This window comes from Pseudomonas sp. 203-8 (assembly GCF_020708595.1).
In the GTDB taxonomy this organism is placed as follows: domain Bacteria; phylum Pseudomonadota; class Gammaproteobacteria; order Pseudomonadales; family Pseudomonadaceae; genus Pseudomonas; species Pseudomonas aeruginosa.
This window is the reverse complement of record NZ_JAJFDF010000004.1, coordinates 499,766-544,300: the sequence shown is the minus strand read 5'-3', so window position 1 is coordinate 544,300 and position 44,535 is coordinate 499,766. Positions and strand designations below refer to the sequence as shown.

Sequence of the window (44,535 nt, the reverse complement as noted above, 5' to 3'; positions counted from 1 at the left end):
TCGGCTGAACCGCGAATTCGCGACCGAGCATCCCAATCAGGTGTGGTGTGGCGACATCACCTACGTCTGGGCGCAAGGCCGTTGGCACTACCTGGCCGCGGTGCTGGATCTGCATACCCGGCGGGTGGTCGGTTGGGCGTTCTCGGCCAAGCCGGATGCCGAGCTGGTGATCAAGGCCCTGGACATGGCCTACGAACAGCGCGGCAGGCCACAGCAGGTGCTGTTCCATTCAGACCAGGGCAGCCAGGGTGGATTCAACCGGTCGTTGCAACACCTTTGATCGTGGAGGTGTTTATGGGGCGACCTGCAGGGTGGATGCAGGAGTTGACGGGGCGAGGGGCAATGCGCTCGCCAGGTGCCCCGTCACTTCGCCGAGAGATCGAGCGGCTATTTTGGGAACAGATCGCAACCGGGATCACAAGCGAAAGGGCGGCAGAGGCTATTAGCGTATCGTCAGCGGTAGGCACACGCTGGTTCCGTCATCGCGGCGGAATGCCATTATTCATGTCGAACCACATATCAGGAAGGTACTTGTCGTTCGCTGAGCGAGAAGAGATCGGGCTGCTCCGGGCGCAAAGTATTGGTGTGCGTGAGATTGCTCGCCGTCTTGGACGAAGTCCGTCGACCATTTCACGGGAGCTGACTCGTAACGCAGCAACTCGTAGCGGCCGGCTCGAGTATCGCGCTTCAGTCGCGCAGTGGAAGGCTGAATTGGTTGCCAAGAGACCGAAGCCGGCGAGATTGGTGACTGAAAGAGCCCCTTGAAACACAGGACACCGTTTCCCCCTTACCATAAGGGATAGGCAAACGACTGTGTTTATGACTAACAGCAAAGACAAAACCATCGAAGTACTCGGCCAGGAGCGGCGTCGCCGCTGGAGCGTCGAGGAGAAACTGGCCATGGTGCGCGAGAGCCTGGAGCCCGGGCAAAGCGTCTCGGTGGTGGCCCGGCGCAATGGCATCAACCCCAACCAACTGTTCCACTGGCGCAAGCTCTACCAGGACGGCAGCCTCTCGGCGGTCAGTGCCGGTGAAGCGGTGGTGCCCGCTTCCGAATTGGCCGATGCCCTCAAGCAGATCCGCGAACTGCAACGGATGCTGGGCAAGAAGACCATGGAGGCCGAGATCCTCAAGGAAGCGGTGGAGATCGCCCGCTCGCGAAAATGGATTGCGCACTCACCGGTCAATGTGAAACGGGTTTACCGCGTCATGCGGGACCACGATCTGCTGTTGGAACGGCGGCGCAAACAGCCGGGTGTGGCGCGGCGTCACGAAGGTCGTGTGGCCGTGGACACGAGCAACACCCGCTGGTGTTCGGATGGCTTTGAGTTTCGTTGCGAGGATGGCGAAAAGCTGCGCGTGACCTTCGCCCTGGACTGCTGCGACCGTGAAGCCATCAGTTGGGTGGCCAGCCCCCACGGCTACAGTGGCGACGATGTCCGCGACGTGATGCTGGAAGCCATCGAGCAGCGCTTCGGCGGCGAACTGCCTGCGTCGCCGGTGCAATGGCTAAGCGACAATGGCTCGGCCTATACCGCCGAACAGACCCGCGCCTTTGCCCGGCAGATCGGCCTGCTGCCGTTGACAACCCCGGTGTGCAGTCCGCAGAGCAACGGCATGGCCGAGAGCTTCGTGAAGACCATGAAGCGCGACTACATCCGCCACATGCCCAAACCCGATCGAGCAACGGCCCTACGCAACCTGGCCATCGCCTTCGAGCATTACAACGAGGAACATCCGCATAGCGCCCTGAAATATCGCTCACCTCGGGAGTTCAGGCGCTTGGCTGAGGCATCAACTTAACGGGGTACCGGTGTCCGGTTTGATAGGGGCAAGTCCAGTGACCAACCCGCAACTGCGCCATTACGTGCAAGAGCGCTTGGAAGGCAAGGTTCATAACGCTAATGGCCGTGAGATTGCCGGTCCTCTACAGGCACCATTCAAGGGACGAAATAAACCACATCGTGGTGACCGTAAATGGGTCAATGGTTGGTCACCCGAACAGATTGCCAACCGGCTGCAAATCGACTTCCCGGATGACAAGTCCATACGTATTTCTCACGAAGCCATATATCAGGCTCTCTACATTCAAGGGCGAGGCGCTCTCAAGCATGAACTGGTGAGTTGCCTGCGTACTGGGCGGGCGTTGCGCGTACCAAGAGCCAGGGCGCAGGCCAAAGCATGGGCACATGTCAGCGAGGATGTCATGATTTCCAGCCGTCCTGCTGAGGTGGAGGATCGTGCCTTACCAGGGCATTGGGAGGGTGATCTGATCATTGGCCTGAACCGATCCGCCATCGGGACGCTGGTCGAGCGCTCAAGCCGATTTACCATGCTCGTTCATCTGCCTCGCGAGGAAGGTTACGGGCTGACTCCCCGGACGAAGAACGGCCCCGCTCTTGCTGGCTACGGTGCTGTCACCATGACCAATGCATTGAAGAGGGCCGTGACTGGCTTACCCGTTCAGCTGTGGCGATCATTGACTTGGGATCGTGGAAAGGAGCTATCGGATCACGTCCGCTTTACCATTGAGTCTGGAGTAAAAGTCTTCTTTGCCGACCCTCACAGTCCATGGCAGCGCGGTACGAACGAGAATACAAACGGTCTTCTGCGGCAATATTTCCCGAAAGGCACCGACCTGTCTCGTTGGAGTTACCAAGAGATCCAAGCCGTAGCCCATACGCTGAACACTAGACCCAGGAAAACGCTCGGCTGGAAAACACCTGCCGAGGTACTGAACGACTATCTAACATCTATTCAGCAACCCAGTGTTGCGACGGCCGATTGAATCCACCCAGTACGCCAGCCGCCTGTTTCGGCAACGGCTCTGGCGCTATCGGATGCAGCAGAGCATGAGCCGTCGGGGGAATTGCTGGGATAACTCGCCGATGGAGCGCCTGTTCCGCAGCCTGAAGTCGGAGTGGGTCCCGTCAACGGGTTACCTGACGGCGCAGGAGGCCCAACGGGACATCAGTCATTACCTGATGCACCGCTACAACTGGATCAGGCCGCATCAATTCAACGACGGGCTACCGCCTGCGGTGGCCGAAGAAAAACTCAACCCACTGTCCGGGATGGGTTGACCACTACAGATAGCTATTGACCGCCTAGTACGAGCATGCATCGACTCTAGCTCACCAGCCTTCCATGTTCGGACAACACCAACAGGCCGAGAGGAAATTCGAAACACAAGATTATCCAGACACTTCCAAGACGTTCAGCGGTTATTGAGTTCTTATGATGACTGGTACGACTACAGTCCAAGCCTGGAACTCTTCTGGCAAGCCTGTCACGACATCGGTTTGGAAAGAGATCCCAACGGCCCTATCTGCAGGGAGTCCTTCAACTTTGGATACCTCAGCCACCACAAGTCGATGAACACCTTGGTAGACAGGATTCGTGAGCTAGCCACTCATCGAAGTTACAGGCGAGTGCCCTACGACCAAAAGCGCGCTATCAAAGAACGAATCGATGCATTCGAGACCTACATCCCCTGCGTAATGGAGAAATCACCTTGCACAACGATTGTTCGGCTTGACCTTCACTACCGGAGCGCGGTCAATCAGCTCATTCGTATTGAGCACGTCTATCACGATCTAGACACTCTCATTCGTAAGCGCGAACAACACTCGGCCTTCAAGCATGAGACCGGATATGTATGGTCTATTGAACAGGGAAAAGATCGAGGCTTCCACATCCACATAGCCTTCCTGTTCGACGGACGATACGTCGAGAACGATTGGGGAAAGTCAATACAAATTGGCGAGCTCTGGCAAGAGGTTACACGTGACAAAGGTTACTTTTTCTCCTGCAACAACTCACGCCACAAGGAAAAGTTCCGCAAGGAAGGCCGTCTTGCTGTCGGAATGTTTGAACAGCCCTACGAGGCCGAATATTCAACGATTTTCTACGGGGTTGGCTACGTGACAAAGAACGATCAGCCACTCCTCATCAAACCCAAAGGCCGCAGGACGTATGGCAAAGGCCAGATGCCGAAGCTCAGATATCAGTGAGGGCGGCGCACAGCTAACTGCTAGAGCCAGATAGTACCGTCCGAGCGCTCAAAGCATCCTGAATGCTTCGTTCGGGTAGACGGCATAGGCCAGCGTGGGCACAGGATGGTCTTCCCCAATGAAAAAGTCGTATCTAAGTTAATATTTAGCTGCCTTTAATCTCAGGAGCTCGTCATCTAGCCCATAGCGAACCACGTCGATCCGCTCGCTATGCTGGGATACAAAGTCACCGGTCATCACGGGAAACGTGAACGGGAAAAATGCCGGATTGTTCAGGAGCAGCCCCAATGCGCCTGTGGCCTCCGAGGTGGCCAGGAGTGCGGACTCGAGCATCAGGATGGCCAGGTTTGCGTCGACAATGCTCACCGGAGCGGCTTTCTCATAGCAGCCTTTGGCCCCGGAATCCTTCAAAGATCCCCAGGCTACAAATGACCTCAAAACGTACCTGCCATAACGGAAAATCGTTTGCCGGTCGCCATACTGCTCCTTCAAGCGATTGATGATCTGCGTCTGTGTCACCTGATCTTGCAGGGCCAACAGACGGCCGGTCTGCCGGGCCACATTGAACCAGAACGGATAGACCGCCGAGATCATCCCCCAGTGGACCGCCAGGGTCATGGACGGGTTTTCCCGCAAAAACGCCAGTGAGGCATCCCGGAAGGGAATCAACTCGGGGTCAGGAGCGACCCAGATCTTCATCAGGTTGTTGACGACAAAGGTCCGGGTCTGATCGCTTCGTTCGCCTTCGGAGCCGTTGCCTTTTCTGTCCGCGAAGGACTCATGCAACTCATGGCGGATGGTCTTGGCGTCGAGCCCAGCCAGCAGCAGATTGGCTGCTTTCTGCATCCACTCGAAACGGATCACCTGCTTGATGCCAATGGCCTCATGTCTTTTGCCCATCACCGTGTTCTCCTCTCAAACTTCACAAGGGGCACGATGACTTCTTCGATGGCTACACCGCCGTGACCTACGATGGCATCTCCAGGGTTCACGAATGCGTCGCGGCCACCGGCCACCAGGGGGAAATAATCTGCGGGCAATCCGACCGGCTGCCACTCGTGGGCAAACGGGAAGGCCCCAGCCACCTGAGCACGGAGTTCCGGCGTTGGATAGACACGAACACGCTCGCCACGAGTTTCGGCAATCACACCTTCAGATGGGCGGCCTTTACCGTCGCATTGGATGTTGCCATGATCGGCTGTCAGCCAGACCTCATAGCCGTATTCCAACAGTTGGCCGACTAGAGCAACCAGGAACCCACCCTGGCACCATTGCTTGATCTGGTTGTGCATCCCGGCCGAGCCGAGTTGCATGCCGTGCATGATCTTGTCGACCTTGTCCACGACAAGCCCCACCACCTTGGTTTTCCCAGGGTGGATTGCGGAGTCGAGGACGCCCGCTGCATCGCCGTCGCCAAGGCCGCGCTGGTAAGCGACATCCAGCCGGGACAGACCGTGACCTTCCCAGAACTGCTTCCAGAGTTTCTCTTCGCTGTTGGTCGAGTTGATGGATGACGGGAAATAGAGCGGCGGCTTGCCCGAGAAGATCGATTGCCGCGATACCGAGGTCAGCGTCGGAATCCAGGCGAAGGTCGCGGATTCGCGCATGACTAGATTGGCATCCTGCTTTTGCAGAAGCTGGCGGATGGTCGCCCACTGATCCAGGGCCAGACCATCAACCACAATCAGCGCGGCCCGGCTATTGCCGGAGTCTTCGATATCCCGAGCCAGGCGGCGCGGCACATGGTGGAGCATGGCCGGATTGGTCGGCGGCAAATTGATCAGACTGGAGTAGTGGTCGGCAAGCCAACCGGCAAAGGTCGTGTTCAGTGCGTCGCCGATTTCTTTGAGCCGGGCCTGATGCTCGGTGCTGTTGCCGCAATGAACCAGCGAAGAGAGCTCGGCCCATTTCAAAGCAAAGGCGGTCCAGTCCGAGTAACGCGCTTCCGCTGTGGGCAGCTCCTTTTCGACAAGGTCAAACAGGCGGGAGATCCGCAGCTCATCATCGTCCACGCCGGAGGTGGCGATACCGCTTCGAACCCAAGACCCCGCATCCACTTCAATGCCTTTGGCCTCGACAGGGGCGAGCTTCCCTTCCAGGAACAAGTTATCGATGTATACCTTGATGTCCTTATGGTCGAACGGCAGGCGGCCAGGACCGGGATACTTGAGGCCGTATTCCGGCGAATCTTCCCGCACCTGATTGACGCTGCCGAGCCTGGAAAGAAAAAGCGGCCAGCGCTCCTGCAGGAAAGCAAAGAAGGCCTCATCGTCCGGAACGATTTCAGAGAGCGGCCAAGTCTTGAGCCCATCATGGCCTTTAAGAACCTGGATAAGCCGCTCGGCGAGCATCAGCGGGAGTTGCAGCTTGCCGTAGTGCAGGCGGAGCAAGGCGCGAAGCAGCTCCACCTCATTGGCGATCAGTTCCGCCGCAATGCCGAACACATGACGGAGAATGAAATCCTTGGTGGCGTTGTCGCCCATGCGATCCGGCGGCGACTTACGCTGGGCCTCAAAAAGTGAATCCAGCAGGCTCCGGTCGAGCTTCTCGATGACCGGGTAGCTCAAATTGGGAAAGAGATCCCCCAGGTTGAACGACAGTTTCCGACCCGCCTGGAGCAGGTCGTATGGCAGCGACTCCAGCTCCGTATCCTGCAAGCGCAGGACCACCACTAGATCGGTGTGCTCACCCCGATCCCAGATCGAACGGTACCTGGATTCATAGGCGTATCTGAATTCGACCGGATCACTGAACTCGATCAGGTCGAAGCCGCGCCCGCGAAGTTCTAATGCCAACGTCTCCTCGGTCAATAAGCAGTCCGGATCGGCAACCAGGGTTAGCTTGCTGACGTTGGGTATAAAGTCATTCAGGATGGCGTCTCGCCAACTACTCATTGAGCGCCTCCCTTGATAATTCGCAACATCAGCAACGGCCGGATTTCTGGCACGATCTGCCGCGCTGACTGCAACTCGTGTCGCCACTCGGATTCGTCCGCATCGCAACGAGATAGCCTGAATTGCCGCACCTCCGGCAATCCAGCCCGCTCAATGGCCTTGCGGCGCGAGGCAAAGGAGACGATTCCGCGTTCCTCCTCCCGAGCCACAGAGGCGAGATGCGCCTGCTGTAATGCGTCGAACAGCTCCTGTCCGACCTGTTCGGCCGCTTCCTGCAACCGCTCATGGACGGCAATGGATTCATCCTGTTCGAGGGTGACCTGCACCTGGGCTTCCGCAGTCTGCAGCGCATCCCAGATATGCCGGGCCGTGGGCAGAAACAGTTTGCCTTCTTCGCTCAAGAACACACTGACATAACCGCGCCGCACCATGGGGATGCGCAAGAGTTGAGCCTTCTGGTGCATCCCGGCCTGAAGGCGGATCTCAAAGAGCCCCCAGAAACCCGAGATGGTGGCCGGTAGCCCGCTCACAGTCACGCAAGGCACTAGCTGGCCCGCCGCGATCTGCGGGAGGTTCAAGGCCAGCCCACGGACACAGCTGTTTTCAAGATTGAGCAGGGTTGCATCGGTCAGGCGATTCGCTTCCCGGGCGTTGAACACGGCCTTGCGGTGCTCTTGGCCGTCCGGCCAATTCAGATCCCACCAGGAGCGTTTGCGGCTGGCCAAACCGCCGTGCGAATTGAGGTAGCCGACCGTCATCCGCTCCACCCAGTGGGGCAGTGGATGGGAACGCAGACGCTCGGCCGCCTGCACATCCGGTTCGTCCGAGATTCCATAGATGGCGGAAGACTCGTGCACCTGCTGAATCTCATCGCGAAGCCGAGCCACCGTGTGATCGACAGCGGTTTCTATACCGTCAGGATTGAGGATGGCCGAGGCGAACACATCCTCAAACAGTTCACCGGCCTGAGCGGAGTCGAGCACGTCGCCGGTCTTATCGATACCGAACTCGTCGAAGATCACCAAGAGCTTCTGTTCCAGCACTTCGCGGACCCGGAACTCGACCGAATCCTCAAACACGAAATTGATCGCCCGCACCGTTTTGGGCTGGCCGATACGATCCACGCGACCGATCCGCTGTTCCAACCGCATCGGGTTCCAGGGGATGTCGTAGTTGATGATGACATGGGCGAACTGCAGGTTCAGACCCTCACCGCCCGCGTCGGTGGAAACCAGCACGCGGTGCGATCTACGGAAGGCATCCTGGGACTGCTTGCGTTCCTCCATATCCATGGAGCCGTTCAGAGTGACGACCGAGATCCCCCTGGCTTCCAAAAACTCCTTCAGCATCTGCTGGGTAGGCACGAACTCGGTGAAGATCAACACCTTTAAATCCGGTTCGTTTTCCTCGGCCTGCAGCTCGTATATCCACTCGATCAACGCCTCGGCCTTGGCGTCCGGTCCAGCTTGTTCGCAGCGAACCGCCGCATCCAGCAGGGTCTCTACATGGCTGCCTTCGCTTTGCAGAGCCGCCACATGGGATTTCAGCAACTCATCGAGCAGCTCCTGCCCGTCCATGTCGTAGAGCTCGGCTATTTCATCGTCTGGGCTTTCCAATCCCTCCGCGCCGTTTTCCAGTTCAGCCAGACGCAAACTGGCTTGCTGTTCGCCTTCCTTGAGCGCCGCGAGTCGCCGTTCCAATGTGGTGCGAATCGCCCGGGTGCTGGAGACCACCAGGCGTTGCATCAGGATCATCAGAAAACCGATATGGCGCTTCTTCTCGCGCAGGGCCTGGTTGTAGCCCTCGCGCACGTAGTCGGTCACCGCCTCATAGAGAAGCTGCTGCAGGTGATGACGGCTCTCCCAAGCCACCGGGGCCATCTGCGTGCGTCGAGCCTTGAAGAGCGGCTTGCCATCGGCATCGATAGCCTTCCGTTTTTCAGTGCGGATGACATACGGAGCCACCCGATCGCGGGAGACGCTGTCTATATCCGGAAAGGCGTCGTCATCCAGCAGATTCATCAGGCGATGGAAGGCATCGGTCTTCCCCTGGTGGGGCGTAGCGGAAAGAAGCAACACATAGGGCGCAGCCTCCGCCAGCCCCTTGCCGAGTTTGTAGCGTGCGACCTGATCGGTGCTGCCACCCAGGCGGTGCGCTTCGTCAACCACCACCAGATCCCAACCGGCGGTAATCAGATCCTCGAACCGGCTGCGGTTGTATTCGGCGACGCGCTCGGCGGTCCAACCACGCCGTTTGTCCATGGGTTTGACCGAATCCAGGGAGACGATGACCTGATCGAACATCGACCAAGCTGAGTTCCGATGGTCAGCCCCTGGAGCCAGGCGCTGCAATGTGCCGATGTCGTCGCCCAGCACAAGCTGGAACTGCTCGTTGAAGTGGGTTTGCATTTCCGCCACCCACTGGGTAGCGATGCCTTTTGGAGAGACGACCAGGATTCGCCGAACCAGTCCGCGCAGCTTGAGTTCGCGCATGACCAGACCGGCCTCGATGGTCTTGCCGAGACCCACCTCGTCGGCCATCAGGTAGCGCACGCGATCGCCAGAGATGGCCCGGGACAAGGCGTTGATCTGATGCGGCAACGGGATAACGTTGGACTCCATGGGAGCCAGCAATACATGGCCCTCGCTGGCGCTGGTGGAGCCTTCGAGCACCTCAGCCACCTTGGCTGCTGCCGCCACATAGGCAATGCGTCCTGCCTCAATCTCCGGCTGCAAGTCGGCATCCAGCGGCCGCAAGGCGGAGCGAGGCACACGCACCACCGCATCCTGGTTCGGCAACCAGACACGGCACACCGTCTGCCCCCACAAGGTCTGTTCTTCGATGACCTTGCAGGCGCAGTTATGAACGGTGCTGTATTGCCAAACATCCAGCATCGGCATCATCCCGGAATTGAAAAATCGTTGTGATAAACCACGGACGCCAACTCGACTGTCCCGTCGGCGCACTCCCAGTAATGAAGATGGAATTCCCTATCGATATCTCGCCGCTGCGCTTTATCGGAGCCACGCATTCTTTGCGGATCATTTCCGCCTGTCCCTGTCCGCAGAGCGTGTACGGCTGGAAGATTGTGTCCTTTGATAGTCTCAACGATTGATCGGAGAATCTTGGGTGGTACGGAGTCCCCTTGGTCAGCGCAAATCTGCTGGCACAACTCCCGAAATCTGGACCCAATGGCTGGAACAATCACGCCGCCCCAGTCAGGGGAATCACCTTGCGCAATCGCATTTTTGAACAGAGCGATTCGGACGGCGAGTTTAATTCCAAGGTCGTCAGACGCGCCAACCAGAATGGCGGTTTCATCGAGACAATCGATCAGTCCTCGAAAATCGTCACAAACCAACACATCGCCTTCAAAGAACTCGGGCGGGCACGGCAAGACAGGGATATCGTCTCTGGAATGCTCGAGCTCGTGAATATGGGCTCTTACCTGGATTACCTGTTTGGGCGCCTCTCTCAGTATGAGAGAATGGCCACCAAGAGGTTGGGAGCAGTGCTTGCGTAGGACGGCTATCAACGTGATGCATCGGGCAAGATCGGACTGGAGGCCGTCATGAGTTGTCAGCCGAATAACTTCCGGATTTGTTGCCAGATGTTCTGACAAGATATCTTTGACCCGATAGTAGGTTTCAAAGGATGGAGTGATCGTCAGAAGCTGGTTGGCAATTCTCGCAACCGTATTGACGTCGTACTCTACTATGCCGTGGACATTGAACAGTTCTCTGAGTTGCTCCCTCAGTGGATACAATCCGTCGGCAAAAAGTGACTCTGAGGCCCGCTCGCTCATGTAAATGGCTACCCAGGGCTCATCAAGCAACTTGCTCCAGTCCAGTAGCCTATCCACGTACTGGAAAGCATCATCCTTGGCGCAATCAACATGGGGAACTGCAAGCACGCCTGCATCAATTGTGACGCTGGGCAGGCTATGCATCTTTATTCCTCCGGGTTGCCTTGCGCTTCATCGCCGCAGCTCTCAGGATTTCCTCGGCCTGCTGTTGGGACTGATCAAAGAACCCTTCCGGCCAATCTGAGATAGCTCCATACTCATTAATCACCACCTCCCGGAAAGCTGATCCCTGCGACGGCTTTTCCACGAAATAAATCTTGGTCTGGCTGTTCAGCTCCTTCTCGGGTGTTGCCGCTGCAATTCGGAAGCGGAGGCGGTCGATAAAATACTCGCTGTGGGTTTCAACAATGCATTGCTTGTTGCATAGCGCCATCGAAAGGAAAAAATCGCCGAGCAGGGTCTGAACCTTCGGATGAAGGTGCAGCTCCGGCTGTTCAAAAACGAGCGTAGAGTCCGTGTCAGCAAGAAGGCACATGACAAGGATTGGCAGAACCTGGCTGACGCCTACGCCCACATGCGTGAGGTCATGCGTGCTATCCGAATTGGAAAGCCCCACTTTCAGCTCGTGTCCCAACTTTCCCTGATCTCGGCTTTTGACTGAGCTAGCCACTCCCAGATATTGGAGCCAATCGATAACCGCTGCTTCGAGAGTCCGGGTCACTGTTTTGCGGTCAATTACCGGGTCTTTGAAATTTGTTGACGGGATGTAGCGGATCTTCTTATTTTTATGCAGTTCAAGAATGGAAGCAGTGTGCTCTCCGCGTAAGCCTACGTCATGTGGGTCGGCTGCTGGCGCAAGCGGATACAGCGGTTTGGGAGCATCCCTCAACGGGCCGAGGTACTTCAAGGATGAGGCGAAGAAATTATCCAGATACCAGGCAGCCTCAGTTATCAAGCGAGGTGGCCTGGCTTGGACAAAGGCATGGGTCTCTGACTTCCCGGCCGTTGTTGCCTTCATAGCTGCGTGAATACGGCTGAAAAGATCATCGCGCTCACGCAGAACCTGCTGAACCTTCAGACGCTCGTCACGTGGGAGGCTGCGCAACCTTTCATACCAAGACCTGAATGTAAGCGTCTCGGACTCGGAACCGAATAGTGACTCCTGCCGATACCTATCCTTGAAAGTCTGGTCAAAATCGATTGTGCCTTTGAGGACTTCGCGCAACACAGCAATGATCTCTTCGGAAAGAAGGATCTCTCTTCCCATGTTGCGCCGTAAGCCAACGGCCCGACGGCCATCCTCTTGGAGAGCCATGGTGATGGCGTTCGCGTCCTCTTCGATGGTATCGATGGCATAAACAATTCTCTCGGGAAGGAAGTGTCGCAGCATGCAGCCGATTGGCTTGGCTGAACGAAAGTCTTCCTTCACCTCAGTTATGGAGCCATCGTCTAGTTCAACAGCGTAAGCCAAACTGGCGCGTAGCTGATCGTCGATTTCACTCGCACCATTTGCTCTCGCGATTTCGGAGATAGTCTTGGAGGAATGATGAATCGAGATATTGGCTTTCTGATCCACGTTGTCCTCGTCTCTGGATATGCAGGACAACTGAGTGGCAAAGAGCCGAGGTTGGATTTGAAACAAATCACGCTGGGAACTTGAAGGATCAGCATCGAACGAGATCTCACAAGCTATTTCCTGAAGCTGATTGGAGCGCGGCCCGTAGTAAATAGCGCCACGGGGCGCGAACTGAGACAATCTGCCTAATGCAGCATCCTGATCCGCAAGCGGTCGACAGGTACATTTGATGGTGATTTGGTCCGACGCGCTACCATTGGATTTCAGATCGTCAAACTGGCCCAAGCTGGTGAGAGCGCCATTCAATACGACAGATCGTGATCCGACTTTATGGGCTAATGTCTGCGCCACGAGAAGGACGGATTGGATGAAGGTGCTTTTCCCGCTGCTGTTTGCGCCAGCGAAAATCGTGAGCGGGCCGAGATCTAGCTCAGTCTCCTCGCGAATAGACTTAAAGTTGAAGACCTTCCATTTAGTAATCATGGGCTATTCGCCTCCCATCCGTGTAACCGCTTGGTCGTACCACATGAGCAGCTTGGGATCTTCTTCCAGGACGCTGTTGGGGATCTTGTCGGCCACGGCGACGATGACACCGTAGTCGCGCTCCTGCCAGGCTTTCTTAAATCCGGCGCGGACAGCTTCAAGGCGGAAAACCTTGAGTTTCTTTTTGACCTCTTTGTACTCCTCGAACTCCTTGAGCAACGCCTTCTCGCGAAGCTTCTCCAGGTCGCCTGCCTTGTTAGGGTCGGGCACGTACCAGCGATCGCGGGCCTTGGCGACCAGGGTTGGATCAACCTTGGATAAGTTGCGGAGCTCTTTCCAGTTGGTAGAAAGGTAAGCGTGGATCTGCTCCGGCACAGGGCCTTTGCCGTCGTAGCGCAGGAAGTTTTGCTCAAGGAGAGTTGAAAGCTCCAGCGGTTTTTCCGTTTTGCTCCAGCCCCCGATCTCCTTCATAAACTGCGGGTGTAATTCCTGAAAGGTCTGTGGCTTTTGCAGTACTTGCTCTCGCAGCCATTGTCGGGCGGAAGCCTCATCTGAGATAAAGAGCATCAGTTGCTCCACTCCTTGGACGGTCATACGCTTCTTATCGTATTCGGCCGCTTGATGCGGCAGAAAGAACATTCCATCACGTTTAGCAAACCTTTGATCAAGTCCCGTATAAAATTCCGATGCTGACATTGGCACTGTCACACCACGCTGGACATGAAATGCAACCATCCTGTCATATAAGAGGTATTCTTTTCTCTCCGTAATAAATGCTGACTTTCCCTCTTGCTCTACGAAAGTCGGCAAGTTGCCGAGGTGATTTCTGACAAAATCCCAGACGCCATTAACGGTCCCTGCCTCCAACTTGAAGCGCTCTTCTAAACCTTTGTCAGCCTTGTAGGCTGTTACAATGAGATCCTGCTTTACTGTATAACCAGAGTCCTGATGAATCGTACCGTGTTTTTTATCAAGAGCACGAACATCTGCCACAACAAATCCCGCCTTGAACAAGGCCTCCTGCATTGCATTCCATACAGAATTGAGAGAATTGTGAAATTCGAGAGTAATCCAACGACCTGGCTTGAGAATTCTATAAAACTCTGAAAAGCATTTTTCCATTAACAAGCCATAATCGAACACACTTTTATTTGTATGCTCGTTTACTATCGCCTCATTATCAACAGCAGTACTAACCCCAAGCCATGACTCATACACCAAGTTCAAGTCAGAATATATTATATTTTTCCCAAAAGGCGGGTCTACAAAAATATAATCTATCGATTCGTCTTCAATTATCAGCTTCGTTGAACTCCCAGCCTGCATGCATGCATCGCTTTTCAAGCCATGCCCCCAAGCTTTAGCCTGTTTCCTTAACGTCTGCTTCCACTTTAAAAAAATATTAACTTCACACTGTAACTCTGGAACAAACAATGAATTTGATAATGGCCCACACGTCGTACCTTCAGGATGGTGACGATCTATTAAATATCGATTCCTTTTGTTTGCATGACCATCCACAAACCCTGTGAGGATGAATAGCATTTCTTGCTTATACTTCGAGCACATGCAAGCATCGCGGAGTGCGGAAAGGGCGAGGAGATTTCGGTTGGTGTAGAGATGATGCGTATGTGTATAACCCTTTAGGTGATTGCCATCCTTGACATGTCGCCATGTGTGACTCATTGACAATGTCGGAATATTTGAATTACGCAGCAGGTCCTCAGCTTTTCTTATGACCTCAACATCATCTTTTGATGGCGATTTCTTGTAGGCTTTACCATTAATTTTATATTGAATAAGTTTTGGGGCCTGCTTCGGCTGGCTAACGGCATTTCCGGTAACGACGTCAATTTTCATCTCCATCTTTCTGGGCAGAGCACTCCTTTGCAGGAAGGCTCCACACACCGGACAGTGAAACTCCTTTTTTAGCAAAGAGTTTTCCCTATCAACCACAGTGTCATAGGCATCAATCTCTTCCGCGCATTCTGTGCACAGGAAAAAATCCGTCCATACTACGTAGTCTATTGTTCCTTTTGAATCGGTCCCCGAGTGCTGGGTGTCGTAAATCCACCCGTACTCCCTCTCGACCTCATTTATCAATCTTGTTGCTTCACGAACCAACTCATCCGCGGGCCTCTGGCTTAACAAGCCTCTTGTGATGAATGATCCAATTGGCGCGAGATCATTAGTGATGCATTTTCGCGATACATAATGCGGCCGATCCTCAGCCTTATTAACGATTTGCGTGGCAACAGAAGTCATTCCAGTACCAGAAAACCCATCAAAAATTATATCGCCTGGTCCCGTGTAGTGAGCTATGTATCTTGCTATAGCTTTGGGTGGCACTTTTGTGTGGTAAGAGTGCGCGTTGTAGATTGGATCGTTTTTCCCCTCGCTCACGTCGGCCGCAAAGGGTTCGCGGTGATAGTGATAGCCTTCAGGCTGATCCGGCTTCTGCGCCTCCCACTCGGCGATGAAGTCGGCGATCCATGGGTTTGGACACGCGGTGTAATGTGGCGGATCGCTCAGGTTCAGGATGTTCTCGTCGCTACCGATGGGAAATCCTTCGATCTTACGGAACTCCGGGTCCTGCAGCTTCTTGCGCAGCTCTTCGGTAAAGTGGGCGCGACGGGCCTCGTCGTTCTCGAAAGTCATGCCGAGGCAGGTCACCGGGCCGGCCGGATTCTTTTCATTTTGTTGAGTTTGCCCTGCAAACAAATCATCCGTCTTCATATCTCTTCCAAATTATGCATTAGCTGAAGTATCAGATTTATTTTGTTCTTCAGCGTATTTCTTCATTCCATCACGCAAAATCTCAAGGAATGTATGATTCCTGCATTCAGCATCAGCTACAATTGCATCAAAAGACACCACGAAGGTTGGCGTTGGAATAATCCGACCATCAGGATGCGGGGTATCGAATTCTTGGTAGTAAACCTTCCCTTTAGAGAAAAAAGGAGTCCACTTAAACTGCCGCAATCGGAAAGCTGTAGTGTCATTGATATTCATAATCGCGTAATACCAGACTCTTTGAATGTTCGGACAGTACGCTACCAGCTTCCCAGCTCGATCCAATAGCTGATTTACTGCGTAAAAATTATCCTTTTCTTCTTCAGTCTTTTTCTTTATTTCAACCACCACCACATCTACCGGAACAGCGTCGCTTGGGTTGGCCGAGAAGATCATGGCGATATCTGGCCTACCAGTATCACCCACGCTTTCTTCATCAAGGCGTATGGCGTTGATAACGGCATCCATGCTCTTCTCGCTCAGGATGGTCCGAAACACCATGAATTTGTCGTCTAGCAGCCAGGCATTGTTCTGGTAAATCTCTGAAGACATGGTGTCTTGCGAGAACTCCTTGTATCTTGGAACAATAAGGTTATGTATCTCGGCTTCCGCATTATCGGCCGTCATCTCTTTCATTCGGCCGATAATCTTATCACGGTACAAAATGTATTCCGTCAAGGTGCGAGATGACAGCTCCAGCGATTTTTCGTATGCAACCTCACTCAGTTTTTCGCATTGAAGTATTTCTTTCTGAACTCGAAAAAACCGCTGCTGAGCGATTGCCAAGGCATCGTCTCGATCAATCAGGCCAACGGTATCGGCCTCGAAATAGCCCAGCAAGTGTGGGAATTGCTCTTCAAATTTTTCTTTTACCTTCTCATTTTTCTCGTTGATCTGCGGAACCTTATCCGCCAGAATTTTGCCAAGTTCGCGGCGCAACACACGATAAAGAAGTGATTCTTGTATGCCTTCTGGCAGCACCAGCTTCTGGCGCGAGCTATCTGCATTGGAATGAAATATTTCCGATTCGAATAGAAAGACACAAAGATAGCCTGGAGGGAACGACGAAGGCGATATCAGGTTGGCTGGTATCGTCCGACCATCAATATTGAATGCGATGAGCGAGCTTCCCTTTCCTGCCACAGATTCAATGTGATAGTACATATCAATGGTCGAGATGGCATCCAGCGAATCATCCTGGATAGTGATCTTGGTCATTGACGGCAGGTCATCTGGTGTTATCGTCGTTTCGTGCGGGAAAAATTCTTTCTGCGCGTTACTTTCATTTGTCTTCAAATTGATGGAGATTTTGAATGCCTTTCCTTCACGTTTGCGTGCATTCAGTGTAGGCAGAAATTGCTCAATCAAGAGTGGCTTAAGGGCATCTGGCTTGAGATCGCCATATGACTTGACGCGAGCTCCAATAAAGCCCGTAAACGTCAAGGTTGTTCTGGCCTGCTGCTCCTGCTCAAGATTTTGCAGTGGTGCATTGCCGTCAAATCCCTTTTTGAAGATAAATTTTCTCTGCCACTTATCTCGCACGCTGATTACTTCAACACGATCAAAATAGTTGAGAAACACCAGACGGCCAATGCCTTTATGAAACTTGTCCCTTGGTTTCAGCAATGTCTTGAAACGATCAAAATTTTCATCTGTAAACCCATCACCGTTGTCTGAAACAGCGATCCTCAATGTATCCGGCTTGTCAAACGCCTGCACATCAATATCGATGGACACCTCTGTTGCACCAGCATCCAGCGCATTAGCCAACGCCTCAAAATAGACCAAGGTCAATGACGGATTGGGAAAAAATAGTTTGATTGCACCAGAGGGTTCAATATCCATGATTATTCCACCACAATCCGCACTTTCGCTGGATCGTTGCCCTTAGTTAGCTGATCGATGTACGCCTCAAAGCGTTTCTTCATCTCCGTCGGCGTGGCCGGTCCGTCGGTAACCTGAAGGGCCTGTTGCAGCTCCTGTGCCTTGACGGTGACCTTGACCAGACCGGAGAGCACCTCCTTCAGAGCGTGGACAAAGTTGCTATCCAGCGGTACCGGCAGTCCCTTCGACTTGATGAAGGCCTCCAGCGGTTCGCGGTCGTCGCTCTTCAGCAGGTCCATATTGGCCTGGGTGGTCGGATCCTCCAGGTTGCTGAGAATGGTGGAGGTCCAGGCCGCCACCATGGCGTCGAGCTGGGTGTCCATCTGATCGATCATCTGTGGCCCTACCGCTGTACTGGTTTCCACCGAAGGCCGGAACCCACAGTGCGGGCAGATGGGCGAGGCGCTGAGGTTTTGTTCGGTCAGAGCGAAGCAGCTCTTCAACCCGGCCAGGCGGTTCTGGTAGTCAGTGAGCTGCTGCCGGGGCATCAGGTCGATACCGGCCAGCTTGAGCAGGGTTTGCAGGCGCTGGTCGTTGAGCAGACCCGCCTTGCGCTTGTCGTCGTTCACTCCCAGCCGGGCCTTGGTGTGCAGTCCGATATAAGTGACGGTGTAATCCTTTTTCAGCTTCAGCAGCTTGGCCCCGATGCTTTGAGACTGGCTGGCCAGTTCGGTCAGGTTGGCCTGCTTGAGGGTATCCAGTACGTCCTGCCGGGAGATCTTTATGCGGTCCACCCAGTCATTGTTGGCAGGCAACACTGCCTCGGCAGTGGAGAGCCAGGACGCCGTCGGGCTATGGTCCATGATGAACTCACGCAGCGCGCCCAGCTCATCCAGCGCCTTCACGGCCTTTTCGTGTGCCAGCACCTCGGGTGCGCTGTAGCGGAAATTTTTCAGCTTGCCCGGCGAGGAGTAGGCCTGCAACGACTCAAAGAAGCTCTTGGCCTCGTCCAGCCCACTGGCCTGGCGGGCCAGGTCGGTGCCCGCGAGCAGATCCAGCCCCCAGAAGGATAACCCTTCGCGCAGGGCCTGCTGGGTCATGACGATGCGCTTAACTATCTGACCTACCGCCTGTTGGAGGTTCTGCACCGGCTCGTCTTTGCCCTGGGTGACGAGCTGGGCCATGCCCGGCGTCATGCCAAGCAATTCGAACAGGCTTTTAAGCGCGGGCAGATTCCATTCTTTGGGCTGCTCCAGGTGCTTGAAGCGGACCAGCTCGTCCATGCTAGTCGCGGCAAGTTGATGTAGCCCGGTGGCGTCGAATTTCTTGCCCGGGATGGAGAGCACGATGTCGCCGGAGTAGACCAGCGCCGCCACCAACACGCTCACCCATTCCGGCTCCAGGCGCGAGCCACCCGGATTCATGTATTCAAGTCCGTGGTCATCCTGGATGATCTCGCTGCTGTTGACCACCTGGCCGTGCCCCTTGGCCTTGACGGCATCGAGGATGAACTTGGTGTACTTCGACCTATAAGGGGCGATCTTCTCGCCGTCGAGCAACTCCAGAGCATCCAGCACAGCCGTAGCCTGCTTGGTGCGGTTCTGCCCGGCGATGGCCCGCAGGGCATCCTGCGCAGCCTGAGAGCGGTTGTTGCCGGTGATCAGGACCGAGAAGAACGGATAGTCCGGGGCCTGGTTCTCGAAGTTCGGTGCCAAGCAAACACCGGCAATGGCGTTGACCAGGTCGCGGAAGTTGATGGTCTCATGGGGCGCCAGGCCCGACAGGTCGCGGATGGATTTGCCCTTGGCCCACTCGGTCATGGACTTGGCACGGCCCTGATAGGTGACCTCGAAGGCATCGCTCATGTGTTTCTGTAGCCACTGGACCAGCTTCCTCAGGAAGCCGTTGGCTTTCGATTCATAGGTGGCCTTGGAATGACCCGATGAGGTGGCAGTAAGGTCCAGGGCAGCCGCATAGCTCCTCAGCGTGGTCTGGAATTCCTCGTCGGTGCCTTTCAGTCGGAAGAAGACTTCGTCGTTGACCTTGTCGTCTTTGAAGCGCGGCGGATCGTTGGGCTGAATGAAATAGAGGTAAAAGTCCCGCTGCGGCACGGCGGTGGAACGCTCGTTGGGAGCGCCGAAAAAGAGGTAGCCGGTGCGGGCTGCCTTATGCTCCTGCCAGACCAGTTCGTGCTGCCAGATCTTGTAGCCGGTCACGTAAGTGGCGTCCTGGCATTCCATGACCCGCTTGAGCGCCTCGTAATAGAAGCGGTCGAGTTGAGCCTGGCCCAGACTTTCGGCCCGCTTGTCGATCAGAGCGTCGAAGTCGTCGGTCTTCTTCAGGTCTAGATAGAACTGGCGGTTGTCAGCATTGAAGGAGATGAACTGGCCGCTGACCGTTTTATGGATCTCGCGCAGAACCGTTTCCACATGGGTCTGAAGGTCTTTGTCGGGTTCATCGCTGCCCAGCTCCGCGATCAGCGGATCGAACAGGCAGAGGCGGTCACGCAGCTCTTCGGCAGATGCGCCCATGGGGGCATAGATGTCGCCGGTGGTGAGGCGGTGGACAGACAGCGCATGGATCAGGCGCAGCGCCATCGGCTTGTATTGCTTGCGGGTGATAGCGCTCTCGATGCGGGATTCCAGCACCTGGCTGCAATCGATGACCGCCCGGATCTCGGGAATGGCGCGGAAGGAAGCGTTCTGCTTGAGTGTGTTCCAGTAGCTGTCGAAGGCGATCAGGCCGGGTTCGTTCTGCGGCACATCCTTGCCGAGAATGCCTTTCATGCTCATTGACAGGGTCTTAAGCACCTCGCGTTTTTCCACCACGGTGACCCGCTCGAAGGTGTCGATGTAGTCGGGGTGCACCGGGAAGAGCCGGACGAACTCGTCCATACGCTCGTTGAGCCCGCTGTAGTACTTGGAAAAGGGCATCAAGTAGTCGCGGATCTTGGCCTGTTGCTCGGCGGTCTTCTTCAGCAGACGCTCGGCCACGACAAATTTCACGTCGTTGCGGGCAATGAGGATCTGCTCGAAGCGGTCCTTCACTCGGCGGATGCTGTCGGCGACAAAGGCGAAACGCGGGCTGTCGAAAATGGCTTCCTGGACACCGGCAATGAAGCGGAAACGCAGGCCTTTGCAAACCTCGCCGACCTCGCGGAGGAAGTTGAGGTCGAGGATCAGCTCCTGGTCTTTTCGGGTGCGCAGGTAGTCGAGCAGCTCGTCGACCACAAGCAGCAGGCCGTGTTCGGGGAAGACCTCGCCGAACTTGGCCATCATGTCTTCGAAGGCCCGTTTGTGGCTGGTGATGGTCCCGGCTTCAGGGAACACATACTTCACACCGAGTATTTCGAGATGCTCTTCCAGTTCGGCCACCAGAATGTCGCGCAGGGACATGGTGGTGGCTCCGATCTCGGTACGGATAACTTTGAACCGACCGGCAATCTGAGCGGCTGCATCGCGGACACCAGTGTGGCTCAGTCCTTCCATCAGTGAGGCGTCTGCGGCAAGACTGGAGACCACCGACATCAAGTGCGATTTACCAGTGCCGTAGTTACCGACGACCAGCAGGCCCTTGTTATCGACCGGCTGATCGAACTGCATCTGAGGGATGACAAGCTGCGTGAGCCGTTCGGCCATTTCATCTGAAATGACATAGGTGTTCACGAGGGTGTGCGCGGCGCTCGATTTGTCCGCGTCACGCAACTGAACGACCGACTCAATCGGGTCGAACTGGATAAGGTCTCCATATTTCATGCTTGTCCTGCCTCTCTATTCTTTTTTGCCGGGTCGACCGTGGCCATGCCATCCATGCCCACAATCAGCGCATCGACTGAGTCATAGCTGCGGTACTCGGGATGTCCGGTTTCGGCGTACAAAAGCCTCCCGGAATTCACGATTCCGTTCCACGAAGCCACCACAGTCCGGTTTCTCGAAATGCCTTGCAGCAACCGCAAGGGGTCCTGCTTGAGGTCCTTGTCGAAAAGGATCTCGAGATTATCCAGCACCACGGGTGACTGAGCCTGGTCCGCGATCTGGTCGAGGATTCTCGGCAACCGAAGCGACCGCTGCTTTGCCGTCAGCTCAAGCAGTTCGCCTGAAAGAGCCAGATTGACGTTGACGACGGATGCCCCGAACTCCTGGGCAACTTCCCGAAGAACGCCGGTCTTGCCGGAACCGGTCTCACCCACCAGCAGTACCAGGCGGTGATACAGCCCTTCGGCTGCCTGGAGGGATCGTTTTATTTTGTCGTGTATCGGTTCGGCCATGGTCGCTCCCTACTGCTCGGTGTCCGGCTTATCGGATTTATCAGCCGCACCGCCGGAGCGGACCCATTCGTCTACTTCGTCTTGTTTGAACATCCAGCGACGGCCGACGCGATGACCGGGCATAGCCCGTTGTTCGATCCATTTGTAGACCGTTTCATTGCTTACATTCAGATATTTGCAAATGTCATCGACTGTCAGCCATCTCTCGTCCATAGCCTTCGCCCTTCGATCATCTTGTTTTCGGTAAAGCCCAAAAGTCTCCGGGAAACCGAAATCCGGACACAATGCCGCAAATTAGCCCCCCCCACAAACTACATTGAGGCTTGCCAAAATCAAGCGTTTTGAGCCGATTAGTGCCGACTTTTCCTAAAAAGGTCCAGTTTTCAGCTGTGGACCGGTCGCCGCCCTGAGGCGCACCCATGGTGTAAGTTCATGCGGCGGAGGTGTTTGCACTTTTCATTGAGCGCCCCCAGATACATGCTGCGGCCTTCGGGACGGATGCCTTCAAACCAGTCGATCTGCGGGTCACACTGCGGATCGGCTAGAGGTACCAGCTCTCCATGGATCAGCTTCCTGTCACAACCTGACGGCCTAAGCGTTTTGTGTGCCGACCTCCCGCTGCTCGGACGCCGACCCAGGATCGAAGGCGCCACGAGCTAGGACCAGCCATTTCTGGCACCTCAAGAGCCAGAAATCCACTTGATTACTCCGCAAACTTTGGTTTGCCCCCGCGCACTTCGTTGCCATTGAAGAAGAAGGCAGCGTGAATGTGATCCCCCTATCCTGACCTCGCTCAGCACACGTATAGCCCGTCGCATGGCCGGAGATCGGATTGCGCCCAAGCTCCCTAATCAATCGATCTAGATCTCGAATACATGCTCGACACGAAGACATCAATGGGGAACTGATAGTGCTGGAAGCAGATTCAAGCTAACGGTGACCCAACGGTGACCCAAACGCGTAAATCTGGACTCAAAGCTAAAACATTCGCCCATAAAAAAATCCAGTCACCGCTAAGTGACTGGATTTTCTAGGGTTTTTTGGTCGGGACGGAGTGATTCGAACACTCGACCCCTTGCACCCCATGCAAGTGCGCTACCAGGCTGCGCTACGCCCCGACTGTACTTCCAAGCTCAGTGGCTGTGCTTCCGAAGTGAGCCGCACTATATACTAAGCTTCTGATAAGTGGAAGTTTTTTTTGCTTCTGTCACTTCTTCAGGACTAGCAGGACTTCTTCCAGCTCGGCGATCATCTGGCGGATGAGCTGCTTGTACTGGGTGACGTCGTCCTTGGCCTCGTCGCCGGAAAGGCGCTGGCGCGCCCCGCCGATGGTGAAGCCCTGGTCGTAGAGGAGCGCGCGGATCTGGCGGATCATCAGCACGTCCTGGCGCTGATAATAGCGGCGATTTCCGCGGCGCTTCACCGGGTTGAGCTGCGGGAATTCCTGCTCCCAGTAGCGCAGCACGTGGGGCTTGACCGCGCACAAGTCGCTGACTTCGCCGATGGTGAAGTAGCGCTTGCCGGGAATCGGTGGCAGCTCGTCGTTATGACTTGGTTCCAGCATATGCCTCAACCCTGGCCTTCAGTTTCTGCCCTGGACGAAAGGTGACAACGCGGCGGGCCGTGATCGGGATTTCTTCACCGGTCTTCGGGTTGCGTCCGGGGCGCTGGCGCTTGTCGCGCAGGTCGAAGTTGCCGAAACCGGACAGCTTGACCTGCTCGTTGTGCTCCAGCGCCTGGCGGATCTCTTCGAAGAACAGCTCCACCAACTCCTTGGCTTCCCGTTTGTTCAGGCCCAGCTCTTCGTACAGACGTTCCGCAATTTCAGCTTTCGTCAGAGCCCCCATACGCTATTTCCTTAACGTGGCATTGAACCTTTCTTCCAACGACGTGACGATGTTCTGCGTCGTGCTATTGACTTCATCGTCATTAAGAGTGCGCGATGGATGCTGCCAGGTCAAGCCGACGGCAAGGCTTTTTCTATGCGGATCAATGCCTTTACCGTGATACACATCAAACAGCCTGAGGTCCGTCAGCCATTCGCCGGCCGCCGCACGGATTTGTGTCAGGATGTCTTGCGCCGGCACGTCCTGGTCCACCAGCAGCGCCAGGTCGCGGCGTACTTCGGGGAAGCGCGACAGCTCGCGGAACTTCGGCAGGTGGCCGTCGACCACTTCGGCCAACAGCAGCTCGAAGAGGAACACCGGCTGCTCGAGGTCGAGTTTCTTCGCCAGTTCCGGATGCAGCGCGCCCAGGTAGCCGACCAGCCGCCCTTCCCGCTCGATGCGCGCGGTCTGCCCCGGGTGTAGCGCCGGGTGCTCGCCGGGCACGAAGCTGAAGTCGCCGAGGGCACCGGCACTGGCCAGCACTGCCTCGACATCGGCCTTGGCGTCGAAGAAGTCCACGCCGTCACGGCCGTTGGCCCAGCCTTCCGGCAGGCGCTTGCCGCAGATGGCGCCGGCGAGCATGGCTTCCTGCTTCAGGCCTTCCAGTTGACCGACGAAGCGCAGGCCGCTTTCGAACAGGCGGCCCCGCGACTGCTGGCGGTTGAGGTTGTGCTGCAGCGCCTTGACCAGGCCCGGCCAGAGGCTGGAACGCATCGCCGCCATGTCGGCGGAGATCGGGTTGGCCAGGGTCAGCGGCTGGGTGCCCGGATCGAACAGTTCGAACAGGGCCGGATCGATGAAGCTGAAGGTGATCGCTTCCTGGTAGCCGCGGGCGACCAGCAGGCGCCGCAGCAGCGGCAGCGCGGCGCGCGCTTCCGGCTTGTTGTTCGGCGCCAGGCGCGCCTGCGGGTAGCGCACCGGCAAGCGGTTGTAGCCGTAGAGACGGGCCAGTTCCTCGATCAGGTCGACTTCCAGGGAAATGTCGAAGCGATGGCTCGGTACGCCGACTGACCACTGCCCTTCCCCGTCGGCTACCACCGTCAGCTCCAGGGCTTGCAGCAGGCGCACGATCTCGGCGGCGTCCAGCGGCATGCCGAGCATCTGGGTCACACGCTCGGCGCGCAGGGTGATCGGCGCGACCTTCGGTAGGTGCGCTTCGCTGACCTGATCGACGATCGGCCCCGGTTCACCGCCGACGATGTCGAGGATCAGGCGCGTCGCGCGCTCCATGGCCTTGCGCGCCAGCTGGCTGTCGACGCCGCGCTCGAAGCGATGCGAGGAGTCGGTGTGCAGGCCATAGGAGCGGGCCTTGCCGGCCAGGGCGATGGTGTCGAAGAACGCGGCTTCGAGGAACAGGTCGCGGGTGCTGTCGCTGACGCCGCTGTGCTCGCCACCCATCACCCCGGCGATGGCCAGGGCGCGCTGGTGGTCGGCGATCACTAGGGTGTCGGCGCGCAGGGTGATTTCCTGGCCGTCGAGCAGGACCAGCTTCTCGCCGTCCTCGGCCATGCGCACGCGCACACCGCCGTTGATCTCGGCGAGGTCGAAGGCGTGCATCGGCTGGCCCAGTTCGATCATCACGTAGTTGGTGACGTCGACCACCGGGTCGATGCTGCGGATGTCGGAACGGCGCAGGCGCTCGACCATCCACAACGGGGTCGGCCGGCTCAGGTCGACGTTGCGGATCACCCGTCCGAGATAGCGCGGGCAGGCGGCCGGCGCGGCGAGTTCGACCGGACGGGTCTCGTCGTGCTGCGCGGCGACCGCATCCACCGCCACCGGCGCCAGCGGTACGTCGTAGATGGCGCTGACTTCGCGGGCCAGGCCGGCGAGCGACAGGCAGTCACCGCGGTTCGGGGTCAGGCCGACCTCGATGGTGTAGTCGTCCAGCTCCAGGTAGGTGCGGACGTCCTGGCCGACCGGCGCGTCGGCCGGCAGCTCGAGCAGACCGGCGTTCTCTTCGCTGATCTGCAATTCCTTGGCCGAGCAGAGCATGCCGAAGGACTCGACGCCACGCAGCTTGGCTTTCTTGATCTTGAAGTCGCCCGGCAGTTCGGCGCCGATCATGGCGAAGGGAATCTTCAGGCCCGCGCGCACGTTGGGCGCACCGCAGACGACCTGGAAGGTCTCGCTGCCGTTGCTGACCTGGCAGACGCGCAGCTTGTCGGCGTCCGGATGCTGTTCGGTCGAGAGCACCTCGCCGACCACCACGCCGCTGAAGGCGCCGGCGACCGGCAGGTCGGCGTCGACCTCGAGGCCGACCATGGACAGGCGAGCGACCAGCTCGTCATGGGAAACCTGCGGATTTGCCCAGCTCCGCAGCCACTTTTCACTGAATTTCATCCTGTTCTCCTAAGGAATCCGGTTGCGTTCTGGCCTAGCGGAATTGTCCGAGGAAGCGCAGATCGTTATCGAAGAACAGACGCAGGTCGTTCACCCCGTAGCGCAGCATGGCCAGGCGCTCGGCGCCCATGCCGAAGGCGAAGCCCTGGAATTTCTCGGGATCGATGTTGGACATGCGCAGCACGTTCGGGTGCACCATGCCGCACCCCATGACTTCCAGCCAGCCGGTCTGCTTGCACACGCGGCAGCCGTTGCCGCTGCAGATCACGCACTGGATGTCCACTTCGGCCGAGGGCTCGGTGAAGGGGAAGAAGGACGGACGGAAGCGCACTTCGAGCTGCTTCTCGAAGAAGGCGCGGAGGAATTCCTCGATGGTGCCCTTGAGGTCGGCGAAGCTGACACCCTCGTCGACCAGCAGCCCTTCCACCTGGTGGAACATCGGCGAGTGGGTCAGGTCGGAGTCGCAGCGGTAGACGCGCCCCGGGCAGACAATGCGGATCGGCGGCTGCTGAGACTCCATGGTCCGCACCTGCACCGGTGAGGTGTGGGTACGCAGCAGCATGTTCGCATTGAAATAGAAAGTATCGTGCATGGCACGCGCCGGGTGGTGGCCCGGAATATTGAGCGCCTCGAAGTTGTGGTAGTCGTCTTCGACTTCCGGGCCTTCGGCGACTTCGTAGCCGATGCGGCTGAAGCACTGCTCGATGCGCTCCAGCGTGCGGGTGACCGGATGCAGGCCGCCGCTCAGCTGGCCACGACCAGGCAGGGTGACGTCGATGCGCTCCGCGGCCAGCCGGGCGGCCAGCGCGGCCCCTTCCAGCTCGGTCTTACGCGCGTTCAGCGCATCCTGGACCTTTTCCTTGGCCACGTTGATCAGCGCGCCAACCTTCGGCCGCTCTTCGGCCGGCAGGTCGCCCAGGGTCTTCATCACCTGGGTCAGTTCGCCTTTCTTGCCGAGGTAGTGAACCCGGATCTGCTCCAGGGCATTGACGTCTTCGGTGTGTCGCACAGCCTCCAATGCTTGAGAGACCAGCGCATCCAGGTTTTCCATGTATGGACTCCAGATACAAAATAGGGGAAGAGCGGTAAGGCTCTTCCCCTATCGGTGACGTTACGTCCGGACCGAAGTCCGGTGATTGTCGTAGGGCTTAAGCCAAGCTTGCCTTCGCTTTCTCGACAATCGCGGTAAACGCCGCTTTTTCGTTCACTGCCAGATCGGCCAGGACCTTACGGTCGATCTCGATGGCCGCCTTTTTCAGGCCGGCGATCAGGCGGCTGTAGGACAGACCGTTCTGACGAGCACCAGCGTTGATACGGGCGATCCACAGTGCGCGGAACTGACGCTTGCGCTGACGACGGTCACGGTAGGCGTATTGGCCAGCCTTGATCACCGCCTGCTTGGCAACGCGGAACACGCGCGAGCGTGCACCGTAGTAGCCCTTGGCGAGCTTCAGAATTTTCTTGTGACGACGACGGGCGATAACGCCACGCTTAACACGAGCCATGAATTAATCCTCTACCTTAATAATCAGCGCAGACGCAGGGAGCGTTCTACGCGCGCAACGTCAGACTTGTTCAGCATCGAGGTGCCGCGCAGTTGACGCTTACGCTTGGTGGTCATCTTGGTCAGGATGTGGCTCTTGAAGGCGTGCTTGTGCTTGAGGCCACCAGCAGTCTTCTTGAAGCGCTTGGCCGCGCCACTTTTGGTCTTCATCTTTGGCATGTTCGGATACTCCGCATTGAGTGATTACGCATAACCGCAAGGCCTGCCAGTGCCCTGGTGGTTACTTTTTCTTCTTGGGAGCGATGACCATCATCAGCTGGCGTCCTTCCAGCTTAGGATGCTGCTCGACGGTGCCGTACTCCACGAGGTCGGCTTCGACCCGCTTCAACAGCTCCATCCCCAGCTCCTGGTGAGCCATCTCACGGCCGCGGAATCGCAGGGATACCTTGGCCTTGTCCCCTTCACTAAGGAAACGTACCAGGTTGCGTAGTTTTACCTGGTAATCCCCTTCTTCCGTCCCTGGACGAAACTTGATTTCTTTGACCTGCGCCTGCTTCTGGTTCTTCTTGGCGACCGCAGCCTGCTTCTTCTTCTCGAACAGGTGCTTGCCGTAGTCCATGATGCGGCAGACAGGAGGCACCGCGTCGGCCGAAATCTCAACCAGGTCCAGCTTCGCCTCTTCGGCTAGGCGGATCGCCTCATCGATCGAAACAACACCAACCTGCTGGCCATCAGCTCCAATCAACCGTACCTCACGAGCCGAGATGTTCTCGTTGATCGGGGGTTTCGGTTGAGCTCGCTTATCCTGTCTCATTTCACGCTTAATAATGATTACTCCGAGTCTTGGCGACCACGCCGGGAAACCGCCTGTGCCAACAGCTCAGCGAACTGGGTGACGGGCATGGAGCCCAGGTCTTCCCCTTCGCGCGTACGCACCGCGACGGCCTTCGATTCAACTTCCCGATCTCCAATAACCAAGAGATAGGGAACCTTGAGCAAAGTATGCTCGCGGATTTTAAAGCCGATCTTCTCGTTTCTCAAGTCGGACTTGGCACGGAATCCGCTTTCCCCGAGGATCCGCACCACCTCGGCGGCGAAATCGGCCTGCTTGTCGGTGATGTTCATCACCACTGCCTGGGTCGGCGCCAGCCAGGCCGGGAAGGCTCCGGCGTAGTGCTCGATGAGCATGCCGATGAAGCGCTCGAAGGACCCGAGGATCGCACGGTGCAGCATCACCGGGCGCTTGCGGTTGTTGTCCTCGGCGATGTAGCTGGCGTCCAGGCGCTCCGGCAGGTTCGGGTCGTACTGCAGGGTGCCGCACTGCCAGTTACGACCGAGGCAGTCCTTCAGGGTGAACTCGATCTTCGGCCCGTAGAACGCGCCCTCGCCCGGCTGGTATTCCCAGGCCAGGCCGGATTCGTTCAGCGCATCGGCCAGCGCGCCTTCGGCGCGATCCCACAGCTCGTCGGAACCGACGCGCTTGGCCGGACGGGTCGACAGCTTCATGGCGATGTCGGTGAAACCGAAGTCGCGGTAGACCTGCAAGGTCAGCTTGATGAAATCGGCCGCTTCCTTCTTCACCTGCTCTTCGGTGCAGAAGATATGCGCGTCGTCCTGGGTAAAGCCGCGTACGCGCATGATCCCGTGCAGCGCGCCGGAAGGCTCGTTGCGGTGGCAGGCGCCGAACTCGGCGAGGCGCAGCGGCAGGTCGCGGTAGGACTTCAGGCCCTGGTTGAAGATCTGCACGTGGCACGGGCAGTTCATCGGCTTGACCGCGTAGTCGCGGCTTTCCGAGGAGGTGGTGAACATGTTCTCGGCGTAGTTCGACCAGTGACCCGAACGCTCCCAGAGGATGCGGTCGACCACCTGCGGGGTACGCACTTCGACATAGCCATGGTCGCGCTGGACCTTGCGCATATACTGCTCGAGCACCTGGTAGACGCTCCAGCCATTCGGGTGCCAGAACACCATGCCCGGCGCTTCTTCCTGCAGGTGGAACAGGTCGAGCTGCTTGCCGATGCGGCGATGGTCGCGCTTCTCGGCCTCTTCGATGCGCTGGATGTAGGCCGCCAGTTGCTTCTTGTCGGCCCAGGCGGTGCCGTAGATGCGTTGCAACTGCTCGTTCTTCGAGTCGCCGCGCCAGTAGGCGCCGGAAATCTTGGTCAGCTGGAACGCCTTGAGGAAGCGGGTGTTCGGCACGTGCGGGCCGCGGCACATGTCCACGTACTCCTCATGGAAGTACAGGCCCATGGCCTTCTCGTCCGGCATGTCGTCGATCAGGCGCAGCTTGTAGTCTTCGCCACGGGACTTGAACAGCTCGATGACCTCGGCGCGCGGGGTCATCTTCTTGATCACGTCGTAGTCCTTGTCGATCAGCTCGCGCATGCGCTGCTGGATCGCCGCCATGTCCTCGGGGGTGAAGGGGCGCTCGAAGAAGATGTCGTAGTAGAAGCCTTCCTCGATCACCGGGCCGATGACCATCTTCGCGGTCGGATAGAGCTGCTTGACCGCATGGCCGACCAGGTGGGCGCAGGAGTGGCGGATGATCTCCAGTCCTTCCTCGTCCTTGGGCGTGATGATCTGCAGGGTCGCGTCGCGATCGATGGTGTCGCAGGCGTCGACCAGGCGGCCGTCGACCTTGCCGGCGAGGGTCGCCTTGGCCAGGCCCGCGCCGATGGATTGGGCCACCTCGGCCACGGAGACCGGGTGATCGAAGGAACGTTGACTGCCGTCGGGAAGAGTAATGATGGGCATGGCGCCTCCTCTCCTAGTGGTGACCCCTACCAAAGGCCACGTGGGTTGGGATGTGCCAGTAAGCGTCGCCCGCCGGGCCGGCCTGCCTCACAGTGGCAGGCGCCTTGCGGCACCCCTGCGCCGAAGCGCGCGGACGGAGATCACTGGGAATGGATACTGACGAAAAACGCCGGAGCTGATCCGGCGCGAAGCGCCCATGGTAAAGCATCCGCGGCGAGCTGACGAGCGGTCAGTTCGCCCGGCCTCGCTTCAGGACGTTTCCACGTCCGGCGCAACGCCATCGACGCGCGCCAGGAACTCCAGTACCGACCGGTTGAAAGCCGCCGGACGGGTGGCATTGAGGCCATGGGACGCGCCCTGGATGCGTTGCAGCTCGGCGCGCGGCAGGGCCGCCGCCAGCGCCTCGGCGGTGGCCGGGAATGGCAGCGGGCTGCGTTCGCCATTGAGGATCAGGCTCGGCAGGTCGATCGAGCGCAGTTCCGACAGCGCCAGCGCCGGCGGCTGGTCGGCCACCTGCCCGACCAGGGTCATGGCGTTGTCCAGCGTCATTCGGCGGAACGTCGCCGACGAGCGTTTCCATACCCCGGCGCCGCTCACCGTATCGACGAACAGTTCCAGTCCCCGTTCCGCCTCGCCGCCACGGATCAATTCGAGCGCCTGGCGCCGGAACTGGTTGCGTTCCAATGGTTCCTCGGGCGCAGGCAGGCCGGCGTGGGCGTAGACCTCGGCGGCATAGTCGCCGCCGGGATCGGCCAGGCTCAGCGAACGCAGGGCGTCCGGAGCGGCCAGCGCCAGGCGCAACGCCAGGTTGCCGCCACGGGAATGGCCGAGCAGGTGTACCGGCTCGCCGAGCCGCTCGACCAGCGCCAGCAGGTCGGCGACGTGGCGGGCGCTGGTGAAGTCCGCGCCCTGCCCGCCCCAGCGCTCGGGGTAGTAGTGACGCAGGCTCGGCACGATCAGCCGGTGGTGCTCGCCGAGGCTGCGCAACTGCCATTGCCAGTAGCGGTAGTCGCACAGCGAACCGTGGACCAGTAGCAGCGGCGTGCCCTCACCCAGGTCCTGATAGACCAGTTGATACCCATCCACCTCGAACGAGGCGAGTTCGCCACTCATGCACGCAACCCTTTCGGTTTCTTTTTCGACTCAGCGCGACGAACGGTGACCGGGCCCGCAGCCCGATGCACGGCATCGCCTGGAAAAGATGGATGTTAACGGCCTGAGGTCACGTCCCGTAATGACAAATAGGTCTAGGGCCGTCTCGCCCGCTGGACTAGGCTGGAAGTTCCCCTGCGGAGGTGACGCCGATGAATACGCCGATCTTCTACGAGCTATTCCGCAACCACCCGCTGCATGCCCCGTCCGCCCGGACCCTGGCGAGCATGCTGGCCCTCGGCCTGGCACTGGCCGGGGTATGGGCCCTGCTGCTGGGCTGGGGCATCGGCCTGGGCATCGACAACTTCGCCATGTACTTCGGCTGGACCGCCCTGCTCATGACCATCCTCCTGGTCGCGCTGTTCCTCGGCGCCACGCTGTTGCGCATGGAGGCCATCTGGCTGGCTTTCCTGCTCGCCCTGCCCCTGCTGACCAGCCTGACCGGCTGCCTGGCCCTGGTCGGTGCCGGCCCCGAATGACCGCGCTTCAGACCATGGTCGAAGACCGATTGCAGTAATTCCCCTTCCCGCAGGGTCTATCCTTGGGTAAGAGGAGGACGAACCATGACTCCCGAATCCTTCGTCACATTGCTGATCGTCGCCTGGCTGGGCCTCGCCGGCGTCACCCTGTGGGCCTTCCTGCGCGTGCCGCGTCGGCGCGCGCGCCTGCAGCGCAAGGCACGGCAAGCCGAAAACCGGCATCCCGCGCGGCCGCCACAGCCTCTTCCGCAACGCAGCTGAAGCCGCCACGCCGACCGGTCACGGCAGGAAGGCGTGCTGGGAAACCCCCAGCAACAGATAGGCCGCCAGCACGGTGAACGCGAGAAAACCCACGACGTAACGCAGCATCCCGACTCCTGTCAGTCATTTCATCCCTGATGCTGACCCGAACGACCTTGCATCGTTCTGCGCCAGCCTGCCGAAGCGCCGAACGGGCAGGCCAGCCCTGGCCTTCCCTTCCGACACGAGCGGGGGCCGGTCGATCCTCGCCCAGCCCCCTCGAAGCTTCACTCTAGCACTCTCGCCCGCCCTGCCGGAGGTCTCCGCCAGGATTCCGGACGAACCGTTCAGCCCGCCATGTAGCTCGGCAGGCCGCGCTCCTGCAGACGACGCAGGGTGCCGACCACATCCACCGGCAGGCTCCCCGCCTCCAGGGCCAGGTCACGGCGCACGGCGTTGATGAACCAGTACATGCGCTTCTCGTCGGCCAACTGGGCGGCGGACACCACGCGACGGGTCACGATCTCTTCGCCGTTGCGCAGGGTCAGCAGGGCGCCGCCGTCCGGACGCATCTGGGTGGATACGGCAAAGGTGGCCTGGAAGGCATCGAACAGCATCTTGATGGACTTTTCCATGATCGTTTATCCCCTCTTGCATGAAAACCGACCGCGAACTTCAGCGCAGCCGCAACACGGGGAAAGGTGGCAGCTTTCATGCCAGCCACATGAAAAATTAAGACCATTCAAAATCAATAACTTACGAAAATACTCAGCGAAGCGGTCCGTGCAAACTGCAAGATCGTGCGAAATGCATCATGCGATTTGCCAGCAGGCTCAGTCGGAAAACAGCGGCCGGCCCCGCACATCGAAGCCGCGCACCCGGTACAGCGCCGCTTCCGCCAGCGACAGCGCGGCCGCCGGACTCTCGCACGGCGGCTGGCCCGGCAGCACCAGCCATTCGGTGCGTCCGTCGTCGATGCTGGTTATCTCGATCTCGGCCAGATAGCCGCTGTCCTCGCGCAACCAGGTGGCGCGCAGTTCGAACTCGCCAAAACGCCTGCCGGACACCCGCCAGCCTCCCTTCGGAAAAGTCGTCGCAGTGTAACCAGGCCGGGCGTCGATCAGCCAGCCAGGTCGGCCAGCGCCTCGCGCTCCTCGTCGCGCAGGGTCAGGACCCGGCAACCCCGCTCGGTGACCAGCACGGTGTGCTCGTACTGGGCCGACAGGCGGCGGTCGCGGGTGGTCACGGTCCAGCCGTCCTTGTGCAGCTTCACCGCGTGGCCGCCCTGGTTGATCATCGGTTCGATGGTGAAGGTCATCCCGGCCTTCAGCCGCGCACCCGCGCCAGCGCGACCGAAGTGCAGGACCTGCGGCGCCTCGTGCATCTTGCGGCCGATGCCATGCCCGCAGTATTCGCGGACCACCGAATAACCGTTGGCTTCGGCGTGACTCTGGATGGCATGCCCGATATCGCCGAGGGTGGCGTCCGGGCGCACCACGCGGATCGCCCGGTACAGGCATTCGCGGGTGACGTCGAGCAGCTTCTGCGCCTGGCGGTCGATGGCGCCGACCCGGTACATCTTGCTGCTGTCGCCGAAATAGCCGTCCTTGATCACCGTGACGTCGACGTTGACGATATCGCCGTCGCGGAGGATCTGCTGCGCCGACGGCCAGCCATGACAGACCACCTCGTTGACCGAGGTGTTCACCGTGAACGGATAGCCGTACTGCCCCTTGCTGCCGGGAATCGCCGCGAGGGTGTCGACGATGTAGCGCTCGCAGAAGCGGTCGATCTCTGCCGTGCTGATGCCTGGCCGCACCACCTCGTCGAGGGCTTCGAGGACTTTCGCGGTGAGCGCGCCGGCCACGCTCATGCGCTGGATTTCCTCCGCGCTCTTGATCATCCCGAGATCCTCGCCGCGTCCTGCTCGCGGCGGTCGCTTTCGCGCGCTTCGTCCATCAATTGGCGTAGCACCTGCGCATAGGTCAGGCCGGGATTGGCTTCGATCAGCATGCCGATGCGCATCCAGTGCTCAGCCTGGGCATTGATCGAGCGCGACATGGCCTTGCAGGCGATGCGCGCCTCTTCGTGCAATTGCTCGGAAATCTTCACCAGGCCCACACTACACCTCGACTACAAAACATATACGGAACGCATACTAACCATCGCATGGACGCGGCGCAAACGGGAAGGTCCGCCCTCGCCTGGCCATGGACTGGCCACGATTGGCATCTCCTGCAAAATCAGTAACATGCGGATTTTTTTGGAAGTTGCCGCATGCTTTCCCGTTTGTTTGTAGGCCTTTTCGCCCTCCTCCTCGCCAGCACCGGCCAGGCCAACGCCCCGCGCACGTTCTCCGAAGCGAAGAAAATCGGCTGGAAGCTCTACGCCCGGCAATCCGTGGAGTTCTACTGCGGCTGTCGCTACTCGGGAAATCGTGTCGACCTCGCCAGTTGCGGCTACAAGCCGAGGAAGAACGCCAACCGCGCGCGGCGCATCGAGTGGGAACACATCGTCCCGGCCTGGGTGATCGGTCACCAGCGGCGCTGCTGGCAGAACGGCGGGCGGAGCAACTGCGCGAGGCACGACAGCACCTACCAGCGCGCCGAAGCCGACCTGCACAACCTGGTGCCGAGCATCGGCGAGGTCAACGGCGACCGCAGCAACTTCGGCTTCGGCTGGCTGCCGCAGAAACCCCAGCAATATGGCGCCTGCCCGATGGTGGTGGACTTCAAGGCGCGCAAGGCGATGCCACGCCCGCAGATCCGCGGGATGATCGCCCGCACCTACTTCTACATGAGCGACCGCTACGGCCTGCGCCTGTCGAAGCAGGATCGCCAGCTCTACAACGCCTGGCACAAGCAGTACCCGCCACAGACCTGGGAGCGCCAGCGCAACCACATGGTCGGCTGCGTGATGGGCTGGGGCAATCCCTATGTCGGCCCGGTGGACCTGGCGACCTGCAGCAACCTATCCTCGCGTCGACGCTGACCTCCGCCGGAGTAGCCCATGATCTTCCGCACCCTCGCCCTGTTGCCGCTCTGCGCCGCCCTGGCGTTCGCCGCCGACGCCGGGGAGCGCCGCTTCGACTGCACGGTGGTGGCGATACACGACGACGCCAGCCTGGGCTGCCGCCTGCCCGGCGCGAACAAGGCGCTGCGCATCCAGCTCAATGCCGTCGAGCTACCGGCCGCCGAGCCCTGGCGTCGGCGCGCCCGGGAAGCCCTGGAAGACATGCTGCTCGGCAAATCGGCGACCATCCGCGAGCAAGGCCGCGACGCGCGCTTCCGCATCCTCGGCGCGGCCTGGGTCACCCCGGCCGACTGCCCCACCTGCGGACATACCCTGGATACCGGGCTGGCCCTGCTGACCATTGGCCTGGCCAGCTGGCGCGACGCGCCGGACAGCGGCCAGACGGCCGAGGCGCGCGGCCAGTACCGGTTCGCCGAGGAAGAAGCGCGGGCGCGCAAGGCTGGCCAGTGGCGACCGCGCGACGCCGCTCCTAGAGATGGATCTCCGCGAACTTGATGCCCAGCCCGCGCAGCTCCTTGACCGCGTCGTCGAGCCGGCGGAACGACATCACCTCGTCGCTCTCGTCGACCAGGAAATAGCTGCGCCCGCCGTCCTTCTTGAAGAACACTATCCATTCCCTGGCCAGGGTGGGATTGGCGATGATGTGGGTCGCCGAGATCTTCCCTGCCGCCTGCCTGTCCCGAACCTTCTCGCGCTTCATTGCCTTCCCGTCAGCTGTGTGGAAAGGCGGAATTATCGCATCATCGGTTCCCGCGGCGAAAAAACTCAGCGTGCCGCCATCGCCATTTCCATGCCCGGCACGGCCAGTTCCCGGCGGATGCTGCGGATCAGCCACTCGGTCTCCGGCGGCGCGCTGAGCTGCGGCGAGGGTATGGTGCGAGCCACGTAGCGGCCGTCGGCGGCCTGCAACTGCAACAACAGCGCGCCGTCATGGCGGCTCTTGCTGGACAACTGGAACTCGGGAAAGGCAGCGGCGATTTTCTTCAGGTCGACAGACATGGTGCGCTCCATTTCTGAGAAGTTGGACGGAGGCCCGCCGCGCGGCGGGCAGGCGCAGTCTGGCTAACGGATGCGACCGAATGATGACGCCGGCGACGAACCAATTCGCCCGCCGTGGCGTCCCAGAAAGGACGCGACGAATTTCACCCAACGGAAAATGCCTGGCGGCAAGCGGCCATCGGTGGTCGATCGTCATCGGCACGCACACAGCAAGGAGATGGAATGTTCCGTACGGCTTATCGGGAAATAGGCCTGTTCGGCCTGGTCAAGCGCACAGTGAACGAGTTCCTCGAGGACGACATGCCGACCTACGCCTCGGCCCTCGCCTATCAGATGCTGTTCTCGCTATTTCCGTTCCTGCTGGTGCTGATCACCCTCGTAGGCTACCTGCACCTGCCGGAGTTCTTCGCCTGGCTGCGCGAGCAGGCGGCGTTGCTGCTGCCGCCCGAGGCGATGGATCAGGTCAACCCGGTGATCGACCAGTTGCAGCAGCAGAAAGGCGGCCTGCTGTCGATCGGTATCGCGGTGGCGCTGTGGACCTCCTCGGCGGGCATCCGCTCGATGATGATCGCGCTCAACGCCGCCTACGACGTGAAGGAGAGCCGCCCGGTATGGAAGCGCTTCTCCCTGTCGATCCTCTACACCCTCGGCATCGCCCTGTTGTTGCTGGTGGCGGCCGGCCTGATGGTCACCGGGCCGCAGGTGATCGCCTGGATCGCCGGCCTGGTCGGTCTGGAACAGTACCTGGTGACGCTCTGGACCTGGCTGCGCTGGCCTCTTGCGGTGTTCCTGCTGATGCTCGCGGTGGCGCTGTTCTACTACCTGGTGCCGGATGTCGAGCAGCGTTTCCGCTTCATCACTCCAGGCTCGGTGCTCTCGGTGATCGCCTGGATCGCCGCGTCCCTCGCCTATGGCTTCTACGTGAAGAACTTCGCCAACTACAACGCCATGTACGGCAGCATCGGGGCGATCATCATCCTCCTGCTGTACTTCTACCTGTCGGCGGCAGTGGTGCTGTTCGGCGCCGAGCTGAACGCGGTGATCGAACACCATTCGGAAGACGGCAAGGACCCTGGCGAGCGCGAACTTCCGGACAACGACGACCCCGAACTCAAGGCTTGAGCAGGGCGTCGGCCTCGCTGACGCTGGCCTTGCCGGTGGCGCGCCGGTACAGACACAGCTCGCGGCCCTGGCGGCCCTGCATGTGCGACTGCGGATAGCGGCCCTGCAGGAGCAGCGCCGAATAGCCCACCTCATCGTCGAAGGGCAGTACCTGCCCCACCGCGCGTACCTGGCGCAAGCCGCTGGCTTTCAGGCAGGCGGCACGCACCATGGCGTCGTGCGCCTGCCACGCCTCGGCCGTGGAAGCCCAGGCCGGCGCCGAACCGAGCAGCAGGCAGACCAGCGATCCCGCAACCACCCTCGACATTGCGCACCTCGCATCGCCGGAAACAGGCAGGAAAAGAGAAGCCCCCGGGACCACAGCGGCAACTAAAGGCCCCGGGGGCGATGAGGCGGCAGTTACACCTCGCAGCAATGGACATTGCCCCGCGAAAAATAGTTCTACGCTCGCCGACGAAGCGCTCAGCCGGCCCAGCCCAGCACCAGCGCAGCCAGGGCCAGGTAGCGGAGCGTCTTGGCCAGGCCGACGATCAGCAGGAAACTCCAGCAGGGCTCACGCATGATGCCGGCCACCAGCGTCAGCGGATCGCCGATGACCGGCACCCAACTGAGCAGCAGGGTCCAGCGGCCGTAGCGGCGATAGTGTCGCTGCGCCCTGAGCAACTGCACCTCGCCCACGGGAAACCAGCGGCGACCGCGGAAATGCTCGAGGTAGCGACCCAGCCACCAGTTGACCCAGGAACCCAGCACATTGCCGACGATGGCCAGCGCCAGCAGCCACGCGACCGACTGGCCGCCGCGCAGCAGCAAGGCGGCCAGCACGGTTTCCGACTGCAACGGCAGCAGGGTCGCCGAACCGAACGCCGAGAGGAACAGCCCGGCGTACGCGGCCCAGTCAGTCAACACCCGAACGCTCCCAGCGCCATTCGCATCCCCACTCCAATCCGGAAAAAACTGACCTGGGACAGCCGTCCCGAGGCCGGCGAAGCATACCCTGGCAGGCAAGGGCATTTCCCCGGTTATCCGAAAAGGAGGCAGGCCATGTTCATTCCCGGCCATCTGCATCTCGCCTCGGCCAGCGAAGTCGACCGCCAGGCATTCGATATCCACCTGCGCTACCGGGTCCTGGAGGCCGAGGCCCGCCCGGTGGCCGTACACTTCGACATGGAGGGCCGGATCGACGGCCAGCCTTTCAGCGAAAGCTTCGAACTGCCGCGCGACGCCGCCGTGCATTTCGCCAGCCGTGCCAGTCGCCTGGCCCGGCGCCACGGCCTGCGCTTGCGGCAGGGACCGATCGTGCGCCAGCGCCGCGAGTACGACGCTATGTTCGACGACCTGCGCCGACGCCTGAAACTCAAGAGCGGCGAAGCGATCGACCTCGACCGCTACCTGCGCGGCGAGGCCGGGGCATCCTGAAACGGCTCTCCCGCATGCTACGGAAGCCCCCGACGCAGGCCATGCCGTGCAACTTTCAGCGAAGCGGGCGACTCCATACCTAGGTAACCATCCTCGTCAAGGAGACCGACATGACTCTGAAAACCCGCTCCGCTCGCGCCAAGCAGGCTATCCAGGACCAGGCCATGGCCGAACTGCAGGACCTGATCGCCGAGGTGGACCAGTTGATGAGCGGCACCGGCAGCCTGGCCGGCAAGGAGGGCGCGAACCTGCGTGAACAGATCAATTCCGTGCTGCATCGTGGTCGCGACGCCATCGAGCGCACCCGCCGCGGCGTGGTGCAACGCAGCCAGGCGGCCGCCGAAGCGACCGAGGAATACGTCGAGGACCATCCCTGGCAGACCATCGCCGTATCGGCCGGCGCCGGCTTCCTCCTCGGCCTGCTGGTGGGCCGCCGCTAGGGCGTTTCCGCAGGCAACAGAAAGCCCGCGCTCGGCGGGCTTTTCGGCAAGGCAAGGGCCTTGGCTCAGGCGGAGATCGCCGCCTCCAGCGGCCAACTCAGTTCCCAGGTTCCCTTCAAGGCTTCCGCCTCGTCACGGCTGGTGAAGGGGCCGGCCCACATGGCGCCGTCCACCATCAGGATCCAACAGGCCAGCAATCCCTTGCTGCGCAGCGATTCGGGAACGGACGTCCCCACCAGCACGGCGACTTCGATTCTGGACATAGGCTGACTCCGGTTATCATTAGCTTGCTAATAATAAGCGCCCGCCCCTTCGCCATGAAGCACGCCGCGCACAACAGTCTTTTTCATCTGCGACAAAATTACCCACCCCCGGCTCCCACGGCGGCCCTGCCGTCCCGCCGGCTATAGTGGAAAAACAGCGAATCCAGGAGGAACCGTCATGGACACCAGCCCGCACACCTTTTCCAACCTGTTCCGCCAGTTGGGGCTCCCCGCTGGGCGAGACGACATCGTCGCCTTTCTCGCCCGGCACCACCTCGAGGAGGGCACGGCGCTGCCCGATGCGCCATTCTGGAACCCTGCCCAGGCCAGCTTCCTGCGCGAGGCCCTGGCCGAGGACTCCGACTGGGCCGAACAGGTCGATGAACTGGCCTTGCAACTGACCCGCTGAAAAAACGCAAACTGATGCGCTGACGGCTCTATCGTGCGGAACTTGCTATGAGTTGGCGGGGAATTTCAAGTCACCGGCATCGATAGCCACTATCAGCCCAAAGCATTTTTCCCCAGCGGAGCGGCGTGAGATCGTAGCGGCGTCGGGAGAACCCCAAGTCCCCGACGCTCCTTTGAAGACCATCGCCCTCCCCCCGCAGATGGTCTTTTTTTTGCCCGCGATTCGGCCGTGCCCCGACCGGCTGGCCCAGGACATGGAACATTCCGTTACGTCCCCCACTGAACTTTTCACCCGTGCCTCGGTGTCTTACCCTGCTCGCGTTACCACGTAAGGAGAACCTCAAGGACATGAAAGCACTACTGATCGCCGCCGGCGTTGCCGCTCTTTCCAGCACCGCCATGGCCGCCAAACTGGATGAAAAGGTTCCCTACCCGAAGGCAGATGCCGGCTTCACCCGCCAGGTCATCCACCTGCCGAAACAGGACGCGGAAGACGCATTCAAGGTCGAGATCATCGCCGGCAAGACCCTCGAGGCCGACTGCAACCAGCAGCGCCTGGGCGGCGAGCTGGAAGAACATACCCTGGAAGGCTGGGGCTACTCCTACTACCGCCTGGACAAGGTCAGCGGGCCGATGAGCACGATGATGGCCTGCCCCGGCCAGAAGAAGGAGCAGCGCTTCATCCCGGTGGTCGGCGAAGGCTTCCTGCTGCGCTACAACAGCAAGCTGCCGATCGTGGTCTATGCGCCGAAGGACGTGGAGGTCCGCTATCGGATCTGGTCGGCGTCCGAAAAGGTCGAGAAAGCGGTCAGCGAATAAACGCCGCGCATGAAAAAGCCGCCCACGGGCGGCTTTTTTCGTTGCGCCGGCGTCAGCCCGGCACCAGGCCGATGTTCAGGCCGGAGTCCACGGTAATCCGGTAATGCGTGGTCTGCCCGTTCTGCACATGCACCACCTGCTTGGGCGCCTCGCCGCGGCAGATCCCATCGCCCTGCACGGATACCACCCGCAGCCCCGCCGGAAGACGGAAACGCGCGCTCTCGCCGGCCTGGATCTCGGCGGCCAGGCGGCTATCGATGATCAAGCGGGTATTGCAGACGCTGCCGAGGAACTCGCGGTCCCGGGAAACCACCAGGAAGGCGTCGCCGTCGTCACGGAACTGGTAGTTGTACAAACGCTCCTTCGGTACCTGGTCCGTCTCGTCGAGCGAGGGCGTCGATGTCGAACAACCCGCCAGCAAGACGGTCCCCAGTAGCATCCCCAAAATCCGCATAGTGACCCCAATCCGTTCATCGAAATGCCGCACCCCATCCTCGCCGGGGCAGACCTTCATGGCTTGCGGTCGTACTTCCTCCCTGAACCGGCACCACAGCGCACGTCCGTCTAAGGTAGGCGATTTGCCCCGGCCAAGGCGAGCGCGAATGGCGCTGAAGAAAAAAAATCCTCAGACGGAGGCCGCCTCGCCGGCCGGCAACGCGGAAGTCGGGAGGCCGAACAGGCGATCGAAGGCCCAGTTGAAGAGGAAGGTGTAGCACGGGATCAGGACGATCAGCGCCAGGTCCAGCCAGAACGCCTCCAGCAGGGAAATCCCCATCCACCAGGCGATCAGCGGGATCAGGTAGACCACCAGGGTCAACTGGAAGCCGATGGCGTGCGCCACCCGCCGCGCAATGCTGCGTCCGCGCACGGCCTGGCGCCGCTCCCAGAACTCGAACAGGCAGTTGTAGATGAAGTTCCAGGTCACCGCGACGGTGGTGATCACCACCGCCAGGGGGCCGGTGGTAGTGGGCGTGGAACCGGCGAGCAGGGCCAGCCCCAGGGTCGAGATACTCATCCCGATCAATTCGTAGGCGGTCACGTAGACCAATTTGCGCTTGATGCCTTGCACGTGGACCTCTCGGGCGTGATAGCGGAAAGGCGGGCAAGGTTGGATCAATTTTCTTGACAGAAAAAGTCAGCAGCTTTCAGATCTGCTGATAGGAGAATTGCCATGAACTTTTCCAGCGATACCATCGAGCTGTTCCTCGCCGTCCTCGACCGCGGCTCCTTTTCCGGCGCCGCCCGTGCCTTGGGTCGAGTGCCTTCGGCGGTGAGCATGGGCATCGCCAACCTGGAGGCGGAGCTGGGTTTCGCCCTTTTCGAGCGAACCCACCGCGAAGCCCGTCCTACGGCGCTGGCCAGGGCCCTGGCACCGCAAGCGCGGATGATCGCCGAGCAGCTCGCCCAGTTGCAGGTGCATGCGCTGGAACTCTCCCAGGGATTGGAAAGCCGCCTGTCGCTCGGCGTGGTTGCGGACATCGACAGCGGGCGGCTGTTCGGCGCCCTCCGCACCCTTTCCGAGCGCTACCCGCTGCTCGATGTCGAGGTGCTCAGCGCGGCGCAGGACGATGCCCTCGCCCTGCTCCATGGCGGCCGCATCAGCCTGTGCTTCGGATTCGCCGGCATCAGCGTGAACCCGCAGGAGCGCTTCCAGTATGTCGGCGCGGAATCGCTGGTCGCGACCATCTCGCCGCGCCATCCCGCCCTGCAGAAGCCGGGGCAGGCGCTGTACCTGGAAGAGCTGGTGAACGTGCGGCAGATCCTGGTGGCCAGTTGCGACCTGCCGTTGGCCGACACCCGTCCGCTGATCGCCGGCGCCTGCTGGCGCACCGACAGCCTGGGCACGGCGCTGGAAATGGTCGAGGCGGGGATCGGCTGGGGCAATTTCCCGTTGTCCCGGGTCGCGCCGCTGCTGGCAACGGGAAGGCTGGTACGCCTGGACTTCAGGAATACCAAGAACGAGCTGAAACTGCCTGTCCACGCTATCTGGCTGAAAAACCAGCCATTGCGCAAGGCCGCCCAGGAACTGGTTGGCATGCTGGCCACCCGTCCCGATTGAAGCGTTATGCAATGCACTTCACAGAAAAAACGAGACCCGCCACGCGAATCGCCGCACACGCCGGCTCCCCGGCCTCCAGTACTTGATCTCGATCAAGCGCAGCGCCGGCCATAGGCAGATGATCGTTCTGCGGCCATCCTCCGTTTGCGGCCGTAGAGCTCCGGACACTTCATGCTAGGGGGGCCGGAGCTCTTCCCTCTTCCTCGCGGCTCAGGAACAGGTCCTGGCCGCATCGATGAAGGCCCCGCGGGTGACCCAGGGCTGCTGGTCATGGATTCGCACCAGGCTGCCACCCCTCGCCGGCTGCACCTCCAGCCACTGCCCAGCGTCCGCCAGGCGATAGCCGCGGCCTTCCTCCACCAGCGCCACGCCGGGCGCCTGGCGTTGCCACTTGGGCAAGACGCACATCGCGTAATCGTAGGGAGCCTTGCTGGTGCTGGCGGCCAGCGCCGGGGCGTTCGAAGCGGGAGGCGAGGCACAGGCGGACAGGGCCAGGGCGGCGAATACAGCGATAAGAATCTTCATGTCACGTCCCTCTTTGTCGATCCGTTCACGATTCGACGGTATCACCGCCCAAAGCGAGAACTGCAGCGACTTCACGGCATGGTACTTATCGATAAGGTTGATATTGCAGGCGCATGACGAAGCGATCCGGCAACGCCCGATTCAGAGCCGATGGAAGGGGCTTTCCTTGCACTTTGGTTATTAGCAAATGACTCGAAGCTTTCTTGGATCGAACAATGTTCTGGTATTGTTGCGCCGCCAACGGGAGAAACAAGAATCCAGAACCGCCACGCACGGTAAATGGGACAAATGACTCCCGTGCACTTCGAACCTTGCGCTTCCTTCAATTTCAGCGCACATCAAGCCAACAACCAGGAACAATAAGATGTTGAAGAAAAGGATTTGCCTGCTGGCACTGGGCATCGCGACTGCAAGCCAGGCGATGGCCAATGACCAAGAAGCAGCAAAGGGGTTTGTCGAGGACAGCCACCTCGATCTGTTCTTCCGCAATGGCTACATCAGCCGTGACTACAAACATGGCCGGCAGGACAAGGCCGAGTGGGGCCAGGCCGCCACTGCCACCTTCACCTCCGGCTTCACCCAGGGGACGGTGGGCGTCGGTGTCGACGCGTTCGGCCTGTACGCGGTACGCCTGGACGGCGGCAAGGGTCGTAGCGGCGCCGCCGGTATCGACTTCTTCAAGCAGGGCGACAGCGGCTCCGCGGCGGACGATCTGTCCAAGGGCGGCGCGGCGGTGAAGTTCCGCATCTCCAACACCGTGCTCAAGTACGGCGACCAGATGCCCAGCCTGCCGGTGCTCAGCTACGACAACTCGCGCCTGCTCCCGGAAAGCTACAGCGGCACCCTGATCACCTCCAAGGAGATCGAGGGCCTGGAGCTGAACGCCGGTCGCTTCACCGCGGAATCCCGCAAGAGCGCCGAAGGGCGCGACAGCGGCGGCCTGAAGAGCATCAACGTGTTCGGCGGCAAGTACGCCTTCACCGATCACTTCAACGCCTCGCTGTACGCTTCCGACGTCGAGGACGTACTGAAGAAGCAGTACATCAACCTGAACTACACCATCCCGCTGCAGGCCGACCAGTCGCTGAACTTCGACTTCAACGGCTATCGCACCAAGCTGGACAGCGACTTCGCCGACCAGAACTTCAACGGTAACCGCGACAACAAGATCTGGAGCCTGGCGGCGTCCTACACCATCGACGCCCACACCTTCATGATCGCCCACCAGCGCAACACCGGCGACACCGGCTACAACTACGGCTGGTACCAGAACGCCGGCGGCATCGGCGACGGCGGCACCACCATCTGGCTGGCCAACTCCTACTGGTCGGACTTCAACGCCGAGGACGAGCGTTCCTGGCAGGTCAGCTACGCCCTGGACTTCGCCAAGTACGGCGTGCCCGGCCTGACCTACCGCGTAGCCTACGTGCGCGGCGAC

The 44,535-nt window shown here is 59.6% G+C and carries 44 protein-coding genes, 1 tRNA gene and 4 pseudogenes (1 of these 49 running past the window's edge); 17 read left to right on the top strand and 32 right to left on the bottom strand.

Annotated elements, in window-relative coordinates:
- The 6 genes and pseudogenes from LJF27_RS12620 to LJF27_RS12595 all read left to right on the top strand — a co-directional run.
- Positions 1 to 277 (top strand): annotated as a pseudogene (locus LJF27_RS12620) (DDE-type integrase/transposase/recombinase); the annotation flags it as partial.
- A 38-nt stretch (positions 278 to 315) separates the two neighbouring features.
- Positions 316 to 750: pseudogene (locus LJF27_RS12615) on the top strand (helix-turn-helix domain-containing protein); the annotation flags it as partial.
- 69 nt (positions 751 to 819) lie between these two features.
- The gene (locus LJF27_RS12610; protein WP_023128173.1) at positions 820 to 1,803 is read left to right on the top strand and encodes an IS3 family transposase; all 984 of its coding nucleotides are present in this window, start codon (positions 820 to 822) and stop codon (positions 1,801 to 1,803) included.
- A gap of 37 nt (positions 1,804 to 1,840) precedes the next feature.
- A pseudogene (locus LJF27_RS12605) lies at positions 1,841 to 2,788 on the top strand (IS30-like element ISPa37 family transposase); the annotation flags it as partial.
- A pseudogene (locus LJF27_RS12600) lies at positions 2,769 to 3,083 on the top strand (integrase core domain-containing protein); the annotation flags it as partial. The pseudogenes LJF27_RS12605 and LJF27_RS12600, both read left to right, overlap by 20 nt.
- A gap of 348 nt (positions 3,084 to 3,431) precedes the next feature.
- Positions 3,432 to 4,013: a YagK/YfjJ domain-containing protein gene (locus LJF27_RS12595; protein WP_049877512.1), complete on the top strand. Its 582-nt coding sequence runs from the start codon at positions 3,432 to 3,434 to the stop codon at positions 4,011 to 4,013.
- A 138-nt stretch (positions 4,014 to 4,151) separates the two neighbouring features.
- On the opposite strand, the gene LJF27_RS12590 is transcribed toward LJF27_RS12595, so the two are convergent.
- From LJF27_RS12590 to LJF27_RS12495, 20 genes are all read right to left on the bottom strand, one after another.
- On the bottom strand, positions 4,152 to 4,913 hold the full coding sequence (locus tag LJF27_RS12590) for a hypothetical protein (RefSeq protein ID WP_023116934.1): 762 nt from the start codon (positions 4,911 to 4,913) through the stop codon (positions 4,152 to 4,154).
- Entirely contained in the window at positions 4,913 to 6,907 is a 1,995-nt protein-coding gene (gene pglZ, locus LJF27_RS12585) for a BREX-3 system phosphatase PglZ (RefSeq protein WP_023116935.1), read from the bottom strand. The genes LJF27_RS12590 and pglZ overlap by 1 nt, the downstream gene beginning before the upstream one ends.
- Positions 6,904 to 9,801 carry a DEAD/DEAH box helicase gene (locus LJF27_RS12580; protein WP_023116936.1) on the bottom strand — a complete coding sequence of 966 codons (2,898 nt, stop codon included), beginning with the start codon at positions 9,799 to 9,801 and terminating at the stop codon, positions 6,904 to 6,906. The genes pglZ and LJF27_RS12580 overlap by 4 nt, the downstream gene beginning before the upstream one ends.
- 5 nt (positions 9,802 to 9,806) lie before the next feature.
- Complete coding sequence (locus tag LJF27_RS12575) at positions 9,807 to 10,856, bottom strand: hypothetical protein (protein ID WP_023116937.1); 1,050 nt, start codon at positions 10,854 to 10,856, stop codon at positions 9,807 to 9,809.
- A complete protein-coding gene (locus tag LJF27_RS12570) occupies positions 10,849 to 12,771 on the bottom strand; it encodes an AAA family ATPase (protein ID WP_023116938.1) in 1,923 nt (640 codons plus the stop codon). Before LJF27_RS12570 ends, LJF27_RS12575 begins: the two co-directional genes overlap by 8 nt.
- Before the next feature lie 3 nt (positions 12,772 to 12,774).
- Positions 12,775 to 15,507 (bottom strand): DNA methyltransferase, encoded by a 2,733-nt coding sequence (locus LJF27_RS12565; protein ID WP_025921116.1) that lies wholly within the window; start codon positions 15,505 to 15,507, stop codon positions 12,775 to 12,777.
- 12 nt (positions 15,508 to 15,519) lie between these two features.
- Positions 15,520 to 17,409 carry an ATP-binding protein gene (locus LJF27_RS12560; protein ID WP_023116940.1) on the bottom strand — a complete coding sequence of 630 codons (1,890 nt, stop codon included), beginning with the start codon at positions 17,407 to 17,409 and terminating at the stop codon, positions 15,520 to 15,522.
- A gap of 2 nt (positions 17,410 to 17,411) precedes the next feature.
- Entirely contained in the window at positions 17,412 to 21,143 is a 3,732-nt protein-coding gene (locus LJF27_RS12555; protein WP_023116941.1) for a DUF6079 family protein, read from the bottom strand.
- A complete protein-coding gene (brxF, locus tag LJF27_RS12550; RefSeq protein ID WP_023116942.1) occupies positions 21,140 to 21,655 on the bottom strand; it encodes a BREX-3 system P-loop-containing protein BrxF in 516 nt (171 codons plus the stop codon). Before brxF ends, LJF27_RS12555 begins: the two co-directional genes overlap by 4 nt.
- A gap of 9 nt (positions 21,656 to 21,664) precedes the next feature.
- Positions 21,665 to 21,868: a helix-turn-helix domain-containing protein gene (locus LJF27_RS12545; protein ID WP_011927933.1), complete on the bottom strand. Its 204-nt coding sequence runs from the start codon at positions 21,866 to 21,868 to the stop codon at positions 21,665 to 21,667.
- 828 nt (positions 21,869 to 22,696) lie between these two features.
- Positions 22,697 to 22,773, bottom strand: a tRNA-Pro gene (locus LJF27_RS12540).
- An 89-nt stretch (positions 22,774 to 22,862) separates the two neighbouring features.
- The gene (locus LJF27_RS12535) at positions 22,863 to 23,219 is read right to left on the bottom strand and encodes a MerR family transcriptional regulator (protein WP_003090655.1); all 357 of its coding nucleotides are present in this window, start codon (positions 23,217 to 23,219) and stop codon (positions 22,863 to 22,865) included.
- Positions 23,200 to 23,502 (bottom strand): integration host factor subunit alpha, encoded by a 303-nt coding sequence (ihfA, locus tag LJF27_RS12530; RefSeq protein ID WP_003090661.1) that lies wholly within the window; start codon positions 23,500 to 23,502, stop codon positions 23,200 to 23,202. The genes LJF27_RS12535 and ihfA overlap by 20 nt, the downstream gene beginning before the upstream one ends.
- A 3-nt stretch (positions 23,503 to 23,505) precedes the next feature.
- Positions 23,506 to 25,884 carry a phenylalanine--tRNA ligase subunit beta gene (gene pheT / locus LJF27_RS12525; protein WP_023116943.1) on the bottom strand — a complete coding sequence of 793 codons (2,379 nt, stop codon included), beginning with the start codon at positions 25,882 to 25,884 and terminating at the stop codon, positions 23,506 to 23,508.
- A gap of 34 nt (positions 25,885 to 25,918) precedes the next feature.
- Positions 25,919 to 26,935 (bottom strand): phenylalanine--tRNA ligase subunit alpha, encoded by a 1,017-nt coding sequence (gene pheS, locus LJF27_RS12520; protein ID WP_003090666.1) that lies wholly within the window; start codon positions 26,933 to 26,935, stop codon positions 25,919 to 25,921.
- Positions 26,936 to 27,032: 97 nt separating this feature from the next.
- Positions 27,033 to 27,389 carry a 50S ribosomal protein L20 gene (gene rplT, locus LJF27_RS12515; protein WP_003099086.1) on the bottom strand — a complete coding sequence of 119 codons (357 nt, stop codon included), beginning with the start codon at positions 27,387 to 27,389 and terminating at the stop codon, positions 27,033 to 27,035.
- 23 nt (positions 27,390 to 27,412) lie between these two features.
- Entirely contained in the window at positions 27,413 to 27,607 is a 195-nt protein-coding gene (rpmI, locus tag LJF27_RS12510) for a 50S ribosomal protein L35 (RefSeq protein ID WP_003090673.1), read from the bottom strand.
- A 61-nt stretch (positions 27,608 to 27,668) separates the two neighbouring features.
- Positions 27,669 to 28,220: a translation initiation factor IF-3 gene (gene infC / locus LJF27_RS12505; RefSeq protein ID WP_003119938.1), complete on the bottom strand. Its 552-nt coding sequence runs from the start codon at positions 28,218 to 28,220 to the stop codon at positions 27,669 to 27,671.
- The gene (gene thrS / locus LJF27_RS12500) at positions 28,220 to 30,142 is read right to left on the bottom strand and encodes a threonine--tRNA ligase (protein WP_003090677.1); all 1,923 of its coding nucleotides are present in this window, start codon (positions 30,140 to 30,142) and stop codon (positions 28,220 to 28,222) included. Before thrS ends, infC begins: the two co-directional genes overlap by 1 nt.
- A gap of 249 nt (positions 30,143 to 30,391) precedes the next feature.
- The gene (locus LJF27_RS12495; protein WP_023116944.1) at positions 30,392 to 31,255 is read right to left on the bottom strand and encodes an alpha/beta fold hydrolase; all 864 of its coding nucleotides are present in this window, start codon (positions 31,253 to 31,255) and stop codon (positions 30,392 to 30,394) included.
- Between the two features lie 191 nt (positions 31,256 to 31,446).
- Between LJF27_RS12495 and LJF27_RS12490 the strand changes: the two genes are divergently transcribed.
- Positions 31,447 to 31,773, top strand: coding sequence for a hypothetical protein (locus tag LJF27_RS12490; RefSeq protein WP_003090681.1), 327 nt, complete (start codon positions 31,447 to 31,449; stop codon positions 31,771 to 31,773).
- Positions 31,774 to 31,857: 84 nt separating this feature from the next.
- Positions 31,858 to 32,034 (top strand): hypothetical protein, encoded by a 177-nt coding sequence (locus LJF27_RS12485; protein ID WP_003099098.1) that lies wholly within the window; start codon positions 31,858 to 31,860, stop codon positions 32,032 to 32,034.
- 326 nt (positions 32,035 to 32,360) lie between these two features.
- Here the strand turns inward: LJF27_RS12485 and LJF27_RS12480 are convergent, their stop codons facing one another.
- From LJF27_RS12480 to LJF27_RS12465, 4 genes are all read right to left on the bottom strand, one after another.
- Positions 32,361 to 32,648, bottom strand: coding sequence for a DUF3509 domain-containing protein (locus tag LJF27_RS12480; protein ID WP_003090684.1), 288 nt, complete (start codon positions 32,646 to 32,648; stop codon positions 32,361 to 32,363).
- A gap of 198 nt (positions 32,649 to 32,846) precedes the next feature.
- A complete protein-coding gene (locus LJF27_RS12475) occupies positions 32,847 to 33,080 on the bottom strand; it encodes a hypothetical protein (protein ID WP_023116945.1) in 234 nt (77 codons plus the stop codon).
- A gap of 53 nt (positions 33,081 to 33,133) precedes the next feature.
- Positions 33,134 to 33,916 (bottom strand): type I methionyl aminopeptidase, encoded by a 783-nt coding sequence (gene map, locus LJF27_RS12470; RefSeq protein WP_003114411.1) that lies wholly within the window; start codon positions 33,914 to 33,916, stop codon positions 33,134 to 33,136.
- Positions 33,913 to 34,134 carry a ParD-like family protein gene (locus LJF27_RS12465; RefSeq protein WP_003090688.1) on the bottom strand — a complete coding sequence of 74 codons (222 nt, stop codon included), beginning with the start codon at positions 34,132 to 34,134 and terminating at the stop codon, positions 33,913 to 33,915. Before LJF27_RS12465 ends, map begins: the two co-directional genes overlap by 4 nt.
- A 156-nt stretch (positions 34,135 to 34,290) precedes the next feature.
- Between LJF27_RS12465 and LJF27_RS12460 the strand changes: the two genes are divergently transcribed.
- Both LJF27_RS12460 and LJF27_RS12455 read left to right on the top strand, forming a co-directional pair.
- Positions 34,291 to 35,004 (top strand): endonuclease, encoded by a 714-nt coding sequence (locus LJF27_RS12460; RefSeq protein WP_003124481.1) that lies wholly within the window; start codon positions 34,291 to 34,293, stop codon positions 35,002 to 35,004.
- An 18-nt stretch (positions 35,005 to 35,022) separates the two neighbouring features.
- Complete coding sequence (locus LJF27_RS12455; RefSeq protein ID WP_023116946.1) at positions 35,023 to 35,541, top strand: thermonuclease family protein; 519 nt, start codon at positions 35,023 to 35,025, stop codon at positions 35,539 to 35,541.
- On the opposite strand, the gene LJF27_RS12450 is transcribed toward LJF27_RS12455, so the two are convergent.
- Together LJF27_RS12450 and LJF27_RS12445 are read right to left on the bottom strand one after the other, a co-directional pair.
- The gene (locus tag LJF27_RS12450) at positions 35,516 to 35,746 is read right to left on the bottom strand and encodes a hypothetical protein (protein WP_003090795.1); all 231 of its coding nucleotides are present in this window, start codon (positions 35,744 to 35,746) and stop codon (positions 35,516 to 35,518) included. The genes LJF27_RS12455 and LJF27_RS12450 overlap by 26 nt on opposite strands.
- 65 nt (positions 35,747 to 35,811) lie before the next feature.
- Positions 35,812 to 36,045: a DUF3509 domain-containing protein gene (locus LJF27_RS12445; protein ID WP_003090796.1), complete on the bottom strand. Its 234-nt coding sequence runs from the start codon at positions 36,043 to 36,045 to the stop codon at positions 35,812 to 35,814.
- A gap of 222 nt (positions 36,046 to 36,267) precedes the next feature.
- Here LJF27_RS12445 and LJF27_RS12440 point away from each other — a divergent pair, with 222 nt between their 5' ends.
- Positions 36,268 to 37,167: a YihY/virulence factor BrkB family protein gene (locus tag LJF27_RS12440; protein ID WP_003090797.1), complete on the top strand. Its 900-nt coding sequence runs from the start codon at positions 36,268 to 36,270 to the stop codon at positions 37,165 to 37,167.
- Here the strand turns inward: LJF27_RS12440 and LJF27_RS12435 are convergent.
- Positions 37,157 to 37,474 (bottom strand): hypothetical protein, encoded by a 318-nt coding sequence (locus tag LJF27_RS12435; protein ID WP_003099112.1) that lies wholly within the window; start codon positions 37,472 to 37,474, stop codon positions 37,157 to 37,159. The two genes, LJF27_RS12440 and LJF27_RS12435, sit on opposite strands and share 11 nt — an antisense overlap.
- 155 nt (positions 37,475 to 37,629) lie before the next feature.
- Positions 37,630 to 38,073 carry a YqaA family protein gene (locus LJF27_RS12430; RefSeq protein ID WP_003099113.1) on the bottom strand — a complete coding sequence of 148 codons (444 nt, stop codon included), beginning with the start codon at positions 38,071 to 38,073 and terminating at the stop codon, positions 37,630 to 37,632.
- Between the two features lie 135 nt (positions 38,074 to 38,208).
- Here LJF27_RS12430 and LJF27_RS12425 point away from each other — a divergent pair, with 135 nt between their 5' ends.
- A complete protein-coding gene (locus LJF27_RS12425; protein WP_003090800.1) occupies positions 38,209 to 38,583 on the top strand; it encodes a DUF5064 family protein in 375 nt (124 codons plus the stop codon).
- Positions 38,584 to 38,693: 110 nt separating this feature from the next.
- Complete coding sequence (locus tag LJF27_RS12420; protein WP_003090802.1) at positions 38,694 to 39,023, top strand: DUF883 family protein; 330 nt, start codon at positions 38,694 to 38,696, stop codon at positions 39,021 to 39,023.
- A gap of 65 nt (positions 39,024 to 39,088) precedes the next feature.
- Here the strand turns inward: LJF27_RS12420 and LJF27_RS12415 are convergent, their stop codons facing one another.
- Entirely contained in the window at positions 39,089 to 39,286 is a 198-nt protein-coding gene (locus tag LJF27_RS12415) for a hypothetical protein (RefSeq protein ID WP_003090804.1), read from the bottom strand.
- Between the two features lie 178 nt (positions 39,287 to 39,464).
- On the opposite strand from LJF27_RS12415, the gene LJF27_RS12410 reads away from it, so the two are divergent.
- Both LJF27_RS12410 and eco read left to right on the top strand, forming a co-directional pair.
- Positions 39,465 to 39,695 (top strand): DUF2789 domain-containing protein, encoded by a 231-nt coding sequence (locus LJF27_RS12410; RefSeq protein WP_003090806.1) that lies wholly within the window; start codon positions 39,465 to 39,467, stop codon positions 39,693 to 39,695.
- A gap of 347 nt (positions 39,696 to 40,042) precedes the next feature.
- Positions 40,043 to 40,513, top strand: a complete 471-nt coding sequence (gene eco, locus LJF27_RS12405) for a serine protease inhibitor ecotin (RefSeq protein WP_003090808.1) — start codon at positions 40,043 to 40,045, stop codon at positions 40,511 to 40,513.
- Positions 40,514 to 40,565: 52 nt separating this feature from the next.
- On the opposite strand, the gene LJF27_RS12400 is transcribed toward eco, so the two are convergent.
- Positions 40,566 to 40,952: a hypothetical protein gene (locus LJF27_RS12400; protein WP_003114417.1), complete on the bottom strand. Its 387-nt coding sequence runs from the start codon at positions 40,950 to 40,952 to the stop codon at positions 40,566 to 40,568.
- A 186-nt stretch (positions 40,953 to 41,138) separates the two neighbouring features.
- Positions 41,139 to 41,582, bottom strand: a complete 444-nt coding sequence (locus LJF27_RS12395) for a PACE efflux transporter (protein ID WP_003090812.1) — start codon at positions 41,580 to 41,582, stop codon at positions 41,139 to 41,141.
- A 102-nt stretch (positions 41,583 to 41,684) separates the two neighbouring features.
- Here LJF27_RS12395 and LJF27_RS12390 point away from each other — a divergent pair, with 102 nt between their 5' ends.
- The gene (locus tag LJF27_RS12390) at positions 41,685 to 42,572 is read left to right on the top strand and encodes a LysR family transcriptional regulator (RefSeq protein ID WP_003099119.1); all 888 of its coding nucleotides are present in this window, start codon (positions 41,685 to 41,687) and stop codon (positions 42,570 to 42,572) included.
- A gap of 210 nt (positions 42,573 to 42,782) precedes the next feature.
- Here the strand turns inward: LJF27_RS12390 and LJF27_RS12385 are convergent, their stop codons facing one another.
- The gene (locus tag LJF27_RS12385) at positions 42,783 to 43,097 is read right to left on the bottom strand and encodes a hypothetical protein (protein ID WP_003090814.1); all 315 of its coding nucleotides are present in this window, start codon (positions 43,095 to 43,097) and stop codon (positions 42,783 to 42,785) included.
- Positions 43,098 to 43,461: 364 nt separating this feature from the next.
- On the opposite strand from LJF27_RS12385, the gene LJF27_RS12380 reads away from it, so the two are divergent.
- Positions 43,462 to 44,535 carry the 5' portion of an OprD family porin gene (locus LJF27_RS12380; RefSeq protein WP_003099122.1) on the top strand. 204 nt of this gene lie beyond the right edge of the window, so the window shows 1,074 of its 1,278 coding nt (coding positions 1-1,074); the start codon lies at positions 43,462 to 43,464; the stop codon falls past the right edge of the window.

What these genes read in the sequence shown, in the direction of transcription:
- LJF27_RS12610 (WP_023128173.1), top strand. Translation starts at nt 820, where the DNA reads ATGACTAACAGCAAAGACAAAACCATCGAAGTACTCGGCCAGGAGCGG.
- LJF27_RS12590 (WP_023116934.1), bottom strand. Translation starts at nt 4,913, where the DNA reads ATGGGCAAAAGACATGAGGCCATTGGCATCAAGCAGGTGATCCGTTTC.
- pglZ (WP_023116935.1), bottom strand. Translation starts at nt 6,907, where the DNA reads ATGAGTAGTTGGCGAGACGCCATCCTGAATGACTTTATACCCAACGTC.
- LJF27_RS12580 (WP_023116936.1), bottom strand. Translation starts at nt 9,801, where the DNA reads ATGCTGGATGTTTGGCAATACAGCACCGTTCATAACTGCGCCTGCAAG.
- LJF27_RS12575 (WP_023116937.1), bottom strand. Translation starts at nt 10,856, where the DNA reads ATGCATAGCCTGCCCAGCGTCACAATTGATGCAGGCGTGCTTGCAGTT.
- LJF27_RS12570 (WP_023116938.1), bottom strand. Translation starts at nt 12,771, where the DNA reads ATGATTACTAAATGGAAGGTCTTCAACTTTAAGTCTATTCGCGAGGAG.
- LJF27_RS12565 (WP_025921116.1), bottom strand. Translation starts at nt 15,507, where the DNA reads ATGAAGACGGATGATTTGTTTGCAGGGCAAACTCAACAAAATGAAAAG.
- LJF27_RS12560 (WP_023116940.1), bottom strand. Translation starts at nt 17,409, where the DNA reads ATGGATATTGAACCCTCTGGTGCAATCAAACTATTTTTTCCCAATCCG.
- LJF27_RS12555 (WP_023116941.1), bottom strand. Translation starts at nt 21,143, where the DNA reads ATGAAATATGGAGACCTTATCCAGTTCGACCCGATTGAGTCGGTCGTT.
- brxF (WP_023116942.1), bottom strand. Translation starts at nt 21,655, where the DNA reads ATGGCCGAACCGATACACGACAAAATAAAACGATCCCTCCAGGCAGCC.
- LJF27_RS12545 (WP_011927933.1), bottom strand. Translation starts at nt 21,868, where the DNA reads ATGGACGAGAGATGGCTGACAGTCGATGACATTTGCAAATATCTGAAT.
- LJF27_RS12535 (WP_003090655.1), bottom strand. Translation starts at nt 23,219, where the DNA reads ATGCTGGAACCAAGTCATAACGACGAGCTGCCACCGATTCCCGGCAAG.
- ihfA (WP_003090661.1), bottom strand. Translation starts at nt 23,502, where the DNA reads ATGGGGGCTCTGACGAAAGCTGAAATTGCGGAACGTCTGTACGAAGAG.
- pheT (WP_023116943.1), bottom strand. Translation starts at nt 25,884, where the DNA reads ATGAAATTCAGTGAAAAGTGGCTGCGGAGCTGGGCAAATCCGCAGGTT.
- pheS (WP_003090666.1), bottom strand. Translation starts at nt 26,935, where the DNA reads ATGGAAAACCTGGATGCGCTGGTCTCTCAAGCATTGGAGGCTGTGCGA.
- rplT (WP_003099086.1), bottom strand. Translation starts at nt 27,389, where the DNA reads ATGGCTCGTGTTAAGCGTGGCGTTATCGCCCGTCGTCGTCACAAGAAA.
- rpmI (WP_003090673.1), bottom strand. Translation starts at nt 27,607, where the DNA reads ATGCCAAAGATGAAGACCAAAAGTGGCGCGGCCAAGCGCTTCAAGAAG.
- thrS (WP_003090677.1), bottom strand. Translation starts at nt 30,142, where the DNA reads ATGCCCATCATTACTCTTCCCGACGGCAGTCAACGTTCCTTCGATCAC.
- LJF27_RS12495 (WP_023116944.1), bottom strand. Translation starts at nt 31,255, where the DNA reads ATGAGTGGCGAACTCGCCTCGTTCGAGGTGGATGGGTATCAACTGGTC.
- LJF27_RS12490 (WP_003090681.1), top strand. Translation starts at nt 31,447, where the DNA reads ATGAATACGCCGATCTTCTACGAGCTATTCCGCAACCACCCGCTGCAT.
- LJF27_RS12485 (WP_003099098.1), top strand. Translation starts at nt 31,858, where the DNA reads ATGACTCCCGAATCCTTCGTCACATTGCTGATCGTCGCCTGGCTGGGC.
- LJF27_RS12480 (WP_003090684.1), bottom strand. Translation starts at nt 32,648, where the DNA reads ATGGAAAAGTCCATCAAGATGCTGTTCGATGCCTTCCAGGCCACCTTT.
- map (WP_003114411.1), bottom strand. Translation starts at nt 33,916, where the DNA reads ATGATCAAGAGCGCGGAGGAAATCCAGCGCATGAGCGTGGCCGGCGCG.
- LJF27_RS12460 (WP_003124481.1), top strand. Translation starts at nt 34,291, where the DNA reads ATGCTTTCCCGTTTGTTTGTAGGCCTTTTCGCCCTCCTCCTCGCCAGC.
- LJF27_RS12455 (WP_023116946.1), top strand. Translation starts at nt 35,023, where the DNA reads ATGATCTTCCGCACCCTCGCCCTGTTGCCGCTCTGCGCCGCCCTGGCG.
- LJF27_RS12450 (WP_003090795.1), bottom strand. Translation starts at nt 35,746, where the DNA reads ATGAAGCGCGAGAAGGTTCGGGACAGGCAGGCGGCAGGGAAGATCTCG.
- LJF27_RS12445 (WP_003090796.1), bottom strand. Translation starts at nt 36,045, where the DNA reads ATGTCTGTCGACCTGAAGAAAATCGCCGCTGCCTTTCCCGAGTTCCAG.
- LJF27_RS12440 (WP_003090797.1), top strand. Translation starts at nt 36,268, where the DNA reads ATGTTCCGTACGGCTTATCGGGAAATAGGCCTGTTCGGCCTGGTCAAG.
- LJF27_RS12435 (WP_003099112.1), bottom strand. Translation starts at nt 37,474, where the DNA reads ATGTCGAGGGTGGTTGCGGGATCGCTGGTCTGCCTGCTGCTCGGTTCG.
- LJF27_RS12425 (WP_003090800.1), top strand. Translation starts at nt 38,209, where the DNA reads ATGTTCATTCCCGGCCATCTGCATCTCGCCTCGGCCAGCGAAGTCGAC.
- LJF27_RS12420 (WP_003090802.1), top strand. Translation starts at nt 38,694, where the DNA reads ATGACTCTGAAAACCCGCTCCGCTCGCGCCAAGCAGGCTATCCAGGAC.
- LJF27_RS12415 (WP_003090804.1), bottom strand. Translation starts at nt 39,286, where the DNA reads ATGTCCAGAATCGAAGTCGCCGTGCTGGTGGGGACGTCCGTTCCCGAA.
- LJF27_RS12410 (WP_003090806.1), top strand. Translation starts at nt 39,465, where the DNA reads ATGGACACCAGCCCGCACACCTTTTCCAACCTGTTCCGCCAGTTGGGG.
- eco (WP_003090808.1), top strand. Translation starts at nt 40,043, where the DNA reads ATGAAAGCACTACTGATCGCCGCCGGCGTTGCCGCTCTTTCCAGCACC.
- LJF27_RS12400 (WP_003114417.1), bottom strand. Translation starts at nt 40,952, where the DNA reads ATGCTACTGGGGACCGTCTTGCTGGCGGGTTGTTCGACATCGACGCCC.
- LJF27_RS12390 (WP_003099119.1), top strand. Translation starts at nt 41,685, where the DNA reads ATGAACTTTTCCAGCGATACCATCGAGCTGTTCCTCGCCGTCCTCGAC.
- LJF27_RS12385 (WP_003090814.1), bottom strand. Translation starts at nt 43,097, where the DNA reads ATGAAGATTCTTATCGCTGTATTCGCCGCCCTGGCCCTGTCCGCCTGT.